The 57,671-nt window shown below is 72.1% G+C and carries 41 protein-coding genes, 1 tRNA gene and 3 pseudogenes (1 of these 45 running past the window's edge); 20 read left to right on the top strand and 25 right to left on the bottom strand.

The features are described 5' to 3' along the window. The 3 genes from HCC61_RS24915 to HCC61_RS24905 all read left to right on the top strand — a co-directional run. Window positions 1-1,004, top strand: partial view of an SGNH/GDSL hydrolase family protein gene (locus tag HCC61_RS24915; protein WP_169139011.1) — the 3' portion only. The gene continues 25 nt to the left of window position 1, outside the view; only the last 1,004 of its 1,029 coding nucleotides appear in the window; its start codon lies beyond the left edge, outside the window; its stop codon occupies window positions 1,002-1,004. A gap of 559 nt (window positions 1,005-1,563) precedes the next feature. After that, the gene (locus HCC61_RS24910) at window positions 1,564-2,784 is read left to right on the top strand and encodes an acetyl-CoA C-acetyltransferase (protein WP_169139009.1); all 1,221 of its coding nucleotides are present in this window, start codon (window positions 1,564-1,566) and stop codon (window positions 2,782-2,784) included. Between the two features lie 162 nt (window positions 2,785-2,946). Then, window positions 2,947-3,987 (top strand): hypothetical protein, encoded by a 1,041-nt coding sequence (locus HCC61_RS24905; protein WP_169139007.1) that lies wholly within the window; start codon window positions 2,947-2,949, stop codon window positions 3,985-3,987. Here the strand turns inward: HCC61_RS24905 and HCC61_RS24900 are convergent. After that, on the bottom strand, window positions 3,971-4,309 hold the full coding sequence (locus HCC61_RS24900; protein ID WP_169139005.1) for a hypothetical protein: 339 nt from the start codon (window positions 4,307-4,309) through the stop codon (window positions 3,971-3,973). The two genes, HCC61_RS24905 and HCC61_RS24900, sit on opposite strands and share 17 nt — an antisense overlap. A 98-nt stretch (window positions 4,310-4,407) precedes the next feature. Between HCC61_RS24900 and HCC61_RS24895 the strand changes: the two genes are divergently transcribed. Further along, window positions 4,408-4,635: a DUF4287 domain-containing protein gene (locus tag HCC61_RS24895; RefSeq protein ID WP_070013933.1), complete on the top strand. Its 228-nt coding sequence runs from the start codon at window positions 4,408-4,410 to the stop codon at window positions 4,633-4,635. Window positions 4,636-4,799: 164 nt separating this feature from the next. On the opposite strand, the gene HCC61_RS24890 is transcribed toward HCC61_RS24895, so the two are convergent. Continuing rightward, window positions 4,800-5,657 (bottom strand): Bax inhibitor-1/YccA family protein, encoded by an 858-nt coding sequence (locus HCC61_RS24890; RefSeq protein ID WP_169139003.1) that lies wholly within the window; start codon window positions 5,655-5,657, stop codon window positions 4,800-4,802. Between the two features lie 220 nt (window positions 5,658-5,877). Further along, window positions 5,878-6,558 (bottom strand): annotated as a pseudogene (locus HCC61_RS24885) (proton-conducting transporter membrane subunit); the annotation flags it as partial. A gap of 185 nt (window positions 6,559-6,743) precedes the next feature. On the opposite strand from HCC61_RS24885, the gene HCC61_RS24880 reads away from it, so the two are divergent. The 3 genes from HCC61_RS24880 to HCC61_RS24870 all read left to right on the top strand — a co-directional run bounded on the left by HCC61_RS24880 (window position 6,744) and on the right by HCC61_RS24870 (window position 9,938). After that, complete coding sequence (locus HCC61_RS24880; protein ID WP_169139001.1) at window positions 6,744-7,334, top strand: DUF6153 family protein; 591 nt, start codon at window positions 6,744-6,746, stop codon at window positions 7,332-7,334. An 89-nt stretch (window positions 7,335-7,423) separates the two neighbouring features. Continuing rightward, window positions 7,424-8,104: a DUF305 domain-containing protein gene (locus HCC61_RS24875; RefSeq protein WP_169138999.1), complete on the top strand. Its 681-nt coding sequence runs from the start codon at window positions 7,424-7,426 to the stop codon at window positions 8,102-8,104. A gap of 199 nt (window positions 8,105-8,303) precedes the next feature. Next, on the top strand, window positions 8,304-9,938 hold the full coding sequence (locus HCC61_RS24870) for an MFS transporter (protein WP_169138997.1): 1,635 nt from the start codon (window positions 8,304-8,306) through the stop codon (window positions 9,936-9,938). Window positions 9,939-10,059: 121 nt separating this feature from the next. On the opposite strand, the gene HCC61_RS24865 is transcribed toward HCC61_RS24870, so the two are convergent. Further along, complete coding sequence (locus tag HCC61_RS24865) at window positions 10,060-10,971, bottom strand: DMT family transporter (RefSeq protein ID WP_169139209.1); 912 nt, start codon at window positions 10,969-10,971, stop codon at window positions 10,060-10,062. A 353-nt stretch (window positions 10,972-11,324) separates the two neighbouring features. Between HCC61_RS24865 and HCC61_RS24860 the strand changes: the two genes are divergently transcribed. Together HCC61_RS24860 and HCC61_RS24855 are read left to right on the top strand one after the other, a co-directional pair. Further along, window positions 11,325-11,651, top strand: coding sequence for a hypothetical protein (locus HCC61_RS24860; protein WP_169138995.1), 327 nt, complete (start codon window positions 11,325-11,327; stop codon window positions 11,649-11,651). A gap of 416 nt (window positions 11,652-12,067) precedes the next feature. After that, the gene (locus HCC61_RS24855; protein WP_169138993.1) at window positions 12,068-14,491 is read left to right on the top strand and encodes a SpoIIE family protein phosphatase; all 2,424 of its coding nucleotides are present in this window, start codon (window positions 12,068-12,070) and stop codon (window positions 14,489-14,491) included. Window positions 14,492-14,593: 102 nt separating this feature from the next. On the opposite strand, the gene HCC61_RS24850 is transcribed toward HCC61_RS24855, so the two are convergent. Continuing rightward, window positions 14,594-14,679: transfer RNA gene (locus tag HCC61_RS24850), tRNA-Leu, on the bottom strand. 517 nt (window positions 14,680-15,196) lie between these two features. On the opposite strand from HCC61_RS24850, the gene HCC61_RS24845 reads away from it, so the two are divergent. After that, window positions 15,197-15,988 (top strand): ABC transporter ATP-binding protein, encoded by a 792-nt coding sequence (locus HCC61_RS24845; RefSeq protein WP_169138991.1) that lies wholly within the window; start codon window positions 15,197-15,199, stop codon window positions 15,986-15,988. Window positions 15,989-16,255: 267 nt separating this feature from the next. After that, window positions 16,256-18,811: an ABC transporter permease gene (locus HCC61_RS24840; RefSeq protein ID WP_169138989.1), complete on the top strand. Its 2,556-nt coding sequence runs from the start codon at window positions 16,256-16,258 to the stop codon at window positions 18,809-18,811. Window positions 18,812-19,097: 286 nt separating this feature from the next. On the opposite strand, the gene HCC61_RS24835 is transcribed toward HCC61_RS24840, so the two are convergent. The 3 genes from HCC61_RS24835 to HCC61_RS24825 form a co-directional block, all read right to left on the bottom strand. After that, the gene (locus HCC61_RS24835; RefSeq protein WP_169138987.1) at window positions 19,098-20,294 is read right to left on the bottom strand and encodes a Gfo/Idh/MocA family oxidoreductase; all 1,197 of its coding nucleotides are present in this window, start codon (window positions 20,292-20,294) and stop codon (window positions 19,098-19,100) included. A 211-nt stretch (window positions 20,295-20,505) separates the two neighbouring features. Then, window positions 20,506-21,846, bottom strand: a complete 1,341-nt coding sequence (locus HCC61_RS24830; protein WP_169138985.1) for a cyclopropane-fatty-acyl-phospholipid synthase family protein — start codon at window positions 21,844-21,846, stop codon at window positions 20,506-20,508. Window positions 21,847-22,127: 281 nt separating this feature from the next. Further along, the gene (locus HCC61_RS24825; protein ID WP_169138983.1) at window positions 22,128-23,552 is read right to left on the bottom strand and encodes an NAD(P)/FAD-dependent oxidoreductase; all 1,425 of its coding nucleotides are present in this window, start codon (window positions 23,550-23,552) and stop codon (window positions 22,128-22,130) included. Between the two features lie 500 nt (window positions 23,553-24,052). Here HCC61_RS24825 and HCC61_RS24820 point away from each other — a divergent pair, with 500 nt between their 5' ends. Together HCC61_RS24820 and HCC61_RS24815 are read left to right on the top strand one after the other, a co-directional pair. Next, window positions 24,053-24,325 carry a type II toxin-antitoxin system Phd/YefM family antitoxin gene (locus HCC61_RS24820; RefSeq protein WP_169138981.1) on the top strand — a complete coding sequence of 91 codons (273 nt, stop codon included), beginning with the start codon at window positions 24,053-24,055 and terminating at the stop codon, window positions 24,323-24,325. Beyond that, complete coding sequence (locus HCC61_RS24815) at window positions 24,322-24,591, top strand: type II toxin-antitoxin system RelE/ParE family toxin (protein WP_169138979.1); 270 nt, start codon at window positions 24,322-24,324, stop codon at window positions 24,589-24,591. The genes HCC61_RS24820 and HCC61_RS24815 overlap by 4 nt, the downstream gene beginning before the upstream one ends. A 31-nt stretch (window positions 24,592-24,622) precedes the next feature. On the opposite strand, the gene HCC61_RS24810 is transcribed toward HCC61_RS24815, so the two are convergent. From HCC61_RS24810 to HCC61_RS24770, 9 genes are all read right to left on the bottom strand, one after another. Continuing rightward, window positions 24,623-25,549: a Ppx/GppA phosphatase family protein gene (locus HCC61_RS24810; RefSeq protein WP_169138977.1), complete on the bottom strand. Its 927-nt coding sequence runs from the start codon at window positions 25,547-25,549 to the stop codon at window positions 24,623-24,625. A gap of 148 nt (window positions 25,550-25,697) precedes the next feature. Beyond that, window positions 25,698-26,231 carry a DUF501 domain-containing protein gene (locus tag HCC61_RS24805; protein ID WP_169138975.1) on the bottom strand — a complete coding sequence of 178 codons (534 nt, stop codon included), beginning with the start codon at window positions 26,229-26,231 and terminating at the stop codon, window positions 25,698-25,700. 134 nt (window positions 26,232-26,365) lie between these two features. Continuing rightward, window positions 26,366-26,893 (bottom strand): septum formation initiator family protein, encoded by a 528-nt coding sequence (locus HCC61_RS24800; RefSeq protein WP_169138973.1) that lies wholly within the window; start codon window positions 26,891-26,893, stop codon window positions 26,366-26,368. Between the two features lie 307 nt (window positions 26,894-27,200). Continuing rightward, window positions 27,201-28,481 carry a phosphopyruvate hydratase gene (gene eno, locus HCC61_RS24795; RefSeq protein ID WP_169138971.1) on the bottom strand — a complete coding sequence of 427 codons (1,281 nt, stop codon included), beginning with the start codon at window positions 28,479-28,481 and terminating at the stop codon, window positions 27,201-27,203. Window positions 28,482-28,831: 350 nt separating this feature from the next. Next, window positions 28,832-29,701 carry a transglycosylase family protein gene (locus HCC61_RS24790; protein ID WP_169138969.1) on the bottom strand — a complete coding sequence of 290 codons (870 nt, stop codon included), beginning with the start codon at window positions 29,699-29,701 and terminating at the stop codon, window positions 28,832-28,834. 361 nt (window positions 29,702-30,062) lie between these two features. Continuing rightward, window positions 30,063-31,307, bottom strand: a complete 1,245-nt coding sequence (locus HCC61_RS24785; RefSeq protein WP_169139207.1) for a cytochrome P450 — start codon at window positions 31,305-31,307, stop codon at window positions 30,063-30,065. A 250-nt stretch (window positions 31,308-31,557) separates the two neighbouring features. Next, on the bottom strand, window positions 31,558-31,941 hold the full coding sequence (locus tag HCC61_RS24780) for a DUF6479 family protein (protein ID WP_169138967.1): 384 nt from the start codon (window positions 31,939-31,941) through the stop codon (window positions 31,558-31,560). A gap of 214 nt (window positions 31,942-32,155) precedes the next feature. Beyond that, window positions 32,156-33,193 carry a nucleoside triphosphate pyrophosphohydrolase gene (locus tag HCC61_RS24775; RefSeq protein WP_169138964.1) on the bottom strand — a complete coding sequence of 346 codons (1,038 nt, stop codon included), beginning with the start codon at window positions 33,191-33,193 and terminating at the stop codon, window positions 32,156-32,158. A 121-nt stretch (window positions 33,194-33,314) separates the two neighbouring features. Beyond that, a complete protein-coding gene (locus HCC61_RS24770; protein ID WP_169138962.1) occupies window positions 33,315-34,013 on the bottom strand; it encodes a SurA N-terminal domain-containing protein in 699 nt (232 codons plus the stop codon). A 465-nt stretch (window positions 34,014-34,478) separates the two neighbouring features. On the opposite strand from HCC61_RS24770, the gene HCC61_RS24765 reads away from it, so the two are divergent. Beyond that, window positions 34,479-35,627, top strand: a complete 1,149-nt coding sequence (locus HCC61_RS24765) for an acyltransferase family protein (protein WP_169139205.1) — start codon at window positions 34,479-34,481, stop codon at window positions 35,625-35,627. Between the two features lie 108 nt (window positions 35,628-35,735). On the opposite strand, the gene mfd is transcribed toward HCC61_RS24765, so the two are convergent. Then, window positions 35,736-39,344 (bottom strand): transcription-repair coupling factor, encoded by a 3,609-nt coding sequence (mfd, locus tag HCC61_RS24760; RefSeq protein ID WP_169138960.1) that lies wholly within the window; start codon window positions 39,342-39,344, stop codon window positions 35,736-35,738. 376 nt (window positions 39,345-39,720) lie between these two features. On the opposite strand from mfd, the gene HCC61_RS24755 reads away from it, so the two are divergent. Further along, window positions 39,721-40,305, top strand: coding sequence for a Uma2 family endonuclease (locus HCC61_RS24755; protein ID WP_169138958.1), 585 nt, complete (start codon window positions 39,721-39,723; stop codon window positions 40,303-40,305). Between the two features lie 66 nt (window positions 40,306-40,371). Here HCC61_RS24755 and HCC61_RS24750 read toward each other — a convergent pair whose 3' ends face one another. Beyond that, window positions 40,372-42,957, bottom strand: coding sequence for an ABC transporter permease (locus HCC61_RS24750; protein ID WP_169138957.1), 2,586 nt, complete (start codon window positions 42,955-42,957; stop codon window positions 40,372-40,374). A gap of 257 nt (window positions 42,958-43,214) precedes the next feature. Continuing rightward, window positions 43,215-43,964, bottom strand: a pseudogene (locus HCC61_RS24745) (ABC transporter ATP-binding protein); the annotation flags it as partial. A 902-nt stretch (window positions 43,965-44,866) separates the two neighbouring features. On the opposite strand from HCC61_RS24745, the gene HCC61_RS24740 reads away from it, so the two are divergent. Both HCC61_RS24740 and HCC61_RS24735 read left to right on the top strand, forming a co-directional pair. Then, on the top strand, window positions 44,867-45,316 hold the full coding sequence (locus HCC61_RS24740) for a DUF485 domain-containing protein (protein ID WP_169138955.1): 450 nt from the start codon (window positions 44,867-44,869) through the stop codon (window positions 45,314-45,316). Further along, window positions 45,313-46,929 carry a cation acetate symporter gene (locus HCC61_RS24735; protein ID WP_240969261.1) on the top strand — a complete coding sequence of 539 codons (1,617 nt, stop codon included), beginning with the start codon at window positions 45,313-45,315 and terminating at the stop codon, window positions 46,927-46,929. The genes HCC61_RS24740 and HCC61_RS24735 overlap by 4 nt, the downstream gene beginning before the upstream one ends. Window positions 46,930-47,185: 256 nt before the next feature. Here the strand turns inward: HCC61_RS24735 and HCC61_RS24730 are convergent, their stop codons facing one another. The 4 genes from HCC61_RS24730 to HCC61_RS24715 all read right to left on the bottom strand — a co-directional run bounded on the left by HCC61_RS24730 (window position 47,186) and on the right by HCC61_RS24715 (window position 53,386). After that, a complete protein-coding gene (locus HCC61_RS24730) occupies window positions 47,186-48,253 on the bottom strand; it encodes a DivIVA domain-containing protein (RefSeq protein ID WP_169138954.1) in 1,068 nt (355 codons plus the stop codon). A 503-nt stretch (window positions 48,254-48,756) separates the two neighbouring features. After that, window positions 48,757-51,402 carry an SUKH-4 family immunity protein gene (locus HCC61_RS24725; protein WP_169138953.1) on the bottom strand — a complete coding sequence of 882 codons (2,646 nt, stop codon included), beginning with the start codon at window positions 51,400-51,402 and terminating at the stop codon, window positions 48,757-48,759. Window positions 51,403-51,438: 36 nt separating this feature from the next. Beyond that, the gene (locus HCC61_RS24720; protein ID WP_169138952.1) at window positions 51,439-52,470 is read right to left on the bottom strand and encodes an SMI1/KNR4 family protein; all 1,032 of its coding nucleotides are present in this window, start codon (window positions 52,468-52,470) and stop codon (window positions 51,439-51,441) included. A 154-nt stretch (window positions 52,471-52,624) separates the two neighbouring features. Beyond that, window positions 52,625-53,386, bottom strand: a complete 762-nt coding sequence (locus HCC61_RS24715) for a hypothetical protein (RefSeq protein WP_169138951.1) — start codon at window positions 53,384-53,386, stop codon at window positions 52,625-52,627. Between the two features lie 528 nt (window positions 53,387-53,914). On the opposite strand from HCC61_RS24715, the pseudogene HCC61_RS24710 reads away from it, so the two are divergent. Both HCC61_RS24710 and HCC61_RS24705 read left to right on the top strand, forming a co-directional pair. Next, window positions 53,915-54,487 (top strand): annotated as a pseudogene (locus HCC61_RS24710) (YwqJ-related putative deaminase); the annotation flags it as partial. After that, on the top strand, window positions 54,484-55,023 hold the full coding sequence (locus HCC61_RS24705; RefSeq protein ID WP_169138727.1) for an SUKH-3 domain-containing protein: 540 nt from the start codon (window positions 54,484-54,486) through the stop codon (window positions 55,021-55,023). The pseudogene HCC61_RS24710 and the gene HCC61_RS24705, both read left to right, overlap by 4 nt. Before the next feature lie 156 nt (window positions 55,024-55,179). On the opposite strand, the gene HCC61_RS24700 is transcribed toward HCC61_RS24705, so the two are convergent. Beyond that, the gene (locus tag HCC61_RS24700; protein WP_169138949.1) at window positions 55,180-56,709 is read right to left on the bottom strand and encodes a histidine kinase; all 1,530 of its coding nucleotides are present in this window, start codon (window positions 56,707-56,709) and stop codon (window positions 55,180-55,182) included. A 197-nt stretch (window positions 56,710-56,906) separates the two neighbouring features. On the opposite strand from HCC61_RS24700, the gene HCC61_RS24695 reads away from it, so the two are divergent. Next, window positions 56,907-57,614, top strand: coding sequence for a hypothetical protein (locus HCC61_RS24695; RefSeq protein ID WP_169138948.1), 708 nt, complete (start codon window positions 56,907-56,909; stop codon window positions 57,612-57,614). Window positions 57,615-57,671 lie beyond the last annotated feature (57 nt).

The following is a 57,671-nucleotide window of genomic DNA, read 5'->3' as shown; positions in this document are numbered from 1 at the left end:
CAAGAGTGGCACGGCGGATCGCGACCGCGGCCGCTTACGGCGGCGGTGGCCTCAGCCTGCTCGGCGGCGCCGCGGTCGGACTGCTTTTCACCGAGGCCCAGCTCGCCAAGCGCAGGATCGGCGGCTCGGAGGACGAACCTCCCAAGGCCGACGGCGTCTACGGCGCCGCCTTCGCGGGACAGCACCGAGGGCGCGCCGTGCGGCTCGGCTTCCTCGGCGACTCCACCGCGGCCGGCCAGGGCGTGCACCTGCCCCGCCAGACGCCGGGCGCGCTGCTCGCCTCGGCGCTCGCCGCCGTCGCCGAACGCCCCGTGGAACTGCGCAACGTGGCGCTGCCCGGCGCGCAGTCCGACGACCTGGAGCGCCAGGTCACGCTGCTCCTGGGCGAGCACGACCTGGACCTCGCGCCCGACGTGTGCGTCGTCATAATCGGCGCCAACGACGTCACGCACCGGATGCCGCCCTCCCGCGCCGTGCGGCTCCTGTCCGACGCGGTGGCGCGGCTGCGCACCGCGGGCTGCGAAGTGGTCGTCGGCACCTGCCCGGACCTGGGCTCCATCGAGCCCGTCGGGCAGCCGCTGCGGTGGGTCGCGCGGCGGCTGAGCCGGCAGCTGGCCGCGGCGCAGACGATCGCCGTGGTCGAGGAGGGCGCCCGTACGGTCTCCCTCGGCGACCTGCTCGGCCCGGAGTTCGCCGCACATCCGCGCGAGCTGTTCGGCCCCGACAACTACCATCCCTCGGCCGAGGGTTACGCGACGGCGGCGATGGCGATCCTGCCGACGCTGTGCGCGTCGCTCGGGCTGTGGCCGACGGAGGACGAGCGTCCCGACGCGGCACGTCGCGAGAGCATCCTCCCGGTGGCGCGGGCGGCCGCGGAGGCGGTCGCCGAGGGCGGCACGGAGGTCGCGGGCGTCCGCGGGCCCTGGGCGCTGCTCAAGCACCGCCGCCGGCGCCGGCTGCCGCCGGCGGAAGAGGTCGAGGCCGCCCCGGAACAGGCGCTCTAGCCCTGGCGGGCGGCCGCGCCGATACTCGGGTTCCGCCCGGCGGTTCCGGAGCGGACTCGCCCCGCCCGGTGAGCGCCGAAGCCCGGGCGCGCTCCGGGCGCGAGCACCGGAGGCGGGCACCCGTCCGAGACCCGGGCTCCGCCCAGCGGCCCCGGAGCGGAAGCGGCCCGCCCTCCGCTCAGCGCCGAAACCCGGGCGCGCTCCAGGCGCGAGCACCGGAGACGGGCACCCGGTCCGCGCCTGACCCGCCAGGACGTCCCCGCCGGACCCGCATACGCCGCCGCGGCAAAGCGGGTGCCGGACCCGCCCCGCGCCTGACCCCGGCGGCCCCGGCCGCCGAACCCCACCGCGCCGTGCCCTCGGCCGAGCCCGCCCCGTCCCGCCGCTCCCCGCCGCGTACGCGGCCAAAGCAAGCGCTTAGAAAAGAGTCGGGTGTCACACCGTGCAAGCAGTGACCCCCGGACTACGGGCAGGTAGCTTCCGGAGAAACCCGAAGACCCCCTTCCCGCAAGGGAGTCGACCGGGCCCGTCGACACCGAACTCGACCTCTGGAGCCGTGATGCCCGAAGCAGTGATCGTCTCTGCCGCCCGCTCGCCCATCGGACGCGCCTTCAAGGGGTCGCTGAAGGACGTACGGCCCGACGACCTGACCGCGCACATCGTCAAGGCCGCTCTCGACAAGGTGCCGGAGCTCGACCCCTCGCAGATCGACGACCTGATGCTCGGCTGCGGCCTGCCCGGCGGCGAGCAGGGGCACAACCTCGGCCGCGTCGTCGCCGTACAGCTGGGCATGGACCACCTGCCGGGCTGCACGATCACCCGCTACTGCTCCTCGTCGCTCCAGACGACGCGCATGGCGCTGCACGCCATCAAGGCGGGCGAGGGCGACGTCTTCGTCTCGGCGGGTGTGGAGACCGTCTCCCGTTCCGTCAACGGGAGTTCGGACGGCATCCCCGGTACGCACAACCCCCTCTTCGCCGACGCCGAGGCCCGTACCGCCGAGCGCGCCGAGAAGGGCGGCGGGGGCTGGGAGGACCCGCGGCAGGGCGGGCAGGTGCCCGACGTCTACATCGCCATGGGGCAGACCGCGGAGAACCTGGCCCGCCACAAGGGCGTCACGCGCAGGGACATGGACGAGTTCGGCGTGCGGTCCCAGAACCTCGCGGAGAAGGCCATCGCTGACGGCTTCTGGGAGCGTGAGATCACGCCCGTGACCACGCCCGGAGGGGACACGGTCGCCAAGGACGACGGCCCCCGCGCGGGTGTGACCCTCGAAGCCGTGGAGGGCCTCAAGCCCGTCTTCCGCCCCGACGGCTTCGTCACCGCCGGCAACTGCTGTCCGCTCAACGACGGTGCCGCCGCGCTGGTCGTCATGTCCGACACCAAGGCGCGCGAGCTGGGCCTGACGCCGCTGGCCCGCGTCGTCTCCACCGGCGTCTCCGGCCTCTCCCCCGAGATCATGGGTTACGGCCCGGTCGAGGCGAGCAAGCAGGCGCTGGCACGTGCGGGGCTGTCGATCGGGGACATCGATCTGGTCGAGATCAACGAGGCGTTCGCCGCCCAGGTCATCCCGTCCTACCGCGACCTCGGCATCGACCTGGACAAGCTGAACGTCAACGGAGGCGCCATCGCCGTCGGGCACCCCTTCGGCATGACGGGCGCACGGATCACCACGACGCTGCTCAACTCCCTGAAGTGGCACGACAAGCAGTTCGGCCTGGAGACCATGTGCGTCGGCGGTGGTCAGGGCATGGCGATGGTGCTGGAGCGGCTGAGCTGACGCGGGTGCAGGGATGTGATTTATCCCCCTGCACCATCGCGTTTCGCCTGCTCACGATGACGGGTGCGGCCGAGATGCCTGCTCACCTCTGTCCTATTCACGGCCTTTGGGACTACGGTCGACTCCGCCTCCGGGGGGACGAACGGAAACGGGAGTACGTCAGTGAGCGCCATATCTCTGCTGCTGCTCGCGACCGCGGTGAGCGCCGCCGCGGTCGCCGGCACGGCCCTGCACTCGGCGCGCGGCCTGCGCCGGCGGCTCGACGAATGCGCCCGGGGCGCCCGCGAGGCCAAGGTGCCGCACGCGCGTTCCGCCGAGGAGATCCACAGCATCGTCGCGGAGGCGATCGCGGAGGAGCGCGAGCGGGAGCTGGCCGAGGCCCGCGCCGTGTGGGCCGCGCAGGAGTCGCGCGCGGGAGGCGCCGACGACGAGGCGACGCTGGCCGGGCGCGGCACGGAGTACGAGGTCGCCTCCGTCCTGGACGCCCTGCTCAGGGGCCGCGTCGACGACGACGTGCTGCGCAGCCTGCGTGAACTGCGGGACGGCGACGGCGACGGCACCGGCGACCACACCGGCATGCCAGGTCCGGGCGTCTTCGTACCGCGGCAGACGGGGCGCGACATAGAGCCCATGGACCACGCCGACCTCACGGACCTCACGGACCTCACCGATCACGGGGACCTCGACCGGCGCGCGGACTTCACGGAGTCCGCGCCCCCGGCACCGCCCGCGGACCACGGCGCCACGGACCGCGCACCGGACCCCGGCGTCCCCGACGGCGGCCAGGACCACCAGCACCCCGGCGTGACCGCCGCCCGCCGCCGTCACCCCTCGGAGCCGGACTTCACGCTCCACGGCGACCCGGTCGCCCCCGCGCAGCCGCCGCGCGCCAGGAGCCGGGCCGGCCACGAGCAGACCGTGGGACGTCTCGCGGAGCTGGCCGACGCCCGTACGCCGCTGTCGGACGTACGGCAGGGACCGCTGGGCACGCTCGACGTCTACCTCTTCCAGGACGGCACGACCGTGTGCCTCTCCCCCGGCCACCGCGAGACGGCGGAGGCGCTGTGCGAGGCGCTGCGCGCGGGCGACGTGCCGGTGCTGATGGGGGGGTCAACCGTCTCCGGCGCATACGCCCTGACGTTCGCCTACGGCGAGGGCCGCACCGCATATCTGCTCGCGGACCGAGTCATCGCTTCCCGGTAGCGGCGGCGGCGATTCGCGCTGTGGAGAACTGAACGAGCCCTACGGCGTCCGCGAGTTCATGATCGGCGTCAACTTCGCGGACGATTTCCGCCAGATCGTGAGCGGCCACCAGCAACTGATCGCCCACCGCGAAGACCCCCACGTCGGGAAGCTCCAGCGGATCACGTCCGGGGAACTCCAGACGCTGTGCCCGTACCGCCAACTCCCGGGCCAGGACCAGCCCTTCACTGGCCGCGCCCCTGCGCAGAGCGCTCTCCGGAAGCGTGCGCAGCCGGTCGGCGGCGGGCTGCACCGCGGAGATCAGGGGGCCTGTATCGAGCACGCCGCAAGGGTATGCGCCCCCGACACACTGTTGCCAACGCCCTCGCGCTCAGGCACCTTGGCGGGAAGGACTTTATAAGGCAGCGTCCGGAGGCGCCGATGTCCCAGATCTTCTCCGAAGAGACCCACCGGAACATGCTCACCCGCATCCCTCAATGCACCGGCCGTGAAGTATCCGACTGGCTGCGGACCGTCGACGAAGGCCCTTCTCTCTTCCGCTTCGAGGAGAAGGTCAGCTGGCTGCGAGGCGAGCACAACCTCGCCTATGGCCACGCGAAAGCGATCATCCACGAATACGACCTGCGGCGCGCTGCGCGCCATCTGTAGCCGGCTCCCCCGAGACTTCTTCTGGTTCTCTTCCGGACCCCCGCGGTCCGCGCATGCGAAGGGCCCGTGGGACGGCGGCCGTCCCACGGGCCCTTCGCCGTGTGCACCGGACCCGGACCGGGGCTACGCCGGACCGGGACGGGGCTGCGCCGGGCTCGCCGGCGTCAGTCGTTGCCTTGCAGGATCGCGATCAGGCGCAGGAACTCCATGTAGATCCACACCAGGGTCAGGGTCAGACCGAACGCGGCCAGCCAGGACTCCTCGCGGGGAGCGCCATAGGCGACTCCGTCCTCGACCTGCTTGAAGTCGAGCGCCAGGAACAGCGCACCGATCAGGATCCCGACGACCCCGAAGAGGACGCCCATCGCGCCGCTGCGGAACCCGAGGCCGTCGCCGCCGCCGAAGACCGCGAACAGCAGGTTCACCATCATCAGCAGCACGAAGCCGATGGCCGCGGCCATCGCGAACCGGTAGAAGCGCCGGGTGACCCTGATGATCCGGGTCTTGTACAGCACGAGCACCGCGGCGAAGACCGCCATGGTGCCCAGCACGGCCTGCATGGCGGCACCGTGCGCGATGTACGTGTCGACGTAGTTGCTGATGGCGCCCAGGAAGAGGCCTTCCAGGGCGGCGTACGCCAGGATCAGCGCGGGAACGGCCTTGCGCTTGAAGGACTGGACGAGCGCCAGCACCATCGCGACGAGGCCGGCGCCGACGGCCAGCGGGAGCCCGAGATCGGTGATCCAGGCCACGGCCGCCATGACGACGACGAGACCGACCGTCATTCCGGTACGGGCGACGACGTCGTCCATCGTCATGACGCCGGTCTGCGGCGGGGCGGCGGGCGGGGCGCCGTAGGGCCGGCCCACCGCCTGCGGCTGCTGCTGTGCGTAAGGGTTGTTCGCGTAGGGGCTGTTCGCGTACGGGTTCCCGGCCTGCGGCTGCTGGCCGGTGTCGAAACCGGCATAGCCGCCTGAGCGGCTGAACCCCCGTCGCGAGAAGACCGGGTTGCTGCTCCTCATCTCACTCCTCCATGGCCGCACGGCACGGCACTAGCCTTCAGAGTAATGCGTTAGCAAAACCAGCACGCTACTCCAGTGTCAAGAACGAAGAAAAGCGGCTGCCGGTTCCGTCTTGGTTCCGTTCTTGTACCGCCCCGGGGCGGACTCGACACAGCCGTTACGGGCCCGGACGGGCGGGCACCCCCGGCGCCGCAAGCGGAGGCGCACGTCCGTCAGTTCAGGGTGTGCGCGCCCGGGGCGGTGAGCAGCGCGAGCAGTGCGATGCCCGCGACCGTCCAGGCCACGTAGTCGCCGACGTGCCCGGACTGTAGGCGGCGCAGCGGCCCGAGGAGCCGTTCGGTGATCTCCGCGTACGGACGCCCTCGTACGCCCAGCAGGGCCACGCCCGCCCCGAGTGCCGTGGAGAGCAGCCCGCCGGCGGCAGCGCGGGGCCGTCGCCGCCGCGCTCACCGTGGCCCCTCTCCTCCCCGTGGTCCCCGCGTCCCCGGTGCGCGCGGCCGTCCGGCGCGTCCGCCGCCTCACGGGGGCGTCCCGCCTCGTACGGCCGCGCTCCCGCGCCCGCGAAGATCCGCAGCCCTGCGCGCAGCACCGCGCCGCCGGTCACCGCGGAGACCAGTACGAGCGCCGCGGTCAGCCAGTGCCCCGTGTGGCCCGCGGCCTCCTCCGCCACCGCCTTGCCCAGGCCCGTGCCGAACGGCGGCATCCCGCACACCGCGAGCCCACCGAGGAAGAACAGGCCGCCGGTGAAGGGGAGTTCACGTGCCCGCCCGTACAACTCCCGCTCGTCGACGGAGGCGTAGCGGTCGGGCAGGTTCCCGCTGCACGCGAACAGGGCCGCCTTGACGCCGCCGTGTGCCAGTACGTAGAGGGCCGTTCCGGCCGTGCCCTCGGGTGTCGGCAGGCAACCACGCGCCCGGTCACGCACACCTGCTTGTACGGGGGGCAGGGCGTGGCGGCGGCCCGGGCGGTGCGGGACCGGGCGGTGCGGGACCGGGCGGTGCGGGGAGGCGGTCCCGCGGTACGGGCTGTTGCGCCATGGAGCACAACTTCGCCGGGGCCGGGGCCCGTCACCGTACGATGCCGTTCGTGATCGCCGAACGCGCGCCGGAGTCCGAGTCCTACGGGGCTCCCGCATGCCGGCGCCAACGGCGTGCCTGGGCACCGCCGTTGCTGGTCGTCGCGCTGCTCTACGGGCTGCTCGCGATGCACGGCCTCGGAACGGCCGCGTCTCCGGCGGCGAGTCACGCACACGAGTCCGAGGCCTCCGTGGCCTCCCACTCGACGCACCCGGCGCACTCGATGGGCTCCATGCACTCGATGCGCTCGGCGCGCCCGGCACAGCCCGCGACGCAGGCGCACCCGTCGGAAGCCGTGGTTCCGGTGGACTCGGCAGACCCGGCGGGCGAGGCACGTACGTACGGCCCGCACGCCACCCCTCCGCTGCCGGAGCATCAGCACGCCGACGAGTGCGAGTGCGACGGCATGAACGGCCATGCCGCGCACGCCGACGCGACGTGCGCGGCGAGCGGGACCAGCGGTGGGCCCGCGATGGACGGGGCGGCGTTCGCGGCGGCCACGGGACCCCGGTACGCCACGGGCCTCGAAGGCTGCCGTCCGGTCACCGGCGGCGAACGGGCGCCGCCCTCGCTGCACCGGCTTCAACTCCTGCGCATATAGGGGCGCCTCACGGCACGGCCTACGTGGCCGCCGCCGTGTCCGGCGCATCCAGAAGGCACAACTCTTCGACACGCAGGAGCAGTACGAGCATGACCGCACACCGTTCTTTCCACGACCGCTCTTTCAACGACCACCACTCACACCCCCGCTCTTCCGTCCGCCGTGCGGTGTTCGCCGCGGCGTCCGCCGCCGTCGCCGCGCTGGCGCTCTCCGCCTGCGGCGGTGACGGCGGCGCACACGGAGGCAGCAGCCACGGAAGCGGCGCCCACGACAACGGCAAGAAGCCCGTGAAGGGCGCCGCAGCCGCCGACGTCTCCTTCGCGCAGGGCATGATCCCGCACCACCGCCAGGCCCTGGAGATGTCCCGACTGGCCTCGTCACGCGCGGAGTCGGCGCAGGTGAAGCAGCTCGCAGAGCGGATCGCCAAGGCGCAGAGGCCCGAGATCGAGAAGCTGTCCGGATGGCTGAAGTCGTGGGGCGAGAAGGTACCGGCCGCCGGCCAGGGCCACTCAGGGCACTCGGCTCACTCCGGTCACTCCATGCCCGGCATGATGACGCCTCAGGACATGGGGCACATGAAGAAGATGTCGGGCAAGCAGTTCGACCACGAGTTCCTGCTCAGCATGACGGCACATCACGAGGGCGCCGTCGACATGGCCCGTACGGAGGAGTCCGACGGCTCGTACAAGCCGGCCAAGGCCATGGCACGGGAGATCCGCCGCTCCCAGACCGATGAGATCAAGGAGATGCGCGGGCTTCTGAAGAAGTGACGCGTCCGCTCCCCTCCGGACCAGTTTCCGGAGGGGAGCACATCGCTCTCCGGGCCTCCGCCGCCGCCCGCTTCTCCGCGGGGCTCTCCGTACGGCACCCTTCCTGGGCGACTGGGTACCCGCGCCCGCACGCCACGACGCGGCGGCGACGACCGGCGCCACGACCCCGGCGTACGGAGCGAGGAGCGGAGGAGCGTCAGTGCCCGGAGCCAGATCGTCCGGAGGACCGGAGCAGGAACCGGAACCGGAGCCGGAGCCGGAGCCGGAGCCGGACCAACCGGCGCCCGAGGGACCGGCGCCCGGCGAAGAGGCACCCGGCGGACCGGCTCCCGGCCAAGAGCCGGCGGACCCCGGCTTCGGCCCGCGCCGCTGGAAGGCGCTGGCCGTCTGCCTCGTCGCGGGCTTCATGACGCTGCTGGACGTCTCGATCGTCAACGTCGCCCTCCCGTCCATCCGTCAGGGCCTGCACACCACGGAGTCCGAACTCCAGTGGGTGATCTCCGGCTACGCCCTCGCCTTCGGCCTGTTCCTCGTCCCCGCCGGACGGCTGGGCGACGCCCGTGGGCGGCGCCGCGTCTTCATGGCGGGGCTCGCCCTGTTCACGCTGGCCTCCGCCGGGTGCGGAGCCGCCCGTACGAGCACGTGGCTCGTGATCGCCCGGCTCGTACAGGGCCTGGGCGGCGCGCTGATCGCACCGCAGGTGTCGGCCCTGATCCAGCAGATGTTCTCCGGGCGGGAACGCGGCAGGGCCTTCGGCATGTTCGGCACGGTCGTCGGCGTCTCAACCGCCGTGGGACCGCTGCTGGGTGGCGTGATCATCCAGGCCGTCGGCGCGGGCGAGGGCTGGCGCTGGGTCTTCTACGTCAACCTGCCGACCGGCGTCGTCTGTCTGCTCCTCGCCCGGCGGCTGCTGCCGGACACCCCCACCGCGGGTGCCCGGCAGCCCACGCGGAGCCTCGACCCGTTGGGCGTCGTGCTGCTGGGAGCCGCCGTGCTGGCGGTGCTGCTGCCGTTCGTCCAGTCCCGGCAGTGGCCCGGCGACGGCAAGTGGCTGCTGCTGATCGCGGCGGCGGTGCTGCTGGTGTGCTTCGTACGGTGGGAGGCGCGGTGCACCCGGCACCGGACGGAGCCGCTGGTGGCGCTCTCCCTCTTCCGCATCCGCTCGTACTCGGCGGGATGCACGCTGATCGTCTTCCACTTCGCCGGTTTCACCTCGATCTTCTTCATCACCACGCTCTTCCTCCAGAGCGGGCTGAGCTACAGCGCGCTCCAGGCCGGGCTGGCGATCACGCCGTTCGCGCTGGGGTCCGGGGTGTCGGCGCAGCTCGGCGGGCGGTACGTGGACCGGTACGGGCGGAGCCTCGTCGCCTGCGGGCTCGCGATGACGGCCGTGGGCCTGGCGGGGACCGCGTTCACGGCGCACCAGATCGAGGAACGCACCACGGCCTGGTACCTGCTGGCGCCGCTGCTGCTCGCGGGGCTTGGCAGCGGACTCGTCATCGCCCCGAACCAGACGCTGACGCTCGCCCGCGTACCGGTGGCGCGCGGCGGCAGCGCCGCCGGGGTGCTACAGACCGGGCAGCGCATCGGGGCGGCGGTCGGCATCGCGGGCGTCGGCTCGCTGTTCTTCACCCGCCTCAACTCGGGCGCGGGCCACGGTCCTCCGGGTCTTGCCGACTGGCGCTCGGCGTACCAGCACGGGCTGATGCTGTCCGTGGTCTTCGTACTGGTCGCGCTGGTGGCCGCGCTTGCCGACGTATGGATGGGCCGGGCGGAGGGCGGCGGACAGCGGACACCGCCGCGCGGACCTGCCGAGCCCGCCCCTCCGCAATGACACCGGGCCGTACGGCCCGGCCCCGCTGTTCCGCTGCCCCACGGTTTCGCTGCCCCACGGTTTCGCTGCCCCACGGTTTCGCTACCTCGCCGTTCCGCTGGCTCGCGGCCCCGCGGCCCCGCTACCGCCGACGGCCGCTGTCGTCGAGCGCCGGCTCCTCGCCCGACCGCCCCGAGTTGCCAGAGGCTCCCGTCGGCATCGCCGGGTGCCGTCCGAGGATGAAGACACCGCCCACCGCGGCGCTGAGCCCGATGATCTGCCCCGTGATCGCCAGCGGGGTCAACTGCACCGTGTCGCCGAGGAAGCCGATGCCGCACACGATTCCCGCCAGCGGCTCGGCCGCCGTCAGCGCGGGCAGCGACTGCCGCAGCTGTCCCGTCTCGAAGGCGCTCTGCACCAGCACGAGTCCCACGACGGCCGAGGCCACGATGACGTACGGCTGCCAGCTCGTGACCAGTCCGGTGATGCCCGAGTCGTTCAGGATGCTGCTGGCCTCCCTGGTCAGCGCGTCCTGGAGGCCGTACAGCACACCCGCCGCCGCGGCCAGCAGCGGCGGCTCCTCCACGAGCCGCAGATGCCGCGCGATCACGACGAGCACCAGCGCCATCGCCACCACCGACCCGAGCACCAGCCAGTGACGCAGCGCGCTGATGTGCTCCTCGTCGCCTCCCTCGGGGGCGCCCGCAACCATGAACATCGCGACGCCGCCGCTGAGCAGCACCACACCGGCCCAGCCGGCGCGTCCCAGGCGCTGCCCGCTGATGTAGCGGGCCAGGGCCATCGCGAAGAGCAGATTGGTGGCGAGCAGGGGCTCGACCCTTGAGACGTCGCCCTGCGCCAGCGCGAGCGCGCTGAGGATCTGGCCGATCACCATGAATCCGATGCCGCACAGCCAGCGCGGCACCTTCATCAGGTCGAGCAGCAGCCGGAACGACAGGATGTCGGCCAGCGGGGCGCGGGCTGCGGCCTCCTGCTGGAGTACGAAGCCGAGGCCCAGAAAGCAGGCCCCGACCAGGCCGTACAGATAGACCATGAACGACATGCCACTCCACGGCGCTTGAGCGGGCCCGCGTCACCGGGGGCCGTCCGGATCCGGGGGATGTGTCCGATGAACATCAGCATCTCCCATATGTCACGGGCTCGGCGGCTGAGAGGTAGCGACACAGGCGATTGGCAACGGAGCGGACCAAGGCCCCGGGCCCGCCCGGACCGCATCTACCGCCGCCCCCGCCCGCTGGAGACCGGTCGCCTTCCGGCCGCGTGCAGACGGGTCACCTTCCGGCCGTACGGATGCCCGGTGGCCGGATCGGCCGCCCCGCCCGGTCCCGCGGGCCCCGGTTCGGCAACAGCACCACCGGGGCCGTGCGCGCTGCATAGCGTTGAGACATGAGTCTGACGACGGAGGGAGACGCCCCCGGGCCGGTGCGCTTCTATCTGGCCTGCGACGACATCGGCTGTCCTGCTCGCGCCGTATTCGACCTCGTGATCCACGAACCGCCGCCGCCCATCGAGGACGATCTCTTCGGGCACGTCCTGCACAGCAGCAGCCGTGCCGCGCCCTACCTCGAAGAGCAGGGCTGGACGTACCGGCAGGGGCTCGGCTACTGGTGTCCCACCTGCTCCGTTCCGCGGTCCAGGCGCCGTCCGCCGCCGAAGCCCGGCCGCAGGAACATCGCCCGCCGCCCGCGCCGTGACCCCCGCGGACCGCAGTGAACCGGTGAGGCCCGGGTGACCCGCTGAACCCGCGAGCTGCCTCGGCCCGGCGCCCACGACGACCCCCGACGCGTCCGCTCAACCGCCCCGGCGATCACGCTCGATGGCGCCCATCCGCCCCGTACGTCACCCTCCGTGCGATCACGGCCACCCGCCGTCCGGCACACGCATGAGCCCGATGCGCCCCCTGCGCCGACTCGTGCGCCCGCGAATTCCAGCCTTTCCGCGCGCCCCGCACACCTGCCGCCGCCAGGACAAGCCACACCGGAACGGTACGTATCCACCCCCGCACCGTCCGCTGCCCTGCACGCTTATGCACCGCTTTGATGACAGGTACGTCCCTCTGCCCGCTGCGGTTGTATCTGCTCCCGTATGGATCGACCCTGTAAGAAACGTATGCGGGCTGGATTGGTGCCATGAATGCGTGGAGCGAGGCCGAGACCATCGACTTCCGTGGGCCACTCGACGTCACGAGTGCGGCCACGGTGCTGCTCGACAGCGAGAACGTGGTCATCGGGTGGAGCGAAGCCGCCGGAGACCTCTTCGGCTATGAACCGCGCGAGATTCTGGGCCGGACGCTCGAGACGCTGATAGTGGACCGTACGTCCCAGGAACAGCCGCTCATCGACCTCCTCGACCGGTCCGTCGGCCCGGCCTGCCGCAGCGAGGCGAGCGTCGCACTCCACCGGGACGGCCACCGCATCGAAGTGGCCACGACGGTCTGCTCCCTGGAGGGCCGGGACGGCTCACCGCAGATCATGGTCGCCACCGCGCTGGAGCCGCTGCGCTCCTGGGAGGCGCACCAGGCCATGCTGCGCGGGCTCGCGACGCAGTCCCCGATCGGCCTGGGGATCTACGACACCGATCTGCGGCTGACGTGGATAAACGCCAAGTATCAGACGGAGATAGACCGCAAGTTCAGCGAGTACGCCGGGAAGCGCGTGAATGAGCTGTACGACGGCGGCGAGGTGATCTCGGAGGGCTACCCCAGTTCGCTCGAAGAGGTCATGCAGAACGTGATCGACACCGGCAAGCCCGTCTTCGGCCTGCTCTACGAGGCCCGGCCGCCGTTCGACCCGGAGCACGACCACGTCTGGTCGTGCGCGTACTACCGGCTCATGGACGCCGACGGGCACGTGATCGGCGTCTGCGAGGACGCCCTCGACATCACCGAGCGCTACCGCGCCCAGCAGCGGCTCGCGCTGACGGTGCGCGCGGGCGTCCGCATCGGCACGACCCTCGACATGATCACGACGGCCCGGGAGATCGCGGAGGTGGCCATCCCCGCCTTCGCCGACCGGGTCAGCGTGGACCTGGTCGAGGGGGTGCTGGAAGGGGAGGAGCCACGCCCGCAGGGAGAGTCGCCGTCCCTGATAAGAGTCGTTGAACGGCTCGGCACCCCGTACACGGGCGCCGGCAGCGAGGACGCGCCCACCGAGGGCCCCTATCCCGTGGAGTACGAGCCGGGCTCGCCGCAGCTCGCCTCGCTGGCGTCCCGTAAGGCCGTCACCGTCGACCGGCGCCCCGGCGAGGGAGGTGCGGACGACGACGTCCACGCCACGCTCGCGGTGCCGCTGCGCGCACGGGGCACCACCATGGGCCTGGCCACCTTCATGCGCACCGGCAATCCGGCCCCCTTCGACAACGACGAACTCGCCCTCGCCAACGAGCTCGCGACCCGCACCGCCCTGTCCATCGACAACGCCCGCCGCTACACCCGCGAGCGCGCCTCCGCCCTGACCCTCCAGCGCAACCTGTTGCCCAGGGGCCTGCCCGAGCAGTCCGCCGTCGACGTGGCGCACCGCTATCTGCCGTCCGACGTCGGACTGGGCGTCGGCGGCGACTGGTTCGACGTGATCGCCCTTTCCGGTACGCGCGTCGGCCTGGTCGTCGGCGACGTCGTGGGCCACGGCGTGCACGCGGCCGCCACCATGGGGCGGCTGCGCACCACCGTCAGGGCGCTGGCACGGCTCGACCTCGCGCCCGACGAACTCCTCTCCCGCCTCGACGACCTCGTGCTCCAGGGCGCAGAGGACCAGGAGCCCGGTGCCGTGCCCGGCACGGACGAGGGCCTCGGCGTCGCGTGCCTCTACGCCGTCTACGACCCGGTCTCCCGCAAGTGCACCGCGGCCCGGGCCGGCCACCCTCCGGCGGCCAGCGTCGACCCGCGTGGGAAGTTCCAGCTGCTGGACATCCCGCCGGGGCCGCCGCTGGGCGTGGGCGGGCTGCCGTTCGAGGCCATGGAGATCGAGTTGCCCGAGGGCAGCCTCCTCGCGCTCTTCACCGGCGGACTCGTCCAGGACCGCGACCGCGACATCGACACCGGCGTCGCGAAGCTGAAGGACGTGCTCAGCGACCGCGAGGGCACCCTGGAGGAGCTGTGCGACCGCGCCCTCAACGAACTCCAGCCCGACGGCCCGGCCACCGACGACGCGGCTCTCCTGCTGGTGCGCACGCACGAGCTCGGCGCGGACCAGGTCATCGGCTGGGAGCTGACCGCCGAGCCCAGCGCCGTCGCCCGCGCCCGCACGCTCGTGCTGGACCAGCTCTCCGAATGGGACCTGGACGAGATGGCGTTCACCACCGAACTCGTCGTCAGCGAGCTCGTCACCAACGCCATCCGGCACGCGGTCGGGCCCATCTATCTGCGGCTCATCCGGGACCGCAGCCTGCACTGCGAGGTCTCCGACAAGGGCCACACGTCACCCAACCTCCGGCACAGCGCGACCGACGACGAGGGCGGACGCGGACTGTTCATCGTGGCGCAGATGGTGCAGCGCTGGGGCACCCGCTACACGACCTCGGGCAAGACGATCTGGACGGAACAGACCCTGCCCTGACGTCATGGGCTTCGCTGACGGCGGCTGCCGGGGGCTGAGGGCTGAGGGTGCGTGCTGTGAGGGGGCGCTTGCCGACGGGGCGTCACGGCTCTGGCGCATGGGTGGTGCCCGGAGCCGGACTTGAACCGGCACGGCCCTCAGGGCCAACGAGGTTTAAGCTCGTCGTGTCTACATTCCACCATCCGGGCACCGGCTCCAGGACCCGCTGATTACGCAGAGCGTGCGGGTTCCTACCCCAGGGTGCAGGTAGAGCCTATCCAGCGTCAGACCCCCAACTGCCGGGCGTCATCCCGATGTTGTCTTATTTTATGGGCAACTGACGAGGCGTCAGCACCGCGGTCCCCACTTCGGAGCCCCGCTCCGAGGGCGTCTCTGTCACGGGAAATGACGGAAAGTCGCCGTCCGGACACTGGAATCGGTCTTCCGCGTATCAGTGCCGCCCATGCATCGCACGGACCCGCCCCGCGGTCCCCGTTCCCCGTGCGGTCACGGTCCCGTTGCCAAGTCCCGTCCCCCGTCCGGGACTCACCGGCCCTCGTCCGGGACTCAGGGAATCCGTCATACCCAGGGATGACCGCCCACGGAGTCCGTACCTCGGAAGGCGTGCCCCGATACCGGCACGGGGGCTGATCCGCGGGGGCGCACGGAAGGACAACATGGTGTGGTCCCTAGAGCCGTACACCGTCCCGACAGGAGCGCACTCCCGTGACCACCACCTACTCCTCCGCCGTACCGGCCGCCGCACCAGCGCCCTCCGGTGTCGCCGCAGCGCGCGCCGTGGACCTCTCCAAGGTCTACGGGCAGGGCGAGACCAAGGTGGTCGCCCTGGACCGCGTCTCGGTCGACTTCCGCAGGGCCGAATACACCGCGATCATGGGGCCGTCGGGCTCCGGCAAGTCCACGCTGATGCACTGCATGGCCGGTCTCGACTCGGTCTCCAGCGGCAGCGCCCTGATCGGTGCGACCGAGCTGACCCGGCTGAAGGACCGGAAGCTGACGAAGCTGCGCCGGGACCGGATCGGCTTCATCTTCCAGGCGTACAACCTGCTGCCGACGCTCAACGCGATGGAGAACATCACGCTCCCGCTCGACATCGCCGGCCGCAAGGCCGACCAGGCGTGGCTCGACCGCGTCATCGAGACCGTGGGTCTCTCCGGGCGGCTCAAGCACCGCCCGAGCCAGCTCTCCGGCGGCCAGCAGCAGCGCGTGGCCGTGGCCCGTGCGCTCGCCAGCCGGCCGGAGATCATCTTCGGTGACGAGCCGACCGGCAACCTCGACTCGCGCGCCGGGGCCGAGGTGCTGGGCTTTCTCCGCAACTCCGTACGGGAGTTGGGCCAGACGATCGTGATGGTCACCCACGACCCGGTGGCCGCCTCCTACGCCGACCGCGTCGTCTTCCTCGCCGACGGGCGCATCGTCGACGACATGTACGGGCCGACGGCCGAGTCGGTGCTGGAGCGCATGAAGAACCTCGACGCGAGGGTGCGTACGAACTGAGCGTCGTGACGAGTTGAGCGTCCGCGCGCACCGGGCGTCCGCACGCACCGGGCGTCCCTACGAGACGCCTCCGTACGCGGCACCTCCGTACGAGACGCCTCCGTACGAGACGCCTCCGTACAAGACGCCTCCGCACGCACCCGCCCTCGCCCGGCGCCGCCGACCCCGGCGGTGACACAGCCCGCCCGGGCCCGGCACCCACGAACCAGGACCGCAGGTCCCGGGGTCCCACGTCGGGATCCCGGACCCAGAACCCAGGACTCACCGATGCTCCGTACCGCCTTGCGCAACGTCTTCGCGCACAAGGCCCGGCTGCTGATGACCGTGCTCGCCGTGCTGCTCGGCGTGGCCTTCGTCTCCGGCACCCTGGTCTTCACCTCGACCATCTCGGCCGCCTACCAGAAGAGTTCGGAGAAGGGCTACAGCCACGTCGATCTCGCGATCGAGCCGCCCTCGGGTTCCGCGGCCGCGGAACCCGGCGGAAGGCCCGGCGAAGTGAAGCGGCTGTCGCAGGCCACCCTCGACAAGGCCCGCGCGCTGCCCGGCACCGAGAGCGCCAGCGGCTCGGTCACCGGCTTCACCGCCCTCGCCGACAAGCACGGCAAGCTCGTCGGCAAGGGCTGGCAGTCCTCGGGCGGCAACTACGACGCGGGCCGCAACGGCCGGGGCGAGGACGCCCGTTACCCGATGAAGCACGGCCGTGCCCCCCGTTCCTCCGACGAGGTCGCAGTCGATTCCGCGACCGCGCAGCGCACCGGCTTCAAGGTCGGCGACACCGCCCGGATGTCGGTCGACGGGCCGGTGCTCAAGCAGCGCGTCGTCGGCGTGTTCGACACCGACGACGGCAATGTCGCGGCCGGCGGCACCCTCGTGCTCTTCGACACCCCCACCGCGCAGCGGCTGTTCGCCCAGCCGGGACAGTACGACCAGATCACGCTGAAGGCCGCCGACGGCACCTCGCAGAGCGAGCTGAAGGCGCAGGCGAAGAAGATCCTCCCGGCCGGTTCGGAGGCCGTGACCGGAAAGAAGCTCGCCGACGACCAGTCGGAGGCGATCAAGAAGAGCATGAGCGGCATGCAGACCGCGATGCTCGTCTTCGCGGGAATCTCGCTCTTCGTCGGCATCTTCATCATCGCCAACACCTTCACGATGCTCGTCGCCCAGCGCACCAAGGAACTGGCGCTGCTGCGGGCGGTGGGCGCGGGACGCCGCCAGGTGACCCGCTCCGTGCTCGTCGAGGCGCTCGTCGTGGGCACCGTGGCAGCCGTGGCGGGACTGGCCGCGGGAGTCGGCGTCGGCGCGGTGCTGCGCTCCCTCATGGGCCGGTTCGGCGCGGAGGTGCCGGACGGTCCGCTCATCGTGGACGGAACCGCCATCGGGGCCTCGCTCGCCACGGGGATCGTGGTGACCGTACTGGCCGCGTGGCTGCCCGCCCGCAAGGCCGCGAAGATCCCGCCGGTGGCCGCGATGAGCAGCGTTCACGCGGCGGCGACGACGCGCTCGCTGGTCATCCGCAACACCTTCGGCGCGCTGCTGGCCGCCGCCGGTACGGCGCTCGTGCTGTACGGCGCGGGCATGGACGACAGCGATACGGCGAAGCTGCCGCTGGGGGCGGGCGCCGCGACGCTCCTCATCGGCGTGTTCGTGCTGACGCCGCTGCTGTCGCGGCCGTTGATCGCGGCGGCCGCGCCGCTGATGCGGATCTTCGGGGTGTCGGGGAAGCTGGCGCGGCAGAACTCCGTACGCAATCCGCGCCGTACGGCCGCGACCGCGTCCGCGCTGATGATCGGCCTCACCCTCATCACCGGCATGACGGTCATCGCGGGAAGCGTGCAGCAGGCCATCGAGAAGATGGCCACGGACGCGCTGAAGGCTGACTACACGGTCAGCATGGCCAACCGGTCACCGCTCTCGCCGCAGGTCGAGCGGAAGCTGGCCCACGACGACCAGGTCGAGTCGGTCAGTCCGCTGCGCAACTCACCGGCCAGGATCGGCGGTTCGACCGAGTACCTGACGGGCGTGAACGGCGGGTCGATCGACGACCTCACCGACCTGCCCTTCGTATCCGGCGGCTGGGACGGGCTGTCCGGCGACAAGGCCGTCGTCGACAAGGACACGGCCAAGTCCAAGGGCTGGAAGACCGGTTCGACCTTCCCGGTCGTCTTCGAGGACGGCAAGAAGAGCCGGATGACCGTCGCGGGCGTCTACGAGGGCAACGAGATGATCCAGGGGATCATGCTCGACACCGGAACCCTCGATCCGCACATGAAGCAGCTGTCCAGCATGCAGGTCATGGTCAAGACGAAGGACGGCACGAGCGATTCGGCGAAGACCTCGCTGGAGCGGGCCATGGGGAACAACCCGGCCGTGCAGGTCCAGGACGAGAAGGACGTCTCCGAGTCCATCGCCAAGGCCTTCACGCTGATGCTCAACATGCTCTACGGGCTGCTCGCCATGGCGGTGATCGTGGCCGTGCTGGGTGTGGTCAACACCCTTGCCATGTCGGTCTTCGAGCGGTCCCAGGAGATCGGGATGCTGCGGGCCATCGGTCTCGACCGGCGGGGCATCAAGCGGATGGTGCGCCTGGAGTCGCTGGTCATCTCCCTCTTCGGCGGTGTGCTGGGGATCGGTCTCGGCGTCTTCTTCGGCTGGGCGGCGGGCAGGATCGTCGGGCTGTCGCTGTCGACGTACACGCTGGTGCTGCCGTGGGACCGGCTTGGCATCTTCCTCGGACTGGCCGCGGTGGTGGGCATGCTGGCGGCGCTGTGGCCGGCGCGGCGGGCCGCGAAGCTGAACATGCTGACCGCGATCAAGACGGAGTAGAGGGCCGTCCGGATCGGCACGCGATCCGGGGCGTGCGCCGGCATGCGCACGCCCCGGGTCCCGCAGGACCAGGAGCCCGAGAGCCCGGCGCCAGGACCAGGAGCCCGAGAGCCCGAGCGCCCGAGCGCCCCGGTCCTCCGTAAGACGAGATTGCGAACCGGCGTACGTGCCCGCGGCCGACCTCTCCGCGGGCACGCGGCCGGCCCCGCGGCCCGGTCCCTCAACTGAGGGGCCGGGCCGCGGCGTTCAGCGGACGCCGGCGTCTCGCCCGTCGAAGCCCTCCGCCTCAGCCGGGTGCGTCCCCGAAGTCGGGTACGGGAAGCCGCTCGCCGCCGCGCAGCGCCGAGTCGTGCGCCACGATGCCGGGCAGCGTGTAGCGCGCGGCCACCCACGCGTTGACGGTCGGAGTGCTGCCGTCGTTCACGGCGGTGACGAAGTCGTCGGCGAGGAAGTGGTGGCTGCCCTCGTGTCCGTTGGGGGCGTGCGCGAACTCCCGTGGCAGCCGGGCGCGATCGTGCACCGGCGCCGTGCCGGAGACGAACGCGTCCCGCAAGGCGGGCGACACCTCGGCGAGCGACGGATCGTCCGCGGCGAGCGAAGGCGCCGCCTTCAGATGCTCCGAGACGTCCCGCACACCGCTCCTGTCCTGCCAGAAGCTGACGGTCGCCAGCTGCTCGAAGCTCCCCTCAGTGCCGAAGAAGCGGAAGCGGGACTCGCGGATGTGCGAGGGATAGCCGACCCGCCGGAACTCGTTCGTACGGAACGAACCGCCGCCCGCGACCTCGAAGAGCGCCGTCGCATTGGACAGGTCGTTGCCGAACCGGCTTGTCTCCCGGTCGAATACGCCGTCCCCGCGCTCATCGGGCACGCCGAGCGCGCTGACGCTCGTCGCATGCGTCCGCCAGGCGCCCAGCACCCCTCCGATGCTGTGGGTGGGGTAGAGCAGCGGCGGATAGCTCGCCGTCTCCTTCCAGCGCTCGCCTCCGCTGTAGCGGTACGCGTCGTAGAAGCCGAGGTCCATGTCGTGCACGTAGTCGCCCTCGGCGTAGAAGAGCCGCCCGAAGCCGCCGTCGGCGATCCTCTCGCGGGCGTAGACGGTGGCCGGGTTGTAGTGGCTGGTCTCGCCCATCATGTACGTCAGGCCGGTCTCCTTGACGGCCTCGACGATGTCCGCGCACTCCTCGTACGAGACGGCCATGGGCACCGCGGAGTAGACGTGCTTGCCCGCGCGCAGCGCCCGCACCGCGAGCGGGCCGTGCGTCCAGCGCTGGGTGAAGAGGGCGACGGCGTCGACGTCCGTCCCGAGCAGCTCCTCGAACGAGGACACGGTGCCGGCCAGCCCCTCCGCGGCGACGAGCCGTTCGGCACGCTCGGGGAGGAGATCCGTCACGTGTACGTCGCTGACGCCCGGGTGGAGACGGAAGAGTTTGGCGAAGGATCCGGCGAACTGGCCGGCACCGACGATTCCGATGGAGAAGGGCACGAGCGAAGCCTTTCCATCGCCGCCCACCGCAACCCAGGGGCGGAGCCGGTGCACCTGGAGACGAAGGTCTCCGACTTCCACGACCGTACGCGCACCGGGCGGGGCATCGGACAGTCGCCCGTCCGGTGCCCCGCCCGCCGGCAGCCCCCGCCTTGCGCAGCGCCCACCGTGCGCGGCGTCCGCCGTGCGCGACGTGACGCCGCGCCTCACCTCACGCCGCGCGCCAGTCCCTCGTGCGCAGCGGCAGCCCCGAAGCCCCGTCGGCCGAGGCACGGACCGCGAGGATCTGGTTGATGCCGATCCGGTTGTGTTCGAAGGCCAGCGCCGACGCGGCCATGTAGAGCCGCCACACCCGGGCCCGTCCGTACGAGGTGAGGCGCGCGGCCCGGTCGAACGCGGCCTCCAGATTGGCGACCCACGCCCGCAGCGTCAGCGCATAGTGCTCGCGCAGCGATTCCAGGTCGCGCACCTCGAAGCCGGCCTCCTCCAGCACGGCGACGGTCTGCCCCACGGGGGCGAGTTCGCCGTCGGGGAAGACGTAGGCGTCGATGAACTCGTCGACCTCGTACGCCGATTCGTCCGCCAGCGGACGGCGCCCGATCTGATGGTTCAGCAGCCGTCCGCCCGGCCGCAGCAGCGAGTACAGGTCGTCCGCGTAGTCGCGGTAGCGCTCACGGCCGACGTGCTCGGCCATGCCGATGGAGGAGATCGCGTCGTACGGGCCGTCCCGCACCTCGCGGTAGTCCTGCACCCGGATCTCCACGCGCTCGGTCAGCCCCTCCTCGGCAACGCGCTTACGGGCGTACGTGGCCTGCTCCTGGGAGAGCGTGATGCCGACGGCGCGCACCCCGTACTCGCGAGCCGCGTGCAGCACCAGTGAGCCCCAGCCGCATCCGACGTCGAGCAGCCGCTGGCCTTCGCGCAGCGCGAGCTTGCGGCAGACCAGATCGAGTTTGGCGCGCTGCGCGCCCTCCAGGGTGGGCGTGCTGCCGGGGGCGGCGGGCTCCCAGTAGGCGCACGAGTAGACCATGCTCGGGCCGAGCACGAGCTCGTAGAAGTCGTTGCCCACGTCGTAGTGGTGGCTGATGGCCCCGCGGTCGCGGGCGCGGCTGTGCCGTACGCCGAAGCTCCTGGTCCGTTCCTCGGCGGGCGGCGAGGGCGGGGGCAACGCGCCCCCGAGAGCGGCCAGTTCACGGGCGGCGGAACGGATTCCCGGATCCCGGACGCGGGCGAGAAGGGAGCGCAGGCCGCGCTGAGCCGGTGCCTCCTCCTGCTGGTCCTTCTCCCACATCAGGCCGGCCAGCCGGTCGAGCAGCTCGTACAGCTCGCCGTCCCCGTCGGTGTCCAGCTCTCCGGCCACCCATGCGCGGGCCAGGCCCAGTTCGCCGGGCCGCCACAGGATGCGGCGCAGCGCGCGCCGGTGGCGTACGCGGAGGACGGGGGCTTCCGGCGGGCCGCCTTCGCTGCCGTCCCAGGCGCGGATGCGGACGGGGAGCGGAGCGCCGAGCAGCCGTTCGGTGAGCGCGCTGAGTCGGGACGCGACATCGTTCATTGCACACACCTCCATGACGGATGGGGTGAATCCCCGTACATGCAACACGATTGGCTTGCGAACTATGCCGTCGCACACACCGATTTGTCATCGCATCACCTCGCGACCGCGTGCGGCCGGGCTGAGCAGGCACGACGGCGCTGCGGCCGGACGCGGCGAACGCAGGCGCGGCAGGGAGGAGCAGCAGGGAGGAGCGGGAACGACGAAGGGGGCGCCCGCCCCACGGATGGCGGACGCCCCCTTCGCGGAGGTCTTCCGGCGGCCGGTCACCGGCCCCCGGTTCAGGAGGCCCTGGCCTCTTCCCGGTGGCCGGCCTGGTCGCGGCTCTCCTTGACGCGGGTCTTGCGCTCGGCCGCCGCCTGCTCGGACGCGGTGGCGGTCACGGGCGACGCGGCCTCGTAGAACTCCTCGCGCGGGTGCTCCATCGCGCCGAGCGAGACGACCTCGCGCTTGAGGAACATCGCCAGCGTCCAGTCGGCGAAGACGCGGATCTTGCGGTTCCAGGTGGGCACCGCGAGACCGTGGTACGTGCGGTGCATGTACCAGGCGAGGCGGCCCTTGAGCTTGATCCGGGTCCTGCCGAGGACGATCATCGCGACGCCCTTGTGCAGTCCGAGCCCGGCGACCGCGCCCTTGTTGGCGTGCTTGTACTCGCCCTGCGGGAAGCCGCGCAGCCGCGAGATGACGTTGTCACCGAGCGCCTTGGCCTGGCGCAGCGCGTGCTGCGCGTTCGGCGGGCAGTAGGCGTTGTCCCCGCCGGCGGCCAGGTCGGGCACCTGCGCGTTGTCGCCCGCGGCCCAGACGTGGTCGGTGCCGCGGACCTGCATGGTCGCGTCGACGTCCACGTGTCCCTTGGGGCCGAGCGGCAGTCCGAAGCGGGCCAGTGCCGGGTTCGGCTTCACGCCGGCGGTCCACACGATGGTGCTGGAGTCGATCTCCAGGCCGTTGCTCAGCACGACGTGCCCGTCGACGCACGACTCCATCGACGTCTTGAGGTAGCACTCGACGCCGCGGCTCTTGAGGTGCTCCAGGCCCCACTCGCCCAGCTTCGGCCCGACCTCGGGCAGGATGCCGGGCGCGACGTCGACGAGGATGAAACGCATGTCCTCGCGGCGGACGTTGGGGTAGTACCTGGCCGCGTCACGTGCCATGTCCTCGACCTCGCCGACGGTCTCCGCACCCGCGAAGCCGCCGCCGACGAAGACGAACGTCAGCGCGCGGCGCCGCACGTCCTCGTCGTTGGTCGAGTCGGCCTTGTCCAGCTGCTCGAGCACGTGGTTGCGCAGGCCGATGGCCTCCTCCACGCCCTTCATGCCGATGCCGTTCTCGGCGAGGCCGGGGATCGGGAAGGTGCGGGAGACGGCGCCCATGGCGATGACCAGGTAGTCGAAGGGCAGGTCGTACGCCTCGCCGACGAGCGGCGCGATCGTGGCGACCTTGCTCTCCTGGTCGATCGTCGTCACGCGGCCGGTGAGGACCTCCGCCTTGGGCAGCACACGCCGCAGCGGGACCACGACGTGGCGCGGCGAGATGCTTCCGGCGGCGGCTTCGGGAAGGAAGGGCTGATACGTCATGTACGAACGCGGGTCGACGACGGTGACCGTCGCCTCGCCGTAGCGCATCTTCTGAAGGATGCGCCGCGCCGTGTACAAGCCGACGTATCCGCCGCCCACTACGAGGATTCGGGGACGCTCCGTGGTGCTCATGCCATCGAGTATCCACCTGCCTCGGGGGGTGACCTCGTGAGGGGCTTCACAAGCATGCCCGCACCCCCTGCTACACTGCGCGGCCACGCATCGGCACCGTTCCGGGAGCCGATACACGGGCCGGGACCGCAGTGCGGTGATCCCCGCCGTGAGCTGCATTTATCGCCCGCGCCGCGAGTACGCCGCCGGGCCTCGCCGCCGCCCTTCATCCGGCCGGAATACGGCGTTCACAGCCGGCCGTTCCCGCAGGGACCCCTCATCGGCCCGAAATCGGTGTGATGTGCGTCCGACGAGGCGGTTTTCCACGTGAATTATTTCACGAGACTGCTTTCCGAGGCCTCCGCAGCGGTGCACGGGCACCCTTTCAAAGGTGAGCGCCCATGCTCAAGTGAGAGATCGAAGGCCCTCAAGTCAGGCTCCACGCAATGCCGTTGAGGACGGCCCGCGAATGCGACTCTTACGCCTGGCACCGTGTACACGTAAGTGCGTACACTGAGTCCATGACCGAGAACACCGCGACCGTCAGGGACGCACGCGCACACCTCGCGGAACACATCAACCAGGCCGAGGAAGGCACTCCGACCGTCATCACACGCAATGGTGCCCCGGTCGCCGCAGTCGTGCCGATCGCCGACTTCGAAGCGCTGGAAGACGCGGCCGACGTGATGCTGGCCCGCGAAGCGGAAGCAGTCCTGGCCGACGGCGAGCCCACCGTTTCCATGGCCGAGCTGCTGGCGGACCTGTTCAGCGAGCGCGGTGAAGGCGCCGCGTGAAGTACGCGTTCCGGTTCACCACCGCTGCACAGCGGCAGATCCGGGCCATCGACCGACCCGAAGCCATGCGCATCCTGACCGCACTGACCGCTCTCGGCGACGATCCGTACCGCGAGGACGCCGACATCAAGAAGCTCACCGGCCCCTCGGGTCTCTACCGCCTCCGAGTCGGCAACTACAGGGTCGCGTACCAGATCAACGACGGTGAACTCGTCATTCTCGTCGTCAAGGTGGGCGACCGGCGGGATGTCTACCGCAACCTGTAGCGCCCATGCTCGAGTGAGAGATCGAAGGCCCTCAAGTCAGGCTCCACGCAATGCCGTCCAGGATGTCGTGCTCGCTGACGACGACCTCCCGCGCGCCCGTACGTTCCATGATCGTCAGCAGTATGACGGCGCCCGCCGTGATCACGTCCACGCGGCCGGGGTGCATCACGGGGATCGCCGCGCGCTCGTCGTGCGTCGACGACAGCAGCCGCTCGACGATGGCGGCGACGTCATCGCTCGGCACCCGGGAGTGGTGGATGGCGGAGGCGTCGTAGGCGTCGAGGCCCAGCGCGATGCCGGCGACGGTGGTGACGGTGCCCGCGAGGCCGACGAGCGTGTGCGCCTGCGTGAGCGGCACGCTCCGCTCCGCCTCGTCGAGAGCCGCCTCGATGTCCGTACGCATCGCCCGGTGCTGGTCCCGCGTGACGGGTCCGGACAGTCCGTGGCGCTCGGTGAGCCGTACGCAGCCGATGTCGACCGACCTCGCGGCCCGTACGGAATCGTCGCCGACGACGAACTCCGTCGAGCCGCCGCCGATGTCCACGACGAGATACGGCTTCTCCAGGTCGGTGCGGCCCTTCAGCTCCTTCGTGGCGCCCGTGAAGGAGAACTGCGCCTCCTGGTCGCCGGTGATCACCTCGGGCTCGACGCCGAGGATGCCGACGACGCCGCGTACGAACTCGTCCCGGTTCTCCGCGTCCCGCGACGCGGAGGTGGCGACGAATCGCACGCGGCCGGCGCCGTGCCGCTCCACGGCACGTGCGTAGTCGCGGCAGGCGGCGAAGGTGCGCTCCAGCGCCTCCGGGGCGAGGCGGCCCGTACGGTCGACGCCCTGGCCGAGGCGGACGATCTCCATCCGCCTTTCCAGGTCCTTGAGTTCGCCGGTGGCCGGGTCGGCGTCGGCGACCAGCAGCCGGATCGAGTTCGTACCGCAGTCCACGGCGGCGACGCGGGTCATGCGCTCCTTCACGCTCCTCACTCGGCGGGTGGGACTCAGCGTATGCGCGCCGGGTGGCCCGGCCTTCGGCATACGGGCGGGTCCGGATCCGGATCCGGCCGGTGTCCCGGCGCGGTGTCCCGTGCGGGCCCCGGCCCGTACGCGGCAGTCAGTCCTGGCCGGCGGCCGGTGGGACCTGGACGCAGGGCCCCTTGGCCCACCACTCCGGAAGCATGGCCAGCGCCTCGTCGCCGAGCGGGTTGACGCCGGGACCGGCGACGAGGGAGTGCGCGACGAGTACGTGCAGACACTTCACGCGGTCCGGCATTCCGCCGGCGCTGGGGAAGCCCGCGAGCAGCTCGATGGCGTCGCGGCGGGCGAGATAGTCCTCGTGAGCGGCGCGGTAGGCCGTGGCCAGCTCCTCGTCCTCGGCGAGCCGCGCCGTCATCTCGCGCATCACGCCCTCGGCCTCCAGCGTGCCGATGGCGGAGGCCGCGCGCGGGCACGTCAGGTAGTACGTGGTGGGGAACGGAGTGCCGTCCTCCAGTCGCGGCGCCGTCTCCACGACGTCCGGCAGACCGCACGGGCAGCGGTGCGCGATCGCGCGCAGACCGCGCGGGGGACGGCCCAACTGCGCCTGGAATGCGGCCACATCGGCGTCCGTGGGCGGCGTGGGCTCGGTCTGCGGCGGTGGCTTTTCCATCGGTGCGGGCTCTTCCGGGTTCTGTGGTCGTGTGGGGCTGCCGGGCGGTCGGGAGGAGGAGTGCGGGGCGGGCGGTCGTACGGCCGGGGCCGGGGCCGTTCGTACGGGCGAACGCCCTTGCGCGAGGCGGGAGTTCAGCGACCGCCGGGGGACGCGGCGCCGCCGATGCCCTCGGTACGGTCGGCGCGGTCGGCGCGCCCGCTCCGGTCCGCCTTGTCGACGCCGTCCCAGAGGTTCTGGTACCAGGCGCGGTCGGAGCCGCGACCGGCGGGCCGCCGCGCGTCGCCCGTGCCGTCCGGCAGCGTGAAGCCGGTCTCGCCGGGCCGTACGAAGTGCAGGTGCCTGCGGGCCTGTTGCTCCACGTAGGCGGAGTCCTGCCAGCGCGCCCGCTCCTTGCGCAGCCGGTCGACCTGCTTGCGTGCGTGCTCCGCCTGACGCTGCTGCTCGGCGATCTCCGTACGCTGCGACACGTACTGCCGCATCGGATAGGCCAGCGCCACGACCAGCGAGCAGACGACCAGCGCCAGCACCGCGGCGCGGCCCGTGAGGCGGCTGCGGCGCGGGGTGCGCACGGTGCGCCCGCGGGCGCGGTAGACGCGTTCGGCGGCCCGGGTGCCGAGCGCCCTGAGTCTGGTCGCGGTGGAGAACCGATCCGCGGGCACGTTCCTCCCCTTGTCCCCTTCTCAGCCGTCCGGCTGTCCGGTGTCCGGCTGTCCGTGGTGCTGCTGCGGGCCGACGCCTGGCGAACGGCCCCCGCCACCGTACGGGAACGGCGGCGGGGACGGGCGCAGCGACGGCCGGCCCGGTACCGCGGCCTGTGACGCGGCAGGGGCCGGCCGTGCGGAGAGCAGGCCCCGTACGGAACGCCGGATGCGAGAGGCCGTGAGCGACTGCCGGGACGCGGCGCCGTCAGCCGTCGCAACGGAGCCTGTCAGCCCTTGTATCGGGAGCTGGTCCTTGTAGCGGGGACTAGCCCTTGTAGCGCGGGAAGGCGCTGCGCCCGGCGTAGACGGCGGCGTCGTCGAGGATCTCCTCGATGCGCAGCAGCTGGTTGTACTTGGCGACGCGCTCGGAGCGGGCGGGGGCGCCCGTCTTGATCTGCCCGCAGTTGGTGGCGACGGCCAGGTCGGCGATGGTGACGTCCTCGGTCTCGCCGGAGCGGTGGGACATCATGCACTTGAAGCCGTTGCGCTGGGCCAGCTCCACGGCGTCGAGGGTCTCGGTGAGCGAGCCGATCTGATTGACCTTCACCAGCAGCGCGTTGGCGGCGCCGTCCTCGATTCCGCGGGAGAGCCGCTCCGGGTTGGTGACGAACAGGTCGTCGCCGACGAGCTGCACCTTGGTGCCGAGCTTCTCGGTGATGGTCTGCCAGCCGGCCCAGTCGTCCTCGTACAGCGGGTCCTCGATGGAGACGAGCGGGTAGGCGTCGACGAGTTCCGCGTAGTAGTCGGTCATCTCGGCGGCGCTGCGCTCCTTGCCCTCGAAGGAGTAGACGCCGTCCTTGTAGAACTCGGACGCGGCGACGTCGAGCGCGAGGGCGATGTCCTGCCCGATGGTGTAGCCGGCCTTCTGCACGGCCTCGACGATGAGGTCGAGCGCCTCGCGGTTGGAGCCGAGGTTCGGCGCGAAGCCGCCCTCGTCGCCCAGGCCGGTGGCCAGGCCCCGCTCCTTCAGCACGGACTTGAGTGCGTGGTACGTCTCCGCGCCCCAGCGCAGCGCCTCGGAGAAGGACTCCGCGCCGATCGGGGCGATCATGAACTCCTGGATGTCCACGTTGGAGTCCGCGTGGGAGCCGCCGTTGAGGATGTTCATCATCGGCACGGGCAGCATGTGCGCGTTGGGGCCGCCGAGGTAGCGGAAGAGCGGCAGGTCGGAGGCCTCAGAGGCGGCGTGCGCGACGGCGAGCGAGACGCCGAGGATGGCGTTGGCGCCGAGCGAGGACTTGTCGGCCGTGGCGTCCAGGTCGAACATCGCCTGGTCGATGAGGCGCTGCTCCGTGGCGTCGTACCCCACGAGCTCCGGGCCGATCTGCTCGATGACGGCGAGCACGGCCTTCTCCACGCCCTTGCCGCCGTAGCGGCCCGTGTCACCGTCGCGGAGCTCCAGTGCCTCGAAGGCTCCGGTCGAGGCGCCCGACGGAACGGCAGCACGGCCGGTGCTGCCGTCGTCGAGGCCGACCTCGACCTCGACCGTGGGGTTGCCTCGCGAGTCGAGGATCTCGCGGGCTACGACGACGTCGATGGACGGCACGAGGATCTCCTTCGTGAAGGGTCTGGCTTACTGCCCAGAGCCTAACGGGCATGGGGTGATGCCCCTGTCGCCAGTCGTGTCGGGGGGTTGAACGGCGGGCGGCGCACGGTGAAGGAGGCCAGCTCAGGGATGCAGCGGCGGTTCCCCGAATTTGTTCGGGAGGGGAAGAAAAGCGGGACCGGTCCGGACGGTCCGGACCGTAAGGCCCCGTGAGGAGTCCCCGCACCGCTCGGAGCACCGCACTTCGGCTCCCGTTGCCGCCGCTTCGGCTGCTCCGGCTCCCGTTGCCGCCGCTTCAGCTCCTCCGGCTCCCGTTGCCGCCGCTCCGGCTGCTCCGGTCGCCGCGGACGTCAGAGATGCAGCTGCTCGCCGGGGATGATCAGGCCCGGGTCGGAGCCGATGACGTCGCGGTTGCGCTCGTACAGCTCCCGCCAACCGCCCTTCACATCCTGCTCGTCCGCGATGGTGTAGAGCGAGTCGCCGTGCGAGACGCGGTATTCGCCGTCCTTGCCGGGATCGCCCGTGTCATCCGAACTGCCCGGATCGTGCGTGCCGTTCGCGTCGCCGCGTCCTTCGCCGTCACCGCGGGAGGGGTGTGTACCGCCGGAGCCGTCGTCCGTACCGGGCGACTCGGGGTCGGAGGTGCCGGGCGAGCCGGACGGGTCGGCGGAGTCCGACGGGTCGGGGTAGCCGGAGGGATCGGCGGACTCACCGCTGCCCGTGCCGCCCTCGCCCTCGGGCGCGCCCGGCGAAGGCGAGGTGGGGTACGGGCGTTCGGCGACGGGGCCGTCCGCGACCTCGGAACCGTCCGGGTCGACGTCGGGCGAGCCGGGCGAGTCCTGTGAGAGCCCCGCGCTGTCCGCGCAGTCGCCGAAGGAGCCGGTGCCCTCCTCGTCCAGGAGCTTCTCCGCCACGGTGATCTGCTGGTCGCGGCTCGCAAGATCGGGACGCCCGGCGTACTCGGTGCCGCCGTACCGCTCCCAGGTCTCCTGGTCCAACTGGAGCCCGCCGTAAAAGCCGTTGTCGTCGTTGGCGCTCCACAGGTTGCCGCTCTCGCACTCGGCCACGGCGTCCCAGGTGCCGTTGTCCGCGGCGCTCGCCGCCGTCGCTCCGAGCAGGGGAAGGGCGAGGCCCGCTCCCGTCACGCCCGCCGCGACCACGAAGTTGGGGGCCTGGCGGGGGCGGCGGTGGCGCCCGTTCCCGGAAAGCAGGGGCGGCATGTGGTGACCTCTCGTGGGGACACAGGACGTGGGCGATGACGCTTGCGGTGGTGCGAGGAGGGCGGTGCGTGCGGCTCCCGCGGCGCCGAACGCCCGGGCGCCCGGGGCACGTTGGGCGCCCGGGGTGGTACGGGGCGTGGTGCGCCTGGAGTTCGCACGCGAGCCGACGCTGCCGCCGGGCGACCGGCGGGCGGCGAGCGGCCCGGCTGCCGGTCGAACCTAGCTTCCGGACGCGCATCATCACAAGGTGGTGTCACTCACATCACGCGAACGTCACACCGGTGATGTCCCGTCACTCCTGTTGCACGCTTCGCCCGTCAGCGGTGCTCCCGTCGCCCGTCAGCGGTGCTCCGGTCACCCGTCAGCGGTGCTCGGGCGCGAACTCCACGGGCAGCGTGCGCAGTCCGCGCATGATGAGACCGCCGCGCCACCGCAACTCGTCGGGCGGGAGCGCTAGCCGTACGTCCGGCAGCCTGCGCAGCAGCGCGCTCAGCGCCAGTCGGCCCTCCAGCCTGGCGAGCGGCGCCCCGAGGCAGTAGTGGATGCCGTGGCCGTAGCCCAAGTGCTGGTTGTCTCGCCGCCGCAGGTCCAGCACGTCCGGATCGCCGAACTTGGCCGGATCCCGGTCGGCGGCGGCGAGCACCACCAGCACCGGCTCGCCCCGCGCGACGCGCACGCCGCCGATCTCCAGCGGCTCGGTGGCGAATCGCCACGTCGCGATCTCCACCGGGCCGTCGTAGCGCAGCAGTTCCTCGACCGCGGTGGCGAGCAGTCCGTCGTCGCCGGCGGCCACGGCGTCGCTCAGCAGGGCGCGCTGCCGGGGGTTCCGCAGCAGGGCGTACGTGCCGTTGCCGATGAGGTTGACCGTCGTCTCGAAGCCGGCGAAGAGGAGGATGAAGGCCATCGCCGCGGCCTCGTTCTCGGTGAGGTGCTCGCCGTGGTCGCTCGCGCGGATCAGGCCCGAGATCAGGTCTTCGCCCGGCTTCTCCCGTTTGCGGTGGATGAGTTCGGCGAGATAGGCGCGCATCTTCTTCACCGCCCGGCCGACTCCGCCGCGCGGCGGCCCCGGCTCGCCGGGCTTGTGGTGGCGCAGCATCATGCCGGCCCAGTCGCGGAAGTCGTCCTGGTCCTCGGCCGGTACGCCGAGCAGGTCGCAGATCGCGTAGATGGGCAGCGGGAAGGCGAACTCGTGGATGAGGTCCGCCTCGCCCCGGTCCGCGAAGGCGTCGATGAGCCGGTCGGTCAACTCCCGTACGCGTGGCTCGAATTCGGCCACGCGGGCGGGCGTGAACGCCTTCGAGACGAGGCGGCGCAGGCGGGTGTGGTCCGGCGGGTCGATGTTGAGCAGGTGCGTCATCAGGTTCGCGCTGCGCTCGCCGGGGATGCCGACCTTGCCCTTGCCGTGAGCGGACGTCTCGTGGTGGTGCACGGGGTTCTTGCTGAGCCGCTGGTCGGCGAGGGCCTGCCGGGCGTCGGCGTAGCGGGTCACCAGCCATGCCTCGACGCCGCTGGGCAGTTCGGTCCTGCGTACGGGCGCGTGCTCGCGCAGCCAGGCGTACGCGGGGTACGGGTCCGCGGCGAACTCCCAGTCGAAGAGCGGCGGCATGAGGGAGTGCGAGGCGGGGGCGGCGCCGCAAGGGCCGTCGCCGCCGTGGCCGCGGATGTCGTCGTGCACGCGTCGACGCTAGCGGGGTGGGGGCGGTGGCGGCTCAGGGGGTTCGCGGGGGACGGGACCGAGGGGCGGGGACGGAGGGACCGGGGCGCGATCACCCGGTCCGGGAGGGAGCAGGGGCGCTGGGCCGGGCGCCGCCCGCCGTCGGACGGGGTGGGCCCCGGCGGGCGGCGCCCGGCAAGCGTCAGTGGTGCCCGAGACCGCCGCTGCCGAAGCCGCCGCTGCTGCCCTCGTCCCACTTGGGGCGGGGCTGCTCGTGCTCGCCGGGATGGCTGTCGGAGTCGTAGTCCTTGAAGTCGTACGGCATGCGCCGCTCACCGTCGTGCGGCACCTCGTCGGGGACCCGGTGCCTCGTCTCGTACTCCTGCGGTGACTCCGGGCCCTTCTTGCCGGCGCTGGAGGGGCGCTGGTCGCCGCGCGCCCGGATGCGGATGCCGTACGCGACGGCCGCGATCAGGCCGATGACGACCACGAGGCCCGCGACGAGCGGTGCGATGCCGACGAGCAGATCGTGCTCCGCCGCGAGGGACACCGGAGACGATGCGGATGCGGTGAGTGCTGCGTACATGACGGCCGAGTACCCGTGCCTCGGGCGCTATGCCGACGGCGGCCGACGCGGTGCCGGACGTGCCGGGGCGATGCCGGGGTCGGCCGTGCCGGGGTCGGCCCCGCCGGTGCCGTACCGGTGCCGTGTCGGTCCCGGCCGTGTCGGGCTCGGGGCCCTGCCGGTGCCGTACCGGTCCCGGCCACGGGCAGCGCACCCGGCGCGATCCGGGGCCCCACTACGCGCCCGCGCTCTCGCCCTCCGCCGCGAGGCCCTCCGCCGCGGGGTCCTCCGCCGGACCCTCCGCCGCGCGGATCGCATCCCGGTACGTACGGGCCGCTACCCGCAGCGCCGTCTCCGGGTCGACGCCCTGCTCCTCGGCGCGCAGGGCCAGCGCCAGCAGCTCGTAGCCGAGGCCGTCGCCCTCCGGGGTCGCCGCGGCGGGCAAGGGCACGTCCAGGCCGGCGAGCCGCGCCCGCTGCCCCAGCTTCGCGGCCATCGCCAGCGCGGGCTGGCCCAGTGGAATCCCCTCCGTCACGGAGTTCCGGCGCTTCTCGGCGGCCTTCGTACGCAGCCAGTGCTCACGCACGTCCTCCGCCGTGGCCGCCTGCTCCTCGCCGAAGACGTGCGGATGCCGGTGGATCAGTTTCTCCACGATGCCGCCCGCCACGTCGTCGACCGAGAAGGGCTCCTCCGGGTCCTCCTGTGCGATGCGGGCGTGGAAGACGACCTGGAGCAGCACGTCGCCCAGCTCCTCGCACAGGGCGCCGCGGTCGCCCTCCTCGATGGCCTCGACGAGCTCGTACATCTCCTCGATGCCGTACTTGACGAGCTCCTCGTGGGTGCGGGCGCCGCTCCAGGGGCAGTCGGTGCGGATGCTGTCCATGACCTGTACGAGGTCGAGGAAGCGCGCGCCCGGCAGGTCGTAGGAGCCCGGCAGCAGCTCCAGCTCAGGCATCGACGTGCGCCCGGAACCGGCGAGCGCGGCCAGCCCGTCCGTCAGCGCGGGCTCGCCCTCCGCCGCCGCGACGACGACCGTCGTACGGCCCTCCGCGCACTCCTCGACCAGCTCGCGGGCCGTCGGCAGCTCCCCCGCGGCGACCGGGACGCCCGCCTCGCGCACATACGGCAGCTGGGGGTGCTCCGGGTCGCCGCACACGACGCGGTCGGCCGAGCGCAGCGCCTCCCAGGCGGGCCAGGACAGCAGTCCGGGGGCCACGCGGTGGCTGGTGGTGAGGAGGACGATGCGGCCGGTATGCGGCGGAGAAGCGTTCACGCGTCGAACGTAACGCAGCGCCCGTACGGGTACGGGCGCGGGCGGCGGACGCCCACGGTCCCAGCTGGCCACGGGCCGCGCGCGGGCCCCGCGTCATATCTGCGGCTGCCGCCGCCCCGCGTCACATCTGCGGCTGCGCCTGCTGCTGTTGCTGCTGCCGGTCCTGCTGCTTGCCGGTCAGGTCCCGCAGCCAGGGCTCCGAACTGTGGCCCAGCGTGGACGCCTTCACGTCCCACTTCCCGTAGCGCGGGTTCACGGAGATGTGCAGGTCCTCGGAGGTCCTGGAGAAGATCTTCCGCAGCTTCGCGTTGCCCTGCGGCGTACGCGGGTCGATCTTCTTCGCCTTCGAGATCTTGTCCACGGCGACCTGCATGCGCAGCCAGCCGTCGATCTGTGACGGAGCCACCGCCTGCTGCTGGAGGAGCGCGTCCTTCAGCCGCTTCTCGCCGCCCGCCTGCTTGCGCAACTCGGCGTGGTACTTGCCCACTTCGCGCCGCGTCACGGATACGCCCGCGTCCTTCGCGGCCTGCTTCACGATGCGTTCGCGGATCATGCCGTCGAGCGCGGCACGCGTCAGCTGGCCGCTGCCCTTGATCATCTCCTGGCCCTGCGGCGCCGAGCGCTGCGCGTCGCGCACGGCCTCCACCTTCGACTGGAGCTGTCCCATGCTGATGCGCTCGCCGCCCGTCACAGCGGCGGCACCGGGGTGCGCGTCGTCGCCGCACCCGGTGAGCAGCGGCGCCGCGACGAGCAGCGCGGCGGCTCCGCCGAGGGTGAGCGCGGACCTGCGACGACGGCTTGCTGTGGTGCTGCTGTGCATCGGGACTCCCGGACGGCGGCTAGGGGCGTGCGACGGTCGTGCACGACCTCGGCGTTGATCGATGTTATGTAGTCGAGGTGGTTGAGACCACCGCTTCTGCTCTCTTCTCGGCAACGATTGTCCTCAACCCCACCCCGTCCCGGCGTCTTCGCGGACCCCTGAGGCGGGCCCCGGTCGTGATGCGGAACCGCCCGCACCCGCCGCACCGTTCCGCGGCTCCCCGTTCACCTCCGGCTCACCCTGTGGGAACTCCCCCTCGTGGTGCCCCTCCTAGCATCCTGCTCAAGGGCCGCGTAAGCGCCTTCGAAGGCGTGGCAACGGGAAGGGGACGTCGTCGACACAGGGAGAAGCACAACACGGAGCAGGAAGCGGCGGGAGGCGCCGGACGACGACGCCGGCCGCAGCGCAGGCACCGGACAGGATCCACGGAAAGCACGCAAGGTCCGCGATCCGCACTGGGACAACATCAGATGCCTCTCGGGCGTGCTCGTCCTCAACGGGCACCTGATCGAACCGCTCGGCCACATCGAGGGGTTGCGCTGGTTCTACGTCACGAGCTGGGCGATGCGCGTGCCCGTGTTCGTCATCCTGGCGGGCTACTTCAGCAGCGCCGGGCCGTTGGGGCACCGTGAGGTGCGGCGGCTCACCGAATCGGTGCTGGCCCCTTACCTGTTGATCGCGCTGCTGCACACGGCGCAGATCCGGCTGCTGTACGGGCAGTGGAAGTTCTTCACCGCCGAACCCGCCTGGGGCCTGTGGTTCCTGCTGTCGCTGTTCGTCTGGCGGATGCTGCTGCCGTACCTGGCGGTGCTGCGCTACCCGTTGCCGACCGCGCTGGCGGCCGCGCTCGCCGTCGGATACCTCGACGGCTTCACCCACACCTTCTCGGCCTCCCGGACGGTCGCCTTCCTCCCCTTCTTCCTCCTCGGCTGGGAGCTGCGCAGGGGGCCGGCGGACCAGTTCCTGCACGCCGTCTGGAGCCGGGAGGCGGCCGCCGGTGTGCTGGCGGTCACGGCCGTCGCGTGCTGGTTCCTCCGGAACGACATCGACACGGGCTGGCTGGCCATGCACGCGCCGTACGGGGAGACGGTGTCGTTCAACCCGGCGTGGGCGTGGGGCCTGCGCGGCACGGTGCTGCTGTGCGGGATGGCGATCGCGCTCAGCTTCATCCGGCTGGTGCCGAAGCGGAGGCTGCCCGTCGTGACGTACCTGGGCATGGGCGGCCTCTACATCTACCTGCTCCACCCTCTCGTCCTGCGCGTCTTCTTCCGCTTCGGCGACCTGCGGTGGGTGGGCCCGTGGCGGGAACAGGCAGCCGTGCTCGCACTGGGCTGCGCGCTGGCGGCGGCGCTGGCGTCGCCGTGGGTACGGCGGTTGACGAGGCCGGTGGTGCAGCCGCGCCTGCCGTGGCTGTACGCGCCTGAACCGGCCGCGGAGGTCCCGGCCCCCGGCACCACGGCGGCACGGCCGCCCGAGCCCGCGCAGCGCCAACGCCCCGGCGGCGAACCGGCGTTGGAGGCTGAGCCCGCGCCCGCCGCGAGACCCGCCGCAACGCCCGGCGCGAGGCCCGGCGAGCAGGCCGGCGCACGGTGCCGCACGGGCCCTGACCTGTGACGGACGCGGCGGCCGGACGGGACCCGGTTACGCACAGGCCCTGAGGCGGCGGCGTGGCACCCGGCAGCGCGGCGCGGGGCAGAGGTGGAGCGCACCGGCCCCCACCCCTCAGGAAGCCACGACGCCGGTGAGGAACTCCCCCACCCACGCGAGCAGTTCGCGCCCCACGACCGGCTTGCCGCCGATGCCGCCCGCCTTGGGGCGCGGCACCAGCACCTGCCGCGCCGCCTGCTTGATCACCGAGCGGGGGTGGAGCCGCTTGAGCCGCAGCTCCTGCGACTCGCGCAGCTCGACCGGGCTGAAGCGCACGTTGTTGCCCTGAAGCGTGATGTCCGTGACGCCGCACGAGCGGGCGAGCATCCGCAGTCCCGCGACGAGCAGCAGATTCTCCACGGGCTCCGGCAACGGCCCGTAGCGGTCGGCCAGTTCCTCCCGTACGGCCGTGATGTCCTCCTCGGAGTCGGCGGACGCGATGGCCCGGTACGCCTGGAGGCGCAGCCGCTCGCCCGGCGCGTAGTCGTGCGGCACATGTGCGTCGACGGGCAGCTCGATCTTGACCTCCAGCGGCGGCTCCTCGGCCTCGCCGCCCTGCTCCAGTGCGTTGCGGTAGTCGGCGACGGCCTCGCCGACCATCCGTACGTACAGGTCGAAGCCGACGCCCGCGATGTGCCCGGACTGCTCGCCGCCGAGGAGGTTGCCCGCGCCGCGGATCTCCAGGTCCTTCATCGCGACGTACATGCCCGCGCCCATCTCGGTGTGCTGCGCGATGGTCGCCAGCCGCTCGTGCGCGGTCTCCGTGAGCGGCTTCTCCGGCGGGTAGAGGAAGTAGGCGTAGCCGCGCTCGCGGCCGCGCCCGACGCGGCCGCGCAGCTGATGCAGCTGCGAGAGGCCGAAGTTGTCGCCGCGCTCGACGATGAGGGTGTTGGCGTTGGAGATGTCGATGCCGTTCTCGACGATGGTCGTCGCGACCAGCACGTCGGACTTCTTCTCCCAGAAGTCCACCACCACCTGCTCCAGGGCCTGCTCCGACATCTGCCCGTGCGCCGTGGCGATACGGGCCTCCGGCACGGTCTGCCGCAGCCGCGCCGCGGCACGCTCGATGGACTCCACCCGGTTGTGGATGTAGAAGACCTGGCCGTCGCGCAGCAGTTCACGCCTGACCGCGGCGCCGATCTGCTTCTCCTCGTACGGACCGACGAAGGTCAGCACCGGGTGCCGCTCCTCGGGCGGCGTGGTGATCGTCGACATCTCGCGGATGCCGGTGACGGCCATCTCCAGGGTGCGGGGGATGGGGGTGGCGGACATGCTGAGCACGTCGACGTTGGCCCGCAGCTTCTTCAGCTGCTCCTTGTGCTCGACGCCGAAGCGCTGCTCCTCGTCGACGATGAGCAGCCCCAGGTCCTTGAACTTGGTGTCGGAGGAGAAGAGCCGGTGCGTGCCGATGACGACGTCGACCGTGCCCTCCCGCAGGCCCTCGACGACCGCGCGCGCCTCGGACTCGGTCTGGAAGCGCGACAGGGCCCGTACGTTGACGGGGAACTGCCCGTAGCGCTCGGTGAAGGTGGAGAAGTGCTGCTGGACGAGGAGCGTCGTCGGAACGAGGACGGCGACCTGCTTGCCGTCCTGCACGGCCTTGAAGGCCGCACGCACCGCGATCTCCGTCTTGCCGTAGCCGACGTCGCCGCAGATGAGGCGGTCCATCGGGACGGACTTCTCCATGTCCTCCTTGACCTCGCCGATGGTGGTCAGCTGGTCCGGGGTCTCCGCGTACGGAAAGGCGTCCTCCAGCTCCCGCTGCCAGGGCGAGTCCTGGCCGAAGGCGTAGCCGGGCGCGGCCATGCGGGCCGAGTACAGCTTGATCAGGTCGGCGGCGATCTCCTTGACGGCCTTCTTCGCGCGCGCCTTGGTCTTCGTCCAGTCGGCGCCGCCGAGGCGGTGCAGCGACGGCTGCTCCCCGCCGACGTACTTGGTGACCTGCTCCAGCTGGTCCGTGGGCACGAACAGCCGGTCGCCGGGCTGGCCGCGCTTGGCCGGCGCGTACTCCACGAGCAGATACTCGCGGGTGGCGCCCTGCACGGTGCGCTGGACCATCTCGACATAGCGGCCCACGCCGTGCTGCTCGTGGACGATGTAGTCGCCGGGCACGAGGCTGAGCGGGTCGATCTGCTTGCGCCGCCGCGCCGGCATGCGGGCGGCCTCCCGGCCCGCGGCCCGCTGCCCCGACAGGTCGGTCTCGGTGAGGACGGCGAGCTTCAGCTCCGGTGCGACGAAGCCGTTGTCGAGGCAGCCGCGCGCCACGTGCACCACGGACGGGGCGATCTCGCCCAGCTCGCTCTCCTGACGGGCGGCGATGCCCTCGCCGCTGAGCACCTCGACGGTACGGACGGCGGGGCCGTGCGCCTCCGTGACGTACACGCAGCGCCAGCCCGCCGACAGCCACTCCTTGGTGTCGGCGAGGGCGCGGGCGGTGTCCCCGCGGTAGCTCTCGGGGGCGTGCATGCCGAGCCGCAGCACGTCGGCGCCCTCGGCGATGTCCTCCTCGTACGCCGCCTCCCCGTAGCCGCCGTCCTCGCCGGAGAGGCCGCCGCCGGAAGCGGCACCGGGGCTGAAGGGGCTGACCGACCACCACATCATGCCCAGCTCGCGGGCCCGCTCGCGCAGGTCCGCGATGCCCCACAGCGAGGCCGCGCCGAGGTCGACGGGCGCCTCCCCGCTCTCGGACATGGCGGTGGCGCCCCACGACGCCTGGAGGAACTCCTGGGACGTGGCGACCAGGTCCGCCGCCCGCCTGCGCACCCGCTCCGGGTCGCACACCAGGGCCATCGTGCCCTTGGGCATCACGTCGAGCAGCAGCTCCATGTCGTCGGCGAGTACGGGCGCCAGCGACTCCATGCCCTCGACGGCGATGCCCTCGGCGATCTTCCCGAGCAGCTCGCCCAGCCCTGGGTGCTCCTCGGCGAGGGCCGCGGCCCGCCGCCGCACGTCGTCCGTCAGCAGCAGCTCGCGGCACGGAGGGGCCCACAGCCCGTGCTCGGCGGCCTCCAGGGAGCGCTGGTCGGCGACCCGGAAGTAGCGGATCTCCTCGATCTCGTCGCCCCAGAACTCCACGCGCAGCGGGTGCTCCTCGGTCGGCGGGAAGACGTCGAGGATGCCGCCGCGCACGGCGAACTCGCCGCGCTTCTCGACCAGTTCGACCCGCGCGTACGCCGCTGCCGCCAGCGCGTCCACGACCTCGTCCATGTCCGTGGTCTGCCCCTGCCGCAGCGCGACCGGCTCCAGATCGCCGAGGCCCTTGACCTGCGGCTGGAGCACCGAGCGCACGGGCGCGACGACGACGCTCACGGGGCCGGTGCCCGCGTCGCCCTCCTCCGCGGGGTGCGCGAGGCGGCGCAGCACGGCGAGGCGGCGGCCGACGGTGTCGGAACGTGGCGAGAGCCGCTCGTGCGGCAGCGTCTCCCACGACGGGTACTCCACGACGCCCTCGGGCGGCAGCAGCGAGCGCAGCGTCTCCGTCAGGTCCTCCGCCTCGCGGCCCGTGGCGGTCACGGCGAGCACCGGGCGCCCGGCGGAGCGCGCGAGCTCCGCCACCGCGAAGGGCCTGGCGGCGGACGGGCCGACCAGGTCGACATGGTGCCGGTTGCCGTCGGCGGCGGCCTCGGCCGCCTCCTGAAGCGCGGGGTCGCGCGCGACGGCGTCGAGCAGTCCGGTGAGACTCATCTGGGGTGGCTTCCCGTCCGGAGGTGGGCAACGCGAACGCCCCGAAACGGCGCTGCGCGCACGTCCGGGGGTTTCCAAGCCTACGGCGGCCCGCAGGCGGCCCGTGCCGGTACGAGGACGCCGGGCTAGGCTCGGGCCCAGCGCACGGCTGCTCACGATCGGCTTCGAAAGGTCGGCCATGGCCAAGGACTCACCGGGACCGGACCGTCCGCGGGGACGTGGCCCGGATGGATCCGGCGGACCGGGCTGCCGCCGCCCCCCTGCCGACCCGGGAGATCTGCCCGAAGAACTCCCCGATGCGCCGGCTGAACCGATTCTCCCGGAAGGCGCACCGAATAACCTTGATGCCGGAAAAGTGAGAACGAGGGAGGTGGCCATGACCGCCGAGCCGATCGACTGGATGCACCCGCCCTCCCAGGGCTGGACGTACGAGCAGGTCAAGGACCTGGACCTGCCGTTCGACTGGGAACTGGTGGATGGGGCGATCGTGGTCCGGGGGATGACGAGTCAGTGGCACGACACAGTGCGCGACGAGCTGTACTTCGCCTTGCGAGGCGCCCGTGAATCTCCGTACGCCGTGAACGCCGAGCGGTGCGTGCTGGTGGACGAGCACAACCCGCCCAAGCCCGACGTGGTGGTCTTCGACCGCACGGGGCTGGACTTCTTCTCGCAGGAATGCGTACCGATCGAGTCGGTGGCCCTCGTCGTCGAGGTCGTCTCGCACGGCTCACGCACCGATGACCGGTTCAGGAAGCCCGCGATGTACGCGGAGGCAGGGGTTCAGTTCTTCTGGCGGGTCGAACGCGGGGCGGACGAATTCCCGGTGGTCCACGAGTTCCACCTCGACAAGGACACCGGTGTCTACGCGCCGGCGCCCGGCGGAGCCAGCCACGAAGGCCGCCTGATCACCCGGCACCCCTTCCCCGTGGAGCTCGATCTGCGGGCGATCTTCGCCGACTGATCAGCCCTCCGGCCGCGGGTCCCGTCCGGGCCGCGGCCCGGACGGGACCCGCCGGTCCCTCCTCCGTCACTCCGTGGCGATCGCCGCCAGCACGTTCATCCGTCCCGCCCGGAACGCCGGCACCAGCGCCGCCACCAGGCCCACCAGGGCGGAGCCCGCGAAGACCGCGCCGATCGTGGGCCACGGGATCTCCAGCACGTTCAGGCCCTCCAGCGCCAGCAGCTTCTGCGCCGCCGCGCCCCAGCACATCCCCAGGCCCAGCCCGAGCATGGCGCCGAAGAGCGCGATGACGACGGACTCCAGCCGGATCATGCGCCGCAGCTGCCGCCGCGCCAGGCCGATGGCCCGCATCAGGCCGATCTCCCGGGTGCGTTCAACGACGGACAGCGCGAGGGTGTTCACGACACCCAGCACGGCGACGACGATCGCGAGCGCCAGCAGCCCGTACACCATGTTGAGCATCTGCCCGACCTGCTTCTGAAGGGTCTCCTTGAAGTCGGCCTGGTCGCGCACCTGGTACTGCGGGTAGGGCTTGAGCTGCTTCTTCAGCGCCGAGTACGCGGCGTCCTCCCTGCCGTCCCCGGCGGATCCGAACATCATGACGGTGGGAGGCAGTTGGGCCTTCGGGATGTAGCGGCGCGCGGTGGCGAGGTCCGTGTACATCGCCCCCTTGTCGACGCTCGTCTCCTCCTTGGTGACCGCCGCCACCGTGAGCTTCGCCGTACGGCCGCCCGCGAAGGCGACCTTCAGCTCGTCGCCCGTCCTGATGCCGTGCTCCTTGGCGTAGGCGGCGCCGACGGACATCGCGTCACGGCCGTATGCAGCGGACAGATCGCCGGACTTCACCTCGCGCCGCAGGTCCTTCATGTAGGAGGGGTCGGTCGCGGAGAGCCGCTCGCCGCCCGCCTTGCCGTCCGGCGTGGTGATACGGGCGGGGACCATCTTGTAAGAGGTCACGGTCTCCAGCGACTTCGACGCCTTGAGCTTCTTCTCCACCGCGGGCGTGATCGGCTGCCCGTTGCCGGACTGGATGATGAAGTCGGCGCCCACCGAGCGGTCGAGTTCCTGCGTGGCCGACGCCACCATCGACGATCCGACGACCGACAGCGACGCGACGAGCGCCAGCCCGATCATGAGTGCCGCGGCCGTCGCGCCCGTACGGCGCGGATTGCGCAGCGCGTTCCGCTCGGCGAGCCGCCCGACGCGCCCGCCGAACGGCCTGAGCGTCACCACGGACAGCACCCGCACGAGGGCACCGGCGAGCACCGGTCCGACGACGATGAAGCCGACGAGGGTGAGGACCACTCCCGCCCCCAGATACATCGACCCCTGCGCGGCCTTCTCCGCCTGCGTCGCCGCGTACAGACCGGCTCCGCCGCCGCCCGTGAGCAGCACTCCCAGCACCGTGCGTACGGCACCGGCCCTGCCGTCTGCGGGGGTGCCCGCGTCCCGCAGCGCCGCCATCGGCGAGACCCGGCCCGCGCGGCGGGCCGGCAGATAGGCGGCGAGCAGCGTGACGAGGACGCCCAGCGCGACTCCGGTGACGGGCGTGGTCCACGCCAGCGTCAGCTCGGAGGTGCTGAGGTTCATCCCGACCGCGCCCATGAGCTTCATCAGCCCCACGGCGAGGCCCACTCCGGCGCCCACACCCAGCACGGAACCGACGACGCCCAGCAGCAACGCCTCGATCAGCACCGACCTGTTGACCTGCCGGCGGCTCGATCCGACGGCCCGCATCAGGCCGATCTCGCGGGTGCGCTGCGCGACCAGCATGGAGAACGTGTTGACGATGAGGAAGACGCCCACGAGCAGGGCGATCCCGGCGAAGCCGAGCAGCGCGTACTTCATCACGTCCAGGAAGGAGCCGATCTCCTCGCGCTGGGAGTCCGCGGCCTCCTTCTGCGTCTGGTACTCGTACTTCTCCGCGCCCAGCGAGGCGGCCACGTTCTTCTTCAACAGGGCGTCGGTGACGCCCTGTTCGGCGGTCACGGAGATGTTCGTGTACGAGCCGGTGCCGCCGAGCAGCTGCCGCTGGGCGGTGGCGGTGTCGAAGTAGACGATCGCCGCACCGGGATTGGTGACCTGGAACGTGGCGATGCCGGAGACCCGCGCGGAGAAGTCGCCGGTGGCGACGACGGTCCGCAGCTCGTCGCCGATCCGGATGTGCCGCTTCTTCGCCGTGTCGGCGTCGACCATCACCTCGGACCCGTCGCGCGGGGCGTGGCCCGAGGTCACCTTCATCGTCCGGTGGGCGTTCGAGGTCCAGTTGGCGGCGATGGTGGGGGCTCCGGTGGTGGAGCCGATGTTCTTGTCGTCACCGTCGACGACGGTGACCTGTTCGCTGGAGACCACGCCCTCGGCGGACTCGGCGCCCTCGGTCCGGCGTACCTTCGCGAGCGCGGAATCCGGCAGCGTACGGGGCCTGGCGGCGGACTGCCCGGCGCCGCCCGCCTGTTCCTTCTCCTTCTTGGGGCCGACGGTCACATCGGCCGACGTGGCGGCGAAGAGCCGGTCGAAGGTGGTGTTCATCGTGTCGGTGAAGACGAGCGTGCCGCACACGAACGCGACGGACAGCAGCACGGCGACGGCGCTGAGCGCCATCCTCCCCTTGTGCGCGAAGAAGTTGCGCAGGGATGCCTTGAACACGGTCACGGCCGGCCCCCGTCGATGCCGTCGCCGGCCTTCGCGCCGAACGCGTCGAAGGAGTCGTGGCCGCGAGAGTCATAGCCGCGGGAGTCGTAACCGCCGGAGTCGTAACCGCCGGCGCCCTGGAAGGGCTCCTCGGGCACGTCGAACGCGGCGAGGCCCTCCGGGACCGCGCCCCGGCCCGCAGCGGCGCCCGGACCCACTCCCGAACCCGGGCCCGAATCCGCGCCCGGCCCCGTGCTCTCCGCGAGGCGCAGCATCTTCTCCAGTACGGCCTCGGCCGTCGGCCGGTGCATCTCGTCGACGATCCGCCCGTCCGCGAGGTACAGCACACGGTCCGCGTACGCGGCGGCCACCGGGTCGTGCGTGACCATCACGATGGTCTGCCCCAGCTCGTCGACGGAGCGGCGCAGGAAGCCCAGCATCTCCGCACCCGCACGGGAGTCGAGGTTGCCGGTCGGCTCGTCGGCGAAGACGATCTCCGGCCGGGACGCCAACGCCCTTGCCACTGCGACCCGTTGCTGCTGGCCGCCGGAGAGCTGGCTGGGCCGGTGCGAGAGCCGCCCCTCCAGGCCGACGGTCGCGATGACCGTCTCCAGCCACTGCTTGTCGGGCTTACGGCCCGCGATGTCCATGGGAAGGGTGATGTTCTCCAGGGCGTCGAGCGTGGGCAGCAGATTGAACGCCTGGAAGATGAAGCCGATCCTGTCGCGCCGCAGCCGCGTCAGCTTCTTGTCCTTCAGACCGGTGATCTCCTGCCCGCCGACCCTGATGCGTCCCTCGGTGACCGAGTCCAGACCCGCGAGGCAGTGCATCAGCGTCGACTTGCCGGAACCCGAGGGCCCCATGATCGCGGTGAACGCTCCGCGCTCGATGTCCACGTCGACACGGTCGAGCGCGACGACCCGCGTCTCGCCCTGCCCGTAGGCCTTGACCAGCTGCCGGGCGGAGGCCGCGACGGCCGAACGCGCCCCGCTGCCCCCGCTCCTGGGGTCCGCTGCCGCCGTCCTCATCATGTGCTTCCTCTCCCCGTCCGGTGATCCCTTGATCCCGTGATCCGCTGTGTGGTGCCGGTGTTCCGCGTCGCGTCCGTTGTTCCGCATCCGGCGTTCCGCGTCCGGTGTGTTCTTGTCCGGTGTGTTCTTGTCCGGTGTGTTCTTGTCCGATGTGCCGTGTCAGGTGTCTTACGTCAGGTGCCAGATGCCTGGTGCCCGGTGCCTGGTGCCTGGATGTCTTGCGTCAGGTGCCTGGTGCCCGGTGTCAGGTGCCTTGCGGCAAGTGCCGCGTCGTGTCCGCGGCTTACGGCTGCGCGCTCCCGCGCGGTACGGGCGTACGGCAGGACGCCGCCCCGTCGTGAGTGAGCGTTGTCGCGTGGTGGGCCGTGAACCGGGCCGTGGGGCCCGGGGTTCCGGCCCGTCCGTGGGTGACGAGTACGTGTCCGAGTGGGCTTCGACAGGAGTCTTCCTCCGCCCGCCGCGCGCCGCGATGGTGCCCGCACCTCTTCCGCTACGGGGGCCGGCCCCACCCCTGCCGGCGGGTCCTGGCCGGGCCGGGCGTCCTCGTCCGGCTCCACGACGAGAGCCTATGCGCCGCCGCAGGTCCCCTCCTCCTGCTCCAGGACGATTCCGCGCCACGCCGGACCGCCGGGGAGACCCCTAGGGGAGCCGCTTCCGGTACGCGGCGCCGCCGCCCTCCGGCCCGCCGCACCGGATCCGGCGGGCCCCGGAAACATATGGGAAGGGCCGTACCGCGCGGCCCCTCCGGGCCCCAACTAACCGCCACGGGCCTGCCATTACCTTCAGTAACGATGTTGGAAATGTGACAGGTTTTCCCACGGCTCTTCCAAGCGCGCGACACTCGCCAGTAACGTGCGCTCAACCTCGGGCGTTCGACCCCGTACGGAGGGGAGGCTCGCATGGCGTTCGACAACGGCGAGCAATACGGATATCGCGACGACTACCGTCCGTACCGATCCGCACCCTCGTATCCGCCGCGACCCCACCACCCTCCGCGCCCCGCCTACAGCCCGCCGCCCACGCACGCACCCAGCGTCCCCGCGCACGCCGACACCGAACTCGTGCGCCTGCGCAGCGCCTACCGCTGGCTGCGCCGCAGCATGACGCTGGCCGTGCTCGGCTACTTCACCGTCTATCTCGCCATGGCCGCCTATCTCCCCGATCTCATGGCGAAGTCCGTGGCCGGCTCCGTGAACCTCGGCGTCTTCCTCGGGCTGCTGCTGATCCCGATAACGCTGCTGACGATCGTCACCTACGAACTCTTCGCCCGCGCCACCGTCGACCACATCTCCCACCGGGTACGCATAGCCGACGAGGAACAGCGCGAGAGCGAGGAGGAACGCCGTTGAACCCCAGCGCCGTGGACCCCGATTCGCAGTCCCTCTCGTTCGCCATCTTCGCCGCCCTCGTCAGCGTCACGCTGCTGCTTTGCATCATGACCAGCGCCGAACGCGACGACCTCGACGAGTTCTACACCGGCTTCCGCACTCTCGCACCGGTGCGCAACGGCTTCGCCATCGCCGGCGACTACATCTCCGCCGCGACCGTGCTGTCCACCATCGGCATCATCGCCCTCACCGGCTTCGACGGCCTCGTCCTCGCCCTGTCCACGGCGCTGTCCCTGCTGCTGCTGATGGTCCTGCTGGCCGAACCCCTGCGCAACGCGGGCCGGTTCACCATGGGAGACGCCCTCACCCACCGCTCCCCCAGCCGCCTCGTACGGCTCGCCGCGACCGGCGTCACCCTCGCCGCGCTGCTCCCGCTGATGGTCTTCCAGCTCTCCGGCGCCGGTCAGCTCGTCACCCTCGTCCTCGGCTTCGAGGGCTCCTCCGTGCAGACGGTCACCACCGTCGCCCTCGGCGGGCTCATGATCGGCTACGCCGCGATCGGCGGGATGAAGGGCACGGCGCTCATCCACATCATCAAGCTCGTGGTCCTCTTCGGCGCCTCGCTGATGCTCGCCCTGCTCGTCATGGACAAGGTGGGCTGGGACCCCTCCCGGCTGGTCACCCTCGCCGACACCGGCAGCGGGCGCGGGGCCGCGTACGCACGCTCCGGGCTGCTGATCGCCCCCACGCGGATCGGCAAGGCCGATCTGATCGCCAGTTCGCTGACCGTCGTCTTCGGCGCCGCGTGCCTGCCGCACGTCACGATGCGCATGTACACCGCGAAGAACGCGCAGGCCATCCGCCGGTCCATGTCGTACGCCGTGATGATCATGGCCGTCTTCGCCGTCCTCATCGCCGTCATCGGCGCCGGAGCGACCGCCCTCCTCGGCCGGGAGAACATCGCGGCGGGCGACCCCGAGGGCAGCACGGCCATCCTGCGGCTGGCGCGAGCGATCCTCGCCGACTCCCCCGCGCTGTCGACGTTCGTCTTCACCACCGTCTCGACGGCCGTCTTCCTCACGCTGCTCTCGTCCGTCGCCGGCATGATCCTCGCCTGCGGCAACTCCCTCGCCCACGACCTGTACGCCGGGGTGATGTCCCGCACCGGCTCGCCCCTGCCGCGGCGTGAACTGCTCATCGCTCGGCTGTCGGCCTTCGCCGTGGGCGCGCCCGCGATCGTGCTGGCCGTGCTCGTACAGGGAAAGGCGCTGCGGGGCCTGATCATCCTGTCGTTCAGCATCGCCGCGTCAGCCATCGCACCGGCACTCGTCTACGGGCTGTTCTGGCGCCGCTTCACCCGGCTCGGGATGCTGGGCACGCTCGTCGGCGGCACCGCGGCGGCGATCGTGGTGATGGCCCTGTCCACGACGACCTCGGGCACGCCCCGTTCCCTCTTCCCCGACCAGGACTTCGACGTCTTCCCGCTCACCACCAGCGGCATGATCAGCATCCCCGTGGGCTTTCTGCTCGGCTGGCTCGGCACGTTCCTCAGCACCCGCCGCACGCAGAACCGCGGACGCACGGAGTACCGGGCCGCCGAACCCCGCCTGCTTGCGGGGGCGAGACGCCGCTGAACGGCGCCGGTCTCCACCGGGCGCACGAGGGTCACCGGGTGCACAGGGCACCCGGGTGCACGGGGTTCCCCAACACCGCCTGGATCCGGGCAACTTCGCGCCAGGTGCGGTAGGTGCGGTACGTGGCGCCGCTGAACCGCCGGGCGTGTCAAGGAAGTCGGGGAGCCCCGGGCCGCAACCTCCGGGCCGGGGACCGGCGGCACGGGGCTCGTGTCGCCGGGCCGCCGCGCCGCCGCGGCTCCCGTACCCGCACGCGTCAGCTGTCGCGTCCCCGGACCTGGCCGGGGACGGTGACCGCTTCGGCCGCGCCCGACGGTTCGCCGCCCGTACGGGACCGGCCGCCGTCGGCGGCATCCGCGCCCTCCGCCCCGTCCGCTCCCGGCATTTCGTCCCGGTCGCTCGCCTCGGGCCTCCCCGTCCGGCCTTCGCCCTCGGGCAGCGCCTCGGCGAGACCGCCCCTGCGCCCCGTGAGCGACGCCAGGGTGCTGCGCACCCGTGCCATGTGCCGCCTCATCTCGGCCGCGCGCTCCGCGTGTTCCCACAGCACACGCTCGGTCTCCCGCTCGACGGCCTCCTCGCGCACCCGCGCGCCCGCCAGCAGCTTGTCTCCCCGTGCCCGCGCCTCCTCGTGCCAGCGGCGTGCGTCCTCCTCCGCCTCGGCACGCCCGGCGTGGACGTCCGCCATCAACTGCTCGCCGCGGTCGGCCAGTTCCTCCACGTAGGCCTCCGCGGTCCGCTGCCGCTCGGCGAGTTCCCGTTCGGCCTCCTCCGCTGCCGCCGCCTGCGCCCGCTCCTGACCGGCCAGCGCCTCCGCGCACTCCGACTCCGCGGTCCGCAGCGCGTCGTCCGCCGTCGTACGTGCCTCACGGGCCGCCTCGCGCGCCGCCGTCTTCACCGCCTCGGCCTCGCTGCGGGCCGCCTCGACCCGCCGGGCCGCCGCTGCCGCCGCCTCCGTGCGCAGCAGTTCCGCTTCCTCCTCGGCGGCCTCGCGGACCGCCCGGGCGTAGGCCTCCGCCTCCTCGGCGGTCCTCGCGGCGTCCTGCCGTGCCCCGGCCCGCAGGGTCCGCGCCTCGCCCGACGCGAGCGACAGCAGCCGCCGCGCGCGGTCGCCGAGCGACTCGTACGTCTGCGGCGGCAGGGATTCCGCGAGGCTGGTCAACCGCTCGGCCTCCGCGGCCAGTTCGGCCTCCTGCGCGGTGAGTCCGGCGATGCGTCCCCGGCTCTCCTCCAGCTGGCCGGCCAGTACGTCCATCGCCCTGTCGACCTGCGCGGGCCGGTAGCCACGGCCCCGTACGACGGTGAACTCCTGCGACGACGCACCCATTTCGAGCCCCTTACCTCAGCAACCACTCAACGCGGACGCACATCCTTCTCGATGTGAGCTAAGCGGTCATAACGCGACACTCCATACGAGCGCACCACGAACGAGGCGTCACGTCACCCTCCGCGGGTGCGATGCGGCACCCGTGAAGACGGGGTTCGTGGGCGGCACCAGCGGCGATGTCCGTAAAGCGGAAGTCCTGCCGCGCGTCACCTCACGGACGGTGCGGACCATCCGTGCGGGTGACGGGCGGCGGGATGTGAGGCCGCCGCGAAGAGTGAGCGGGAAACCCGCGGACACATGGAAGCGCCCGGGGAGCCTCAACGGCTCCCGCGGGCTTCGAGGGCTGTGGGACTCCGGGGCCGTGGTGGCCGGAGCCGGGGCTTGTGGTGGCCGGAGCCGGGGCTTGTGGCGGCCGGAGGCCGGAGCCGGGGGCTGTGCGGGGCGCGTTCCGCAGAAGCGCCGGAGGAACGTCAGACGAACGTCAGGCGGGCGTCAGGCGGGCGTCAGAAGAGCCCGTCCCACATCTGCTCCAGCAGCACCGCCCACCAGTTCTCCGGGGAGGAGAGCGCCGCCGGGTCCAGCGCCGCGAGCTGCGCCTGGAAGTCGACCGTCCAGCGGCCCGCCTGCTCCTGCGTCAGCCCGTACCGCAGCGGCCACATGCGGCCGAGCAGCGCGAGCGAGCGCACGAACTCCGGCAGCCCCGTGCTGACGAACTGCGGCTGCGCGGGCTGCCCTTCGGGGCTCGCCTCCAGCGGTACGGCGACGATGTGCGCGGTGCCGTACTGCACGCACAGCTGCTTGCCGAAGTCGTTGCCCATCACCAGATACGAGCCGGCGTCCGCGGCGGGCTGCACGCCCCGCTCCTGCGCCAGTTCCGCCAGCGTCGGCACCGGGCGGCCCGGCTGGGTCTGCCCCCAGAAGAACGGGCCGACGTCGACGGGCAGCCCGGCCCACACCAGCGTCTGACCGACGACGTCGGGCACTCCCTGCCGTGAAACGGCGTGCTGGTCGAAGCGGAAGACGGCCTGCGGCCCGAACGCCTGGGCCAGCTCCTGACCCACGGCGTCCGGCGGCAGCGGCGGCACGGGCGGGATCTGATGCTGCGGCGGCAGCGGCACCCGGCACGGGGCGGGGCGCGCGGGGCCGTCCGCGACCTGGTGCAACTCCCCCTGGTGCTCGATGAGATGACGCATGCCCTGCTGCCGAGTGGCGTGGTCGTGTCCGTACGGAGCGGTGTGCGTCACGCGGACCTGCGGCCACGTCTCGCGGATCATGCGGGCGCAGTAGCCGCCGGGCAGCTCGCAGGACTCCAACTCGGTGTGCAGCTCGACCACTTGCTGCGGCGGCACGTTCATGTTCCGCAGCTCGTGCAGGATCTGCCACTCGGGGTGTGGGGTGCCGGGCGCGGAGCGCCGGATCAGCTGCTGCTCCGAGCCGTCGGGCGCGCGGTAGCGGAGCACCGCCATGTAGCCGGGGCCGACGGTGGGCACACCGGAGGGCTGCGGCTGTTGCTGTTGTTGCTGGGGATAGCCGTACGCGGGCGGCGCACCGGCGTTGGGCGGCGCCGGCGCGGCCGGTGCTCCCGGGATCGGCGGGGGCGCGGCGCCGGGCGGGGGTGCGGCACCGGGCGGGGGTGCGGCACCGGGCGGCGGCCCGGGCGGCTGGCCCTGCTGCGGGAAGCCGTAGCCCTGCGGCGGTGCGGGGGGCGGCGCCCCTGCCGGTGCGCCGGGCGCGGGCGGCGGCGGACCGGGCGGACCGGGGGGTGCGGGAGTGCTCGGGCCGCCCGTCGAGGGGCTCGCGAGCATCGTCGCGGCGTGGTGCACGTCGTCGCCACCGGTCGGGCCGCCGCCGGGGCGCTGCTCGCCACCGGTACCGGGGCCGTCGCCCGGGCCGTCGGGGGCGTTGCCGCCGCCTCCCATCCGCGACACCTCGTCGGCGGAGACCATCTGCGTAGGGACGTAGCCGCCGCCCGCAGCACCGGCCGCCCCCGCACCCGCGCCGCCCGGCCGCGCGCCGGGCGTGCCCGGGGCTCCGGGGGGCGGTGGCACGGACGGACCGCCGCCCCGCGACTGAGGCGGTGCCCCGGGGCCTCCGGCGGCCGCTCTGCCCGTATCGGCGTCGGCGCTTCCCGAGCCCACCGCGCCGGGAGGACCGGGCGGCGGAGGAGGCGCACCGAGACCGCCGGGGCCGCCCGCCGAGGGGCCCGCCAGCATCGTCGCCGCATGGTGCACATCGCCACCGCCCGGGCCGCCGCCGGGGCCCGAACCGGGGGGCGGCGGCGGTGCGTTGGGCGGCATGGGCGGCGGTGGCGGCACGGCCGGACCCTGTGCGGACCCCGGCCCGTGACCCTGCCCCTGACCTTGCCCCTGTACAGGTCCCTGTCCAGGTACCTGCCCCTGTCCGGGTCCCTGGCCCGGCTGCCGTCCGTCGACCGCGGGCGAGACGGCCGTACGCGGAAGAGCGGGCCCCTCCGGCATCAGCTCCGTCTTGGCGTCGGCCGACGCCGGATCGTCCTCGCCACCGGAGAGCGGCGGGGCGAAGACCGTCGCGGGCGGCGCCTGTGCCTCGCCTCCGCCCGAACTGCTGGTGTCCGCCGCGTCCCACGGGCTGACCCCGGCGGCCGCGGCAGCAGCCGCGCCGGCACCCGCGCCCGGGGAGCTGCCCGCGCCCGTACCCGCGCCGGTTCCTCTGCGGTCGGGGATGCCCATCTGGTCCGCGGCCTGCTGGAGCCAGTCCGGCGGCGTCAGCAGGAACGACGTGGCCTCAAGGTCCAGGCGCTGGGGCGCGGTCGGGCCAGGCGGCGCCGCCGGCGCGCTCGGCGTCCCGTACTCCTCCTCGTAACGGCGGATGACCTCGCCCACCGGGAGCCCGGGCCACAGCGTCGTGTCGCCGCTGTCCCGCGCTATCACCAGCCGTGCGCGCGACTCCCCGGCGCCCCCGCTCCCGCTCCCGCCCACGGATCCGGTCCCGTTCCCGGACTTCGGCCCGGCGGAAGCAGCCCCGGCGGCAGCGGCCCCGGCGGAAGGCTCCGCCCACGCCACGAACCCCAGGTCGAACTCCCGTACTTGCACCTCGCGGTGCCGGTCTCCCGGCACGTCGCCGTTGACCCAGCGCTCCGCGCGCTCCTGAGCCTGAGCGAAGGTCACCATCGCGCGCTCACTCCCCAACAACCCTCGACGCCGCCGTCACACCCGCACCGCACGCGCGAAGCCGCCGTCCACCATCAGGTTCGCCACGGTCTCCAGCTCGGGCGGGCTGCCCGCGAGCCGCAGCAGGAACTCGTCGAAGTCGGCGCCGCACGGCCGCAGCAGCCGCTCCACACGCGCCGCCACGTCCAGCCCGTCCCGGTCCCGCGCGTCGTCGAAGGCGCAGAACCACACCGAACCGATGCCCTCGCCCTTCACCTTCACCGCGATCAGACCGCCCTGCACGAAGCCGACGCCCAGGAAGTCCTTGGTGAAGTGGTCGCGCAGGCACTTGTTGATGTAGACGAGATCGTTGACCGCCGCGTCCTCCCGCACGGTGAAGAACGGCTGGTCCACCAGGAGCCCCAACTCGGCGTCCAGCGCCACCCCGCGCGGCGCGCAGCCCCCCGCGGCCTTCAGGAACTCGCGGTAGGCGCCCGGCAGTCGGTACCCGAGGCGCTCCTCGGCCTCCAGCACCTGCGACTCGGTCACCGCGACCGAGTGCGGCACCTTGAAGTGCACGGGCCTGGTGTCCTGCAACGGACGTGTGCCGCCCTTGGCGTGGTCGACGTTCGCCGTCGCCAGGCCGCCGTGGTGCCGCAGCAGCACCTTCACCTCGACGGGGATCAGCTCCATGCGGCGGCCGTACGGTACGTGGTGCCACGTCCAGCCGTGCGGCGTCGCCACCGGCGGCAGATCGGACCACAGCTCATGACCGGCAGCGTGCAGCGCGGCGTTGGCCGAAACGTAGTCGGTGAGGCGCAGTTCGTCGCCGCCGAAGCCCTCCGGGGGCTCCGCGATCTCGGCGGCGGCACGTGCGTACGGGGAGAAGTCCGGCAGGCCGTACTCGTCGACGCGGACCCCTGCGGGATGGCGGGCGAGCCGCACAGGATCGGGGAAGTTGACGATCTGGCCCGCGTAGGCCCGGTTCGGCGGTGCGGGCGCGGCATGCCCCTGTGCCGGCGGCCCGTGCGGGGAGCCCCCCGGAGCAGCGACGGGGTCTGCCCCCGGCTGTAGCCGACCTGTCGTCATCGCGGAAGCCCCCTGCTGCGCATCTGGCCTGACTTGGGACAGCCTATGCGGTACGGCGAAGACGGGTCACCGCCAGCACCCCCGGCGGCGACGGTCCCCGATCAGCGGCGATCGGCCCCTGGCGGCCGCCCGGCGAGGGGACGGGCGCACCTCGTCAGGACTTGCCCTCCGCGGCGGCCGTCAGCTTCTCGTGCTGCTTCTTCACCAGTGACAGGGCGACGCCCTGCGGCTCGCCCGACAGCGAGACCGACATGAACGAGGCGGTGTTGCCGCCCGTACGAACGATGGTGAAGACCGTGGGCGAGTCCTTGCCACGGGTGTCCTCCATCGTGAAGCGCACCGAGTCGTCGCCCACGCCGACGCCCTCCCCGGGCTCGACGTGCAGCCGCGTCCTCTCCCCCGTGTTGATCTGCCCCGTGAACGAATCGCAGCCGCGCACGGCCTTCTTGAGCTGCGCCAGCCACTGCTCGGCCCCGCCCTTCCCGTAGGAGGACAGCAGCACCTGCTGCACCGCGCCGCCCGTGCTGAGGGAACCTTTCATCAACACACCGCTCGCGTACGCCTTGCGCGCGTGCTCCGGCTTGGAGTCCACCACGTCGGTGATCGGGGAGCAGCGGGGATCGTCCGCCTTCATGGTGTTCTGCGCGGGCAGCGCGCCGTCCTTGTCGCGCTGCGCCCGATAGCCCTTCACGTCACCGGACTTCAGCAGCGCGCCGTCCAACTCCTTCTGGCCCAGGGGCGGTACGTCACCGCCGCGGGCCTCGCCTCTCCCGCCGGAGGAACCCGCACCCCCCGACCCAGAACCGGAACCGGATTCGCCGCTTTGTCCCTCGTCCTTCTTCCCGCCCGTGCCGCCACCGTCGTCACCACCGTCACTGCAAGCAACCGCCGTCACCGCCAGCACCGGCACCGCCACCGCGACCCCCAGAGCGCGCCGGACACGCGAACCGAGACGGCTACCCCTGCGACCACACGTGCGACCGTGTCGGTCACCATCACTGCGACAACCACTGCGACAACGAAGAGAGGTGCGGCCCATGACGGAACTCCTGCCTCGAAATGACGATGTATCCCGGCTGCCGAGCCCAACTATCCCGGCCCACCTCCGCCGTTTCATCCCCGCAACGAAAACCATCACAACCCGATGACATCGACACTGGCATGATCGACTCGCCCCCCACGCTGCATACTTGGCCCGGCACACAGCACACACCAGAACACAAACGGCAGAAGGGGCCGTGCGGGGAGGAACCACCACATGAACACCGCGTCGCTCAATTCCCCGGCATCCGCCGCGGGCGCCGGAACGGCTCGGCCCGCGCCGGCCGCCCGGCCCGCCGAGACCGCCGAGGCCGCAACGGCACCGGCGTCCGCACCGGCCCCGGCCCCGGCTCCCGCAAGGTCCGCGGCCGCACCCGGTGCCACGGCCCCTCCCGGCCCCCGTACCGCCGCCGACCCCCGCGTCGGCTGGACCACGGCACCCGAGGACGCACCGCCCCCGCTCCACGAACGACGCGACGGCATCCTCCCCGCCGTCGCCGCCGCCCTCTCCGTACGCGGCAACACCCTCACCTCCACCGGCAACAAGGGCGACCAGCCCCCCGCACCCCACCCCCTCGTACAGGACTTCCTCGACACCCTCACCACCGGGCACCGCGCACGCCACACCGGCCGCTGCCCCGAAACCGTCCTGATCTCGCGCCACCTCACCGACACCGAGACCGCCCGCAACGCCAAACGCACCAACCGCCGCACGGGCAGCGGCAAACCCCGGCCGCTCACCCACACCGAGGCCAAGCGCACCCTCAAGAACGCCAGACTCACCGCACGCCACATCCGCGAGCACGGCGACCCGCTGCACGGCCGCTACGCCCCGCCCTGCCAGGCATGCGCCGCGCTCCTCGCCCACTTCGGAGTACGAGCCGTCGACCCCGGCGGCACCGGAACCGAAGGCACCGCAGCAGCCGGCGCCACCGCAGCACCCTCCGCAGCCGCCCGCGAAAAGACGGCCCGGTGACCCCGCCCCCGCCGCCGAACCACCGCACATCCACCACCCGCTTCCCCGTCGCCGTCGACGACGCACTGCGCAACGCGGGCTGGCAGCCCGGACGATGGGACATGCGCCAGGCCGAGGAATGGGCCGACACCCTCCGCGGGCACGTCTCCCCCGGCGGGCACAGGCACGCCGTCCTCCCCGCCGCCGTCGAGGTCTGGGCCGAATTCGGCAACCTGCCCATCGTCCCCACCGGCCCCGGCCGCAACATCGCCGCCGCAGCCGTACGCATCGACCCCCTGCACGCCCTGCACGCACCGCGCACCCTCGCCGAACTGGGCCGCGCCCTGCGCACCGAGATCTGCCCGCTCGGCACCGACGGAACCGACGCCGCCCTCCTCGCCATCGACACCGAAGCGCGCGTCTACAGCCTCGACCACACCGGCGACTGGTACCTCGGACGCGACTTCGACGCCGCACTCGCCGCGCTGCTCACCGGCAACCGCCCGGAACGGCTCACCAGGCCACAGGACGCTGCGGCCGCCCACGGCGCCTTCTGACGAAGCCGGCCCGGCCGTACCCGTACGGCCGGCGGGCCCGATGCCCCGTAACCAGGGACCTAACCAGGGACCAGAGCCCAGGGCGCATCGCCCCGACCCAGGGGTCCCTCACCCCGGCCGTCCACAACCCCCGCGCCCCCGCGCCGAGTTCGCCGCCTAACCCGGCCCCGCGGCCCCCGACCGCCCGGCCGGAATCACCGCCGACACCCGGAAACCGCCCACATCCGTCGGCCCCGACACGAACCCGCCGCCGAGCGCCGTCACCCGCTCCTTCATCCCCACCAGCCCGTTGCCGCCGCTCGGCAGCCCCGCACCGGCCGCACCCTCGCCGTCCACCGGCCGCTCGTTCTCAACCTGCACCGCGACCTCCCCCTCACGATGCGCCAGCCGCACCCTCGTACGGGCACCCGGCGCATGCTTGTGCACGTTCGTCAGCGCCTCCTGCACCACACGGAACGCGGTCTGCTCCACCCCCGCCCCGTAACCCCCCGACGAACCGTCCACCGAGAAGTCGACCGACATCCCCGCCTCCCGCGACTGCCCCACCAGCGCGCCCAGTTCCGCCAGCCGCGGCCCGTCGCCCGCACCCTGCTCCTCCGCGGCGTCACCGGCCACATCCTCCGGGAGCGCCGCCCCCGGACCCGCACCCGCGGCGACGTGCGTACCGGCACCGGCACCGGCACGGCCGCCCGCGCCCCCGGCCGAACCCGCAGCCGAACCGGCCGCGCCCTCACCCGGCTCGCCCGACGACGCACCCGCACCCCGCCGCCCGCCACCGCCGTCCTTCGCCGAACCCGCCGCCGCCACCGCGAACTCCGCCAACCGCACCGACGCACCGCCCGAACCCGCCGCCCGCTCACCGCCGCCCTCCGGCGAACGCAACACCCCCAGCATCGTCCGCAGCTCCGTCAGCGCCTGCCGCCCCATGTCACCCACCAGCGCCGCGTTCTTCGACGCCTTCTCCGGGTCCTTCAACGCCACCGCCTGCAACGCCGCCGCATGCACCACCATCAGACTCACCCGGTGCGCCACCACGTCGTGCATCTCCCGCGCGATCCGCGTCCGCTCCTCGCTGCGCGCCCACTCCGCACGCTCCTCCGCACGGTCCGCCAGCAGCGCCAACTCCCGCTCCAGACCGTCCGCCCGCTCCCGCAGCGACACCACCAGCCGCCGCCGCGCACCGACGTACAGCCCCATCAGCACCGGCGGCGCCGTGACGCCCGTCGCCACCACCACGGACATCAGCGGAATGAACCACCAAGGAGGATTGAAGCCGGGATCCTGGCCGATGCTCTGATGCAGCCGCACGACCGTGGTGATCACGGCGGCCGCGGCCTGCATGCCCGTCAGCAGCACCGTGATACGGCGCGGCACGTTCGGGGCGACCGCGAGACTGTAGAGCCCGACGAAGCCGAGCACGAACCCCATCTCCGCCGGCGCCAGCGCGACCGCCACCAGCACGACCGCGATCGGCCAGCGCCGCCGCAGCACCAGCGTCGACCCCGCCACCAGCCCGAGAACCACACCGGCCGCCGCCGGCAGCCCCGCCTCGTCCGCGAAGTCCACGCCCTGCACGGCGCACTCCACCGCGGACACCAAGGTCAGAGTGACGTCCAGCACGACGCTCCGCCGGCGCTCCCACCACCACGGTCCGCCGACGTCCGGCCTCTCCCCCGTCTCGGTCATACCGACCAGCGTACGACCGGCCGCCGACCCCTTTTCCGATCCGTACAGGAACCGAACACTCCGTCGCTGGAACCCAACATTCCGCCCACGGCACAGAGCAGCGTCAGGCACAAGGGGAACATCTTGCCCCCAACCGAACTGGTGAATAACCACTGATTCCGCCGCGCTCGGCGACGAACGCGGCGGAAGCTGCCGTCATGGTGCAGGCGAAAACCGAACTGAAGGCTCGCGCGCGGGAGCTGAGGCGAGCGGGAAAGACCTACGACGAGATCGTGCAGGAGCTGGGTGTGGCGAAGAGCTCCGTGTCGCTTTGGGTACGGGATCTGCCGAAGCCCCGCCCCTCGCCGGAGCGGATGCATGCGATGCGCGAGGCGCGCTGGGCGCCTTACCGGGCCTTCCGCGACCGTGCGCGGAGGGAGACGCACGAGGCCGCGAAGCAGGAGATCGGCGCCCTGACCGACCGGGAGCTGTTCCTCATCGGCGTGGGGCTCTACTGGGCGGAGGGCACGAAGCGCAAGGCCCACCAGCCTCGCGAGAAGGTCACGTTCGTCAACAGCGACCCCGGCATGATCACGGTCTACCTGGCCTGGCTGGCCCTGCTGGAAGTCCCACCTGGGGACGTGCGCTTCTCGGTCATGATCCACGAGTCAGCGGACGTCGCAGGAGCAGAGCGCTACTGGGCGGAGCTCGTCGGCCGCGATACCGCGGACTTCGGCAAGACCACCCTCAAGAAGCACAACCCGAAGACGGTCCGTAAGAACGTCGGGGCCGACTACCGGGGCTGCCTCGTGGTGCGGGTTCTGCAATGCGCCGATCTCTGCCGCCGCATCGAAGGCTGGTGGTCGGGGATCACTACCGCTGCTCCCCGGAACCTGCCCGTCACCCACGGGTCGGGTAAGGTCTGACGCGGCGATCCCCTGTGGTGTAACCAGGCAGCACCCCAAGTTTTGGTCTTGGTAGTC

Origin of the sequence: Streptomyces sp. HNM0575, from assembly GCF_012726265.1 — a bacterium.
In the GTDB taxonomy this organism is placed as follows: domain Bacteria; phylum Actinomycetota; class Actinomycetes; order Streptomycetales; family Streptomycetaceae; genus Streptomyces.
Note: the sequence above shows the minus strand (reverse complement) of the source record. Positions and strands in the feature narration are given on the sequence as shown.

Excerpts from the sequence above, each read along its gene's own strand:
- HCC61_RS24910 (WP_169139009.1), top strand. The coding sequence starts at position 1,564 with ATGCCCGAAGCAGTGATCGTCTCTGCCGCCCGCTCGCCCATCGGACGC.
- HCC61_RS24895 (WP_070013933.1), top strand. The coding sequence starts at position 4,408 with ATGTCCCAGATCTTCTCCGAAGAGACCCACCGGAACATGCTCACCCGC.
- HCC61_RS24890 (WP_169139003.1), bottom strand. The coding sequence starts at position 5,657 with ATGAGGAGCAGCAACCCGGTCTTCTCGCGACGGGGGTTCAGCCGCTCA.
- HCC61_RS24875 (WP_169138999.1), top strand. The coding sequence starts at position 7,424 with ATGACCGCACACCGTTCTTTCCACGACCGCTCTTTCAACGACCACCAC.
- HCC61_RS24865 (WP_169139209.1), bottom strand. The coding sequence starts at position 10,971 with ATGGTCTATCTGTACGGCCTGGTCGGGGCCTGCTTTCTGGGCCTCGGC.
- HCC61_RS24860 (WP_169138995.1), top strand. The coding sequence starts at position 11,325 with ATGAGTCTGACGACGGAGGGAGACGCCCCCGGGCCGGTGCGCTTCTAT.
- HCC61_RS24855 (WP_169138993.1), top strand. The coding sequence starts at position 12,068 with ATGAATGCGTGGAGCGAGGCCGAGACCATCGACTTCCGTGGGCCACTC.
- HCC61_RS24840 (WP_169138989.1), top strand. The coding sequence starts at position 16,256 with ATGCTCCGTACCGCCTTGCGCAACGTCTTCGCGCACAAGGCCCGGCTG.
- HCC61_RS24830 (WP_169138985.1), bottom strand. The coding sequence starts at position 21,846 with ATGAACGATGTCGCGTCCCGACTCAGCGCGCTCACCGAACGGCTGCTC.
- HCC61_RS24825 (WP_169138983.1), bottom strand. The coding sequence starts at position 23,552 with ATGAGCACCACGGAGCGTCCCCGAATCCTCGTAGTGGGCGGCGGATAC.
- HCC61_RS24820 (WP_169138981.1), top strand. The coding sequence starts at position 24,053 with ATGACCGAGAACACCGCGACCGTCAGGGACGCACGCGCACACCTCGCG.
- HCC61_RS24810 (WP_169138977.1), bottom strand. The coding sequence starts at position 25,549 with ATGACCCGCGTCGCCGCCGTGGACTGCGGTACGAACTCGATCCGGCTG.
- HCC61_RS24805 (WP_169138975.1), bottom strand. The coding sequence starts at position 26,231 with ATGGAAAAGCCACCGCCGCAGACCGAGCCCACGCCGCCCACGGACGCC.
- HCC61_RS24790 (WP_169138969.1), bottom strand. The coding sequence starts at position 29,701 with ATGCCGCCCCTGCTTTCCGGGAACGGGCGCCACCGCCGCCCCCGCCAG.
- HCC61_RS24785 (WP_169139207.1), bottom strand. The coding sequence starts at position 31,307 with ATGCCGCCGCTCTTCGACTGGGAGTTCGCCGCGGACCCGTACCCCGCG.
- HCC61_RS24780 (WP_169138967.1), bottom strand. The coding sequence starts at position 31,941 with ATGTACGCAGCACTCACCGCATCCGCATCGTCTCCGGTGTCCCTCGCG.
- HCC61_RS24770 (WP_169138962.1), bottom strand. The coding sequence starts at position 34,013 with ATGCACAGCAGCACCACAGCAAGCCGTCGTCGCAGGTCCGCGCTCACC.
- mfd (WP_169138960.1), bottom strand. The coding sequence starts at position 39,344 with ATGAGTCTCACCGGACTGCTCGACGCCGTCGCGCGCGACCCCGCGCTT.
- HCC61_RS24755 (WP_169138958.1), top strand. The coding sequence starts at position 39,721 with ATGACCGCCGAGCCGATCGACTGGATGCACCCGCCCTCCCAGGGCTGG.
- HCC61_RS24740 (WP_169138955.1), top strand. The coding sequence starts at position 44,867 with ATGGCGTTCGACAACGGCGAGCAATACGGATATCGCGACGACTACCGT.
- HCC61_RS24730 (WP_169138954.1), bottom strand. The coding sequence starts at position 48,253 with ATGGGTGCGTCGTCGCAGGAGTTCACCGTCGTACGGGGCCGTGGCTAC.
- HCC61_RS24725 (WP_169138953.1), bottom strand. The coding sequence starts at position 51,402 with ATGGTGACCTTCGCTCAGGCTCAGGAGCGCGCGGAGCGCTGGGTCAAC.
- HCC61_RS24720 (WP_169138952.1), bottom strand. The coding sequence starts at position 52,470 with ATGACGACAGGTCGGCTACAGCCGGGGGCAGACCCCGTCGCTGCTCCG.
- HCC61_RS24700 (WP_169138949.1), bottom strand. The coding sequence starts at position 56,709 with ATGACCGAGACGGGGGAGAGGCCGGACGTCGGCGGACCGTGGTGGTGG.
- HCC61_RS24695 (WP_169138948.1), top strand. The coding sequence starts at position 56,907 with ATGGTGCAGGCGAAAACCGAACTGAAGGCTCGCGCGCGGGAGCTGAGG.